We start from the raw sequence: 56,774 nt of genomic DNA on the forward strand, positions 1-56,774 counted from the left end.
GAAAAGCCTACGGGTTTCGAACCCTCAAATGCCTGCAAATCGCCCTATATCACGAGCTTGGCAAGTTGCCGGAACCTGATTATCTCCACAGATTCTGCTGACGAGCCAAATATTTTTAAGATCGCTGAAATTAAAGTGACCCGACTCCGGCGCCGACAAAGTCCGTCTTTGCCCCATTTTTCAGCCTGCCATCAGCCACCCGCGGCAGTCCCGCCATTCTCTTTTCGACCGGGATTGATTTTATCGTTAGTAAATTATTTAAGTTGACAATTTTTTCCATTTCCGATATATCCGCGAGGATAAAACTCTTTTTTATTGCAGGATGGATGAATGACCTCCCTCGAATACAATATCGGCGCCAAAATCAAGAAGCTGCGCAAGGCCCGCAAGCTGACGCTGCAGGATGTCGCTCGTGAGACCGGCTTCTCTCCGGCGCTGATTTCCCAGATCGAAAACAACAACGTCTCGCCGCCGATCGCGACCCTGTCGAAGATCGCCCGCTTCTTCGATGTCAAGATGGGGCACTTCTTTGAGGAGGACGAGGAGGAGTTGCGTTTCGAGGTGGTACCCAAAGACGCCCGGCGGGTGGTCAGTCGGGTGATCTCCTCCAAGGGGACCGGGCATGGTTACACCTACGAGGCCCTCTCCTACCGCAAGCGCAACAAGAAGATGGAGCCGTTCATGCTCACCATCACTGAACGCGCCCAGGAGGAGACCCTGTACAATCACGAGGGAGAGGAGTTCCTGCTGATCCTGCAGGGCCGCGCGGAGATTTTACTCGATGATGAACGCATCGTGCTGGAAGCCGGCGACGCGGTCTATTTCGATTCATCCCTCAAGCACCGGCTGCTGGCCTGCGAAGGGGAAGAGGTGCAGGTGCTGGCGGTGGTAACCCGTTGATTGCGGCAGGGCTGATGAAAAACGCCCATCTGCGGCGTTGCCCTCATCCCCGCGTTAACGACGTACCTTCCGGTACGCCTTATGCCGCGGGGACTCGGGCGCCTGGCATCTGGGTATTTTTGATCAGCCTCGGGGGGAGCCTTCTCTGCGCCTCTCCGTTAAAGTGGTGCTCTTGGATTTCTAAAGGGACTGTCCCCGCCAGGGGGACAGTCCCTCTCACTGCAAAGGATAGGAACAATGAGTAAATTTCCCAAACCGACGCTTGCCGACTGGGAAGCCAAGGCGAAGAAAGAGAAGAAGACCGACGATCTTTCCGGCTTCAAGTGGGAGTCCCCGGAGGGAATTACCGTCAAGCCGCTCTACACCGCGGCCGACCTCGAAGGCGTCGAGACCGCCAACACCCTGCCCGGCGTAGCGCCCTTCGTGCGCGGACCGATGGCGACCATGTACGCCGGACGCCCCTGGACGGTGCGCCAGTATGCCGGGTTCTCTACCGCCGAGGAGTCGAACGCCTTCTACAAGCGCAACCTCGCTGCCGGCCAGCAGGGACTTTCGGTCGCCTTCGACCTGGCGACCCACCGCGGCTACGATTCAGACCACCCGCGGGTGGTCGGCGATGTCGGCAAAGCCGGGGTAGCGATCGACTCGGTCGAGGACATGAAGATCCTGTTCGACGAGATCCCCCTCGACAAGGTCTCGGTGTCGATGACCATGAACGGCGCGGTGCTGCCGATCATGGCCAACTACATCGTCGCTGCCGAGGAGCAGGGGGTGAAGCAGGAGCAGCTCGCCGGGACCATTCAGAACGACATCCTCAAGGAGTTCATGGTCCGCAATACCTATATTTACCCGCCGGCGCCGTCGATGCGGATCATCTCCGACATCATCGAGTACACCAGCAAGTACATGCCGCGCTTCAATTCGATCTCCATTTCCGGCTACCATATCCAGGAGGCTGGCGCCAACAACGCTCTCGAACTCGCCTTCACCCTTGGTGACGGCATCGAGTACGTCAGGGCGGCGATCGCCAAGGGTCTTGATGTTGACGCCTTCGCACCGAGGCTCTCCTTCTTCTTCGCCATCGGCATGAACTTCTTCATGGAGGCCGCCAAGCTGCGTGCCGCCCGCTTCCTCTGGGCCGAGCTGATGAGTCAGTTCAATCCCAAGAACCCGAAGTCGAGTATGCTGCGCACCCACTGCCAGACCTCCGGCTGGTCGCTGACCGAGCAGGATCCCTACAACAACGTGGTGCGCACCACCCTGGAGGCGCTGGCGGCGGTTCTCGGCGGCACCCAGTCGCTGCACACCAACGCCCTTGACGAGGCGATTGCCCTGCCGACCGATCACTCGGCCCGCATTGCCCGCAACACCCAGCTGATCATTCAGGAGGAGACCGGGATCTGCAACGTGGTCGATCCCTTGGGCGGTTCCTATTATGTCGAGTCCCTGACCTCCGCCCTGATCGAGGAGGCCCGCGGCATCCTCAAGGAGATCGAGGATCTCGGCGGCATGACCAAGGCGATCGAGTCGGGCATGCCGAAGTTGCGCATCGAGGAGTCGGCGGCTAAGAAACAGGCGGCGATCGATTCCGGTCGTGACGTTATCGTCGGGGTCAACAAGTATCAGCTTGCCGAGGAAGACCAGATCGAGGTCCTCGATGTCGACAATGCCGCGGTCCGCGAGGCGCAGATCGCCCGCATCAACCGGATCCGTGCCGAGCGCGACAACGACGCCTGCCGGGCGGCGCTGGACGCCATCACCGCGGCATGCGAGAATGAGAAGGAAAACCTGCTCGGTCTCTGTGTCGAGGCGGCCCGGCAGCGGGCCACCGTCGGCGAAATCTCTGACGCCATGGAGAAGGTTTTCGGCCGCCACAAGGCGGAAATCAAACTGGTTTCGGGAGCGTACGGATCGGTGGTTGACAGCGATGATGATTTTGCCGCGCTGAAAAAGCGCATCGACGCCTTCAGCGAGCAGGAAGGCCGCCGGCCGCGTATCCTGATCGCCAAGATGGGCCAGGATGGTCACGACCGCGGCGCCAAGGTGGTGGCCAGCGCCTACGCCGACGCCGGCTTCGATGTCGATGTCGGCCCGCTGTTCCAGACCCCGGAAGAGGCGGCGAAGATGGCGGTCGAGAACGACGTCCACGTGGTCGGTGTCTCCTCCCTGGCGGCCGGGCACAAGACCCTGGTGCCGCAACTGGTCGGGGAGCTGAAGAAGCTCGGCGCCGACGACATCGCCGTGGTCTGCGGCGGCGTCATTCCCCGCCAGGATTATGATCAGCTTTACGCCGCCGGCGCCGCCAGGATCTTCGGTCCCGGCACCCCGATCACCGTCTCCGCCGGCCAGACCCTCGACGCCATCGAGGAGAAACGCGGGTAGTCAGAAGACTCAACGCAGAGGCGCAGAGAGGCAGAGTCGGAGAGAAAGGCAGAATCAACGATTTGCTGTTTTTCTTCGCGACTCTCCTTCTCTGCGTCTCTGCGTTAAAAAGGATTTGCTCCTGGCGGCCGCAACGATTTAAAAGGTTCTCCCCGTGCCCAAGATTAAAGAACTCGCCGCCGGTGTCCGCGCCGGCAACATCCGCTCCCTGGCCAAGGCGATCACCCTGGTCGAAAGCCGCAGCCCCGATCATTCCCTGGCTGCCACCACCCTGCTTGACGAACTGCTCCCCGATTCAGGCAATTCGATCCGGGTCGGCATCTCCGGCGTTCCCGGGGTCGGCAAGAGCACCTTCATCGAGGCCCTCGGGCTCTACCTGACCGGCAGCGGACATCGGGTCGCGGTACTGGCGGTCGATCCCTCCTCACAACTCTCCGGCGGCTCGATTCTCGGTGACAAGACCCGCATGGAGGAGCTTTCCCGCGATCCAAACGCCTTCATCCGCCCCTCCCCCTCCGGCGACACCCTCGGCGGGGTGGCCCGCAAGACCCGCGAGACCATGCTGCTCTGTGAAGCGGCCGGTTATGACGTGGTCATCGTCGAGACGGTCGGGGTCGGACAGTCGGAAATCACCGTCGCCTCGATGGTCGATCTCTTCCTGCTGCTGCAGATTCCCGGCGCCGGGGATGAACTGCAGGGGATCAAGAAGGGGGTGATGGAGATCGCCGACCTGATCCTGATCAACAAGGCCGAAGGGGACAATCGTTCCCGGGCTGCGCTGGCCAAGTCGCAGATCGAAACCGCCCTGCACATCCTGCAGCCGAAAAGTCCCAACTGGACCGTGCCGGTGATGCTCTGTTCGGCCCTGCGCAATGAAGGGATTGCCGAGGTCTGGCAGACCATCGAGGATTACCGCTCCCGCCTGCAGGAAAGCGGCGAGTTCGCCGACAAGCGCCGGCTGCAGGCCGGTGACTGGATGTGGTCCCTGCTGATGGACAGCCTCAGGGATCTCTTCCGCCGCGACCCCCGCGTCGAAGCCCTGCTGCCCCAGGTCCAGGACGCCGTCGCCGCCGGCACCACCACTCCCGGCGCGGCGGCGAGGCGCCTGCTGGAGGCCTTCCGTCGGCATTGATTTTTTTAACGGAGAGGCGCAGAGATGGAGAGAGTCGCAGAGAAAGTCGAGAAGCTCAACCGGTTGAGCGGGGAAATTCTGGATGCGAGCATTGAGGTGCATCGAGTTCTGGGAGGGCCCGGTTTGCTGGAGAGCATTTATGAGGAGGCTCTTGCCAGAGAGCTGTCTCTTAGAGGGATTGAAGTTCAGCGACAGGTCCAAATACCCGTTGCATACAAGGGAGCGATGGTCAGGGACTCGTTGGTGTTGGATCTGCTGGTTGCCGGGAAGGTCATTGTCGAGGTGAAAAGTGTTGAGAAATTCAATCCAATTTTCGCTTCTCAGCTTTTGACCTATTTACGGTTAAGCAACAATTCATTGGGGATCATCGTCAATTTTGGAGAGAAGTTTGTCAAAGACGGCTTTCATCGAGTTGTGAACAGATTTCCTGTTTAGGGCGTTCTCTGCGTCTCAGCTTCTCTCCGCCTCTGCGTTGAAAACAAACGGGAGAATTCTTATGCAAACCAAAAAAATCAACCACATCGGTATCGCCGTCAAAAACATCGAGGCGTCCCTGCCGTTTTACCGGGATGTACTCGGCATGACTTTCGAGGGGAGTGAAGAGGTGGCCGAGCAGAAGGTGCGGGTGGCGTTTCTGGCTGTCGGCGAGAGTCGGATCGAGTTGCTGGAGCCGACTGCGGACGATTCACCGGTGGCCGGCTTCATCGCGAAAAATGGCGAAGGGATTCACCATATCGCCTACGAGGTCGACGACCTTGTCGCCGCTCTGGACCACCTCCGGGAGCAGGGGGTGCGCCTGATCGACCGGCAGCCGCGGCAGGGGGCACATGGCACCCGTATTGCCTTTCTGCACCCCCGGGGCACCGGTGGAGTGTTGACCGAGCTCTGTCAGTCGACGTGAAACCGGTTTATTTTTCAATTGTTTCGATGTTTGATGAAAAAGCGTTCTATTATTAAATTCCTATCTAAATCAGTCATTTTTGCTTGACATGAACTTTCAGGGAAAGTTAGCCTGACCGGTTGTAGAACAGTGGGAGTTTTTTCGCCCCTTGACCTGCCGGAGGGGATTGTTAGACTGTGCGGCGGGAAAAAGTTTTGCTCCCCGGATCGCCCCGGCACCTGGAGGTACTTATGAAGGCCGCGCGCATATTTCTGTTTTTAACTGTCCTGTTGTGCCTTGGAGCGGTCACGGCTTCCGCCTTCGAGTTCGGTGATGTCGCGCCGGATTTCGAGTTGCCGGGGCTTGACGGCAAGACCTTCAGACTATCGGACCACCGGGGGCAGATTGTCATTCTCAAGTTGGGGACGACCTGGTGCCCGACCTGCAAGCAGCAGTCGTTTGAGCTGGCCGAGGCCGCTCCCTTTCTGAAGAAGAACAATATCAAGGTGGTCGAGGTCTTCCTTCAGGATACCAGGGAGATGATAACGGAATATCTGGCCAAGGAGCGTCACCCCAAGGAGTTGATTCCGCTGCTTGATGATGGGCAGGTGCGCCGGAAATACAATGTTTACCTGATTCCCAGGCTGCTGGTCGTCAATCGGGAGTTTCAAATTGTTCGCGACGGGAGCCTTCTGACCTCCCAGGCGTTGCAGAATCTTATCAGGCCGATGCTGAAGAAGGGGGGAAAGGGGTAATTCCCGTCCTCGCTGTTCCGTTGTCGGCTGCTGTAGTGGCTTTGCCACAGTGTGGCGTAAAAACAACGGGGTTTTGCAGAGCAAACTTTTGTTTGGTCCGGTTTAAGGACTGTTAAGTATTTGAAATTCAAGGAGATATCGGACAAACCCGGCCCCATCACCGCTATCCACGGCGGTGGCACCCTTTTTGTAATTAGAAACTGGACCGAATGGTTTTCAATCGTGGCCCCGGCCAGTGCGCCAGAGGCGGGCCGACCTGCTTCACGTCGGCCGCCGATGAGCCCGCTCTCGATGTGTGCGAAAGGAGGTGAACCGATGAAAATGTGTGCTGGATTTTCGCTGGCCGGATTGCTCACCGTTTTTCGGGTTGCCTGCGCGAAAGAAGCCCGATGGTGAGAAACCCGCGTCAGATGTCCCGCCGGCGGAAGGTCAGGCTTCCGGCGGGTGAAGACGTTTAATCAGCAACAGTGATTGTCCCGGCCATGGGGGCCGGTCAACGCCTCTTATTTGCGGGAGGCGAAAACGCAACACCTTTTTATTCAGGAGGCAACAAAAGATGAAAAAAGTCCTTTCCCTGCTGGTCGTGCTGCTGATGCTGGCAGCCGGTTCGGCGATGGCCGCCACTTTCGAGTTCCATGGCGACCTCAACAACCGTTTCAATCTCTACACCAACCATGCCGACCTCTACTCCGGTTTCGGCAACATGCAGCGTCTGAACGGCAAGCGGGCCGACGGCGTGGCTCCGATCGGCAAAGAGAAAGCCGAGGACACCTGGGGTGAGATCAAGTATCGCCTGTGGACCGAAGCCGCGACCAACGACGGCAAGATCAAGGGCGTCTACGCCATTGAGATCGGCGGCATCCGCTACGGTGACAAGGCCAAGGGCGGCGCCTTCTCCGGTGACGGCAAGAACGTCGAGACCCGCTGGGCCTACACCGACTTCCAGCTGCCGGGCGTCTCGCAGAAAGCCCGCGTGCGCATGGGTCTGCAGCCCTTCAAGATCAACAGCTTCCTCTGGCAGGAAACCGCCATGGGCGTGGCTCTGAACATGGACAGCCTGCACCTCTCCTGGATGCGCGGCAAGGAAGCGATCACCTCGTCCGGCGACAGCTGGGGCGACAATGACCTCGACGCCCTGACCGCCCGCTACGACCTGAAGCAGGACAACGTCAAGGCCGGTTTCTTCGCCAGCTACCTGTTCGAAGGTGCCCCGACCGGCACCGCGGCGCTTGACCCCGCCATCTACGAGATCAAGGCCTTCGATACCGCCGAGCTCAGTGTCCTGGCGATCGGTACTGACGGTTCCTTCACCACCCCGACCGGCGCCGGCGACTTCTTCGTCAACTGGGACGCCATCTATGAAAACGGCAGCATCGACAACTATCAGACCACCAACGGTGTCCAGGACGTCGACCTGTCCGCCTACCTGCTGCATGCCGACGTCGGCCTGAACCTCGGCAAGACCCGCCTGACCTACACCGGCTGGTACGCTTCCGGCGACGACAACTCCGCCGACCAGGATCTCGACGGATTCATCTCGGTTGACGTCGACCGTTTCGACAGTGTCGTGCTGTTCGAGGGCGGCTACACCGATGACAACGCCCCGACCGAAATGCCCTACCTGCTCGACAAGGGCTTCATCATGAACAAGGTCGCCGTGGACCACAAGGCCACCGACAAGCTGACCGTCGGCGGCGCCGTGCTCTACATGCTGACCGCTGAAGACATCACCTACACCGACCAGAATGGTCTCAATCGTGCCAGCGACACCATCGGCGTGGAAGTTGACGCCTATGTCAAGTACAAGCTCTACCCGAACTGCGAAGTGGCTCTGAATGCCGGCTACCTGGCCGCCGACGACGCCATGGACTACTGGGAAGAAGACCAGAACGGCAAGGCCGACGAGGACATCTTCCGCACCACCGCCCGCGTCCGCTACAAGTTCTGATTTGCTCAAGCAGTCTTTTTTATGCTAATTCTCAAGGCCGGGCCGAGTGCCCGGCCTTTTTTTCACCGAGCCATGACCCAAGTGAAGGAGTCCGCGGGAGGCGCGGGATCCCTTGTCAGCGCTGTCCTTGATTTGGGTGATGGACCGGGAGAAAAACAAGAGAAGGGAAACGTCGGGATATGCGAAGAATAATATTGGGAATCGTCTGTTCGATCGGTCTGCTTTTTGCCGCCGGCAACGCCGCGGCGGTGGACCTGCTGGCGGCCGTCGGCCATGACCTCGCCCCCGCTTCAGGGTACGTGATCATGCCGGTTGACGGGCAGTATCTCATCGATCTGGACGCGAGCCGCGGCACCAGGGTCGGAGACCTGATCAGTGTTATCAGGCCCGGTGAACGCGTGGTTCATCCGGTGACCGGCAAGATCCTCGGCAGCCTTGACGAGGTCACCGCGGTTCTCAAGGTGACCCGGGTCAAGAATGGTTATTCCTATGCCGAAGTGGTTGATGAGCGGGAAAAGATCAGCAACGGGGCCGTCTGCAAACGCTTCTCGGCGTTGAGCGCCGCCCTGGTCGGCGGTGACCGGGAGTTTTACGACGCGCTCCGCAAGGCTCTGCCGGACCTGGAATGGCAGGGACAGTTCGTCGCCGGGGAGCAGCCCGAGGTCGACCTGGTTTTTGCCCTGACCGGGGAAACCCTCAACCTGATGGATGCCAGGGGCGGCAGGGTGCGTGGTTATGATCTCAAGCTTTTCGGCGCCGTGCCGACCCGGAACGTTAAAACGGATGCGACGTCGCCGGCGGCTCCGGCTCCGGTTCCGGTTCCGCGGGTGACATCGGTTCCTGTTCCCGCCCCGGCACCGGTGCCGGTACCGGTACCGGTGGTGAAAGGCTCGCTGCAGACCGCTCCCGCCGGGCGCGGCGTGGTTGATTTCGGCCGTTTTGGCAACCTCGGAGAGCTCGCGGAGCGGGTGCAGATGGCCGCTTTTCACCGTGCCGAAAAGGATCTGCTGATGGCCACGGTGGATGGGAAAAGTCTGCGGGTTTACCGCGTGACGGATGGGCCGCGGCTGGTTGGAGAAACGCGGATCGGCAATGGCGTTGTCCAGCCGCTGACCGTTGCCTGGTGGCAGCCGAAGGCCGACGGGCGCCTCTATCTGGTGGTCAGCGGGGCCGAGGAAGATGATCGCAATTACGGCAATGAAGTCTACACCCGGATGGCCGGGGCGGTGATCGAGTGGCGGGACGGCAAGCTGGTTCCCGTGGTCAACCGGTTGCGCTGGTTTCTCGGCAGTTACGACCGGGACGGTGACGGTCGCCCGGAGACCCTGCTCGGCCAGCGGTTCGACCTTGATATCACCTACGGCAAGGTCGTGGCCCTGTCCCTGGACGGTTCCAGCCTGAAAGAGACGCCGGTTCCCTTTGAGCTGCCTCAGGAATTCGTTGTTCCCGGCAGTCTGATGGCCGACCTGACCGGCGACGGGAAGCTCGAGGTGGTCGTTGTCCGGCACGGCTACCTGAGTATCTTTGCGGGTAAAAAGAAGCTTTACCAGTCCTCCGAACAGATGGGCGGCAGTCTTGATTCGCTGACCTATGATACCAACCCCGGTTCCGTCGATCTGCTGCATCGCACCGTTAATTTCGAAGTGCCGCCGGCTGTGGCCGATATTGATGGAGACGGGGTGCTGGAGCTGGTGGCGTTGGCCGCGGAAGGGAATTCCGTCAAGGTTCAGGGACTGTTTCCCTCGATCGAGAAGAGCTGGGTCGCTGTTGTCAAGTTCCGCAACGGCCTGTTCGAAAAGGGGCGGCTGCCCGGTGACCGGGAAAATCCCCTGCAGGGTGTCTGGGCGGAACGAGGTCGGGTGCTGGTGGTGGAAAGCCGCACCAGCTCGCAGCTCAAGCAGGCGGGTTCCAGTTACCTGCTGCAGTTTGTTTTTGATCAGAAACAATGAAACCGCTGCGCCGGTCATCCGCCTGGAGACTTGCTTTCTGCTCCTGCGGATGACCGGCGCGGTCACTGCTCTTCCTTTCCCTTTCCCTTTCTGTACTGACGAACCTTCTCCCTTGTCCCTGAATCAGTGAGTCCCTTGTCGGCGGATAGCACAAGTCATTGATCTGTCTGCGCTTCCCAAAAAATCACCAGCGAACCTATGGGTGCGCTTCAGGTTTTTGGAAATCCCATTCAGACCAAGCACTTGCACTCTCCATCCAACAGAAACTCACTGATTCAGGTTGTCGACAGGCGGGGGCGTCGCGCTTTCGTTCTCGCGAAGCTGCTTCCCGGCCGCCCGACGGCTGATCTCCGGCCTGCCGAATTTACGATAAGGCATGGTGGTGTATCGCCCGTGTCCAAGTTCCCGAATAAACTACGGCAAACTACTAGTAAAATACCCGTAAAAAAACATACTTGTCAAATCAAGAACTATTGTCGTAAAGTTGATTAAAACAACGGGGAAGGAGTCGTGAAATGGTTAAAAAACTGATCATCGTCCTGCTGCTGGTCGTGGGAGGTGCTGCCCAGGCCCATGCGGCGCTGGAGGATTACTTTGTTTCGACCCGGTGGCTTGCCGATAACCTTGGAAAGGTCCGCGTGGTCGATGTGCGCAAGGCTGCCGGGTACCTGTTCGGCCATATTCCCGGCGCGGTGAATGTCGAGCGCAGTGAATTTCTTTCCACCCGTAACGGCACCAAGAGCCTGGTGCCGACGGCGGATGAATTCGTCGCCCTGATGAGCCGGCTCGGGATCACGGCGGATACCCCCGTGGTCGCCTATACATCCGACAGCGGCTCCTATTCGGCACGGTTTGTCTGGACCTTGCGGTTCCACGGGCATGAAAAGGCCTATGTTCTTGATGGCGGCTACGACAAGTGGAAAAAAGAGGGACGTAATACAGAAATGATGTCGGCCGATCAACCGCCCGCGACGAAGTATGTGCTGAACCATGCCCCTGACATCCGTGCTGAGGAAGATTATGTCCTGACCCGTCTCGATCATCCCGACACCCTGGTCTGGGATACGCGGCGGACCAGTGAGTATCAGGGAACCGAGGTGCGGGCCGCTCGCGGCGGTCATATTCCGGGTGCGATCCACCTGAACTGGACGGAGTTGCAGACCGAAGTCAACGGGGTTCGGGTGCTGAAGTCGAAAAAAGAATTGTTGAGCCTGCTGGCTGACAGGGGGATTACCCCGGACAAGGAAATCCTGGCCCACTGCCAGACCGGTATCCGTTCTTCATACGCCACTCTGGTGCTGCTGGGTCTGGGATATCCACGGGCGAAGAACTACGATGGTTCCTGGATCGAATGGGCGCATAATCCGGATCTGCCGGTGGTTGATCCGGCCCGGGTCGCCGGCAAGATTGAGCTGCCTGCGAGATGATGAGCCGGACAGGAGAGAAGAAGACCGGCGCCGAATTCCGGTGGATGGTGATAACCATTTCAGCGTTCTTCCTGCTTGTGGCGGGTCGGGTCGGCGCGGCCGGACCGGAGCTTCCGGAACTGGTGCATGTCAACTGGCAGCAGCGCTCGATCACTTTTGCCGCGGTGGTCACCGCTTCCTTGTGGGAGCGGCAGCCCCGGGCCGATCCGGCGACGCGCCGTTTTGATCCTGATCACTGGCATCTGGTTATCAGTGCCACCCAGGCCAACCAGGCGGTCGGCCGGGTAGCGATTTTTTCCGCCTGGGCGACCGATGAGGAAATTGCTGCCGCGTTGTCGACCCTTGGCGCCCGTGGCGACAGGTTTGACAAGCGCAGTTTTACACGCCGAATGGATGCGGATTCGCCCTATCCGGACCTGCGTCCCCAGGGTTCAAGTCTGCGGTTGACGGTCAGCTGGGATGGGTTTTTCGGTCGTAAAACCGTGACGGCCGATGAATTTCTGACCAACGCGAGCGGGAAAAAACTCGACCTGGTCTATATCGGCAAACAGCATCCATCCAACTGCGTCATTTGTCTGTACGGATGTGTCGGGGCGGTCTGCCCGAACCGGGCCCTGACAGTTCGGGATTATCTGCAGGGAAAAAGCCGCTGGTCGCTGGTTCCGGGAGTGCTGCCCGAAGATGGAACCCGGGTCTGGATAACGATCGCCCTGGCGGGCTGATGAAAAATAGCTGTCTGCCGGGCTGCCCTCATTCCTTGTCAACGACGTATCTGAACAGTGTTGCTCAGCTCGGGGAATAACTGATTCAACACCCGGCCGGCTTCCCGAAATTGGCATGAACCGGCCGTCGGCGGGTGTTGCTGCCGGTATTTGTCCGCGGCAGTTACGGTCGACTCAACAGGAAATGCAGTTTTCGGATGTCGGGGGACAGGCCGCCTGTCGGCAGTCAGTCGGTCCTGTCGGAGGAGATCCCCCGTCCCATCCGGCCAGGACCAGGATTCCGGTGAGCAGCCCGGCAAGCAGCAGGTGCCCGCGTGGTCTGTTTGTCCCCGGTGGCACCTGTTTCTCCCCGTCTCCCTCTTCCCCGATCCCCAGCAGCGAACGGCACCGGGGGCAGAAAACCCGGGGGTCCTGCCGCGCCTCTCCGCATCCGGGACAGCAATTGATGGAAGCATTATTCACGGCTCCGTTTCCTCTTCGGTGTCCATAATGACGGTCGAAAAGGCTGCCGGACCCTGGGGGGCACGACGGTCATGTCCGAGATAATAGGTATCGGCAGCATACCCCCGCAGCGGAACCTGTCCGGGTTTCGCCCACCCGTCGGCGCGGCGGAACGCGTTGATCTTGCCCGACCGCAACAAGGGGTCAATCTGGTTCGCCTTGACCATGTCAAAGCGGCCGTCCCGATATCTGATTCGAATCATCATGGCTGCTCTCCCCGGTTGAAATTCAGGCGCCCGGCAGTGGGCCCGAAAGGATAGATGGCAAGTTAAATGCCAGCACGCAACAGTGGCTGCCGCCGGGGTTTGAGTCGATGTCGGCGGCATGTTGGAGAATAGTCCCCATCAGGGCGTGGAATATTCTACAGAATGCGGTGACTTCGATTCAGTCGCATCGTGATGCGGGGAAGGAAAGACAGCGGAGACAGATCCGGGCGGATAGCGGCAAAGCGGCATCAACTGGGGGCGGGGCGGGGAAGTGAAAAAAAGAGCCTTTTTCGGTCATGCTCAGGACTGGAGGCGAATTATATGGAGGTGCCCGATGTATATACAGGTTCCGTGCCAAATCTGCAGGCCGGGTTGCTGCCGGGAAGCTCCGATGACTATTCCTGTCGGTCCAGGGTGAGGCGCCATTGTCGTTCGGCCATGCAGCGCTCGACATCGGTATTGCCCCAGCCGCCGAATTCGCGGGCGAAAACAACCTCGTCGGGCGGGCCGTTGGTGCTAACTTCATCGGCATAGTCTTCACATGCGTAGAGGTCGCTTCTCAGGTCACGGCCGGGTTCCCCGCCCGGAACCTGATGCCACACCCAGCGGCCGCTGTCCACACAGCCGCCCAGCAGCATCAGGCAGAGCAGAAGAACACCTGCGGCGAACCGCAACGGCGGCTCAGTCAGTAATGAACTCCTGGCGCCAGCCGCGTTCCTGCATACACCATTCAAAGTTGAAATTTCCCCATTCACCGTAAGGTCGTCCATTGGCGGGTCTCCAGACGACAGCATCGTCATTTTCGTCAGCAAAAATTTCACACTCCCAGATGTCCTGATCCACTTTTTGTCCGGTTCGGTTGTCAACCGGGCGCCATTCCCAACTGCCGGACTGCAGAGCGCAACCCGCGAGCAGCAGGGCAAGAATCAGCGTATTCAGTAAACGCATGTTTTACTCCTGGCGAACAGCAGGGCAAGAGAAACGGTAAAACTATTTTATCATGATTGCCGGCGGACGCGCGTGAGGGTGGGCAGGGGGGCGGGCCGAAGAAATCAGAAAATGCGGAACAGCAATAATAAATCCGGCATGTTGGAAGGCTGGCCAGATAGTTTTTGGTGGTGCCGACCGAGTTTTTTATCATCGATTCAGGGGGCGTAACCGCCCCCTTCAGCTGGTGTCGAAGGAAATCAAATATAAAACGATTTTTGATATTGCCAAAATTTTTGGATTTTGTTAGATTCGACGGCAGTTTGGACCTTTCCCCATTTACAAAGGAGGTAACAGGATGAAGAAGCTTGTGGTTTTGCTCGTGGCTGGTGTTCTCGCCTTTTCTCTGGCGGCCTGCGCGCAGAAAGCCGGCAGCGAGAAGATTCGGGTCAAGTGCCCGGCCTGCGGTTACGAGTTCGAACTCCCGGCACACGGGCGTTAACGAAGTTCTATTTTTCATTTGTTTGGAGGGATACAGTTAGACCTGCACTGCTGTATCTGAAATAAGCAACGTATCAAATCTATTGAGGAGGCAACATTGAACAAGACTGTGAAAATTCTGCTGGCCCTGGCCATGGTCGCCCTGATGGCGGCACCGGCCCTGGCCCTGGAGTCCAAGCTGAGCGGTTTCCTGAACGTGCGCGGCATCGGCAACAACTTCTCGGCAACCAACAACTACATCGGTACCCTGACCGACAACGCCAAAACCCAGAACCTGGTCGACCAGCGGCTGCGCATGAAGCTGGACACCAAGATCAACGATTACCTCTCCTTCACCTACTACCTCGAAGTCGACATGCAGTGGGGTGATGAGCAGTACTCCAATGCCGGTCGCAACGACGGCGGCGGCATCGGCGGCGACACCACCAACCTCGAGACCAAGAACGCCTATTTCGACGTCAAGGTGCCCGATTCAACCTCCAGCTTCCGCGTCGGTCTGCAGGGTTTCGCCGACCACAGCGACTACTCCTTCTTCGCCGCCGACATGGCCGGCGTCAAGTACAAGGCCAAGCTCGGCGGCGCCGATCTCACCGCCGGCTGGTTCAAGCTGATCGACGGTGACACCTACGGCAACAGAACGAGTCTGCTTCCGAATATTGACGATGTCACCCTGTGGGCCCTGCAGGCTGAGTTCAAGCCCAATGCCAACTTCAAGTTCGGTGGTGACTACTACTACTACCAGAACGAGGGCAGCCAGGCCTACGCCACCTTCCTCGGTACCGCCGACATCGCGGCCGTCCTCGCCTTCAACGGCGGCGGTGGTGACTGGACCGCCAACCGCCAGGACATGAATCTGCATTACTTCAACGGCCATGCCGAGTATCGTCTTGAGAATGTCGTCCTCAGCGGCTGGCTCGAGTTCAGCACCGGTACCGCCGACAGCATCAACAACAACACCGCCACCACCCTGACCGAAGACCTGGATGTTCAGGGCTTTGCCGGCCGTCTGAAGGCCGCCACCAATTTCGGTGGTCTCAAGCTGGCCCTGGCCGGAACCTACTTCTCCGGTGACGACAACCTGGCCGACGGCGACGCCGACTTCATCGTCAACCCGCTGGCGACCGAATCCTTCGCCTTCGCCACCGACGGCTTCATGATCTTCACCCCGGACATCGCCTGGAACAGCATTGGCCAGTACGGCTTCGCCATGGTTGATGCCGCCTGGGCCGGTTATGGTCTCGGCAGTGTCGTCCTGACCGGCGCCTACACTCCGGAGCAGATGAAGAATGCCTACATCAAGGCCGGTGTTGGCTACTTCTCGTCCCTCGAGGACAAACTGGCTGCCAACGACCCCCGTACCGACCGTGCCGGCACCGAGCTCGGCACCGAAGTTTACCTGCGTGTCGGTTACCGGTTTGCCAAGAAGCTTGACCTGTCGATCAACGGCTCCTACGCCAGCCTCGGCGACTTCTACGACAACAATGGCGGCGGCAAGGCGGTCAACGAGGCCACCACTGACATTGACGATCCCTATGAAGTTTACCTGAAGGCGACCCTGTTCTTCTAAGATGCCTGAAGGAACGGGCTTTTTTGCAGGAGAGAGTTCGTTCGACAGGAGATCAGGATGGGGGCCGGCTTTGTGCCGGCCCCCTTTTTATTGACTGCGATTTGGTTTAGAATGATCGACGTCTGTCGCGAGGCAGTTCAGTCCTGCAACCGTCACGGCCGGAAGCGGCCGCCGACCCAACCCCCCCCCCGGAGTTGCTGATGAAGTCTCTTGCCGTTCTCTTCTGCAGCATCATGCTGCTTGCCGCCAGCCTGGTCTGCCCGGACATCGTTCGGGCTGAGTCGGGCGCGAATCTGACCGATTTTTTTGCCCCCCTGACCGCAAAGGTGATCATGCCGGTTGAGAAGGGATTTCTGATTGACAAAGGGGCTGCCGCCGGTCTGGCTCCGGGTGATATCCTGGCCCTGGTCAAAACCGAAAAAGAGATCCGCAATCCCCGGACCGGGGAGCTGGTTGACACGTTGATCGATTATGCCGGTTTCCTGGTGGCGGATCGCGTCAAGGCGAATCTCAGCTACTGCCGGGTGGTCGGCAAGACCGGACCGGTCAAAGAGGGGAGCAGCGTCCGCCGTTTCGAGAATGTTCCGATCTTTTTCGAGGATGCCTCCGGTGACGGGTTTCCGGTCTTTCAGGCGTTGCGGAAAAAACTGCCGCACCTGCTCTGGCAGGATTATCGCGTGGGATCGTCTCCCCTGACCGCGGATGGTCCCGCGCTGCAGATCCGTTATGAAGATGGCAGCCTGACGGTCGTCAACCGGAACAAGCAGATCCTTTTTGTGCAGCGACAGGTTCTGCCCGCGCCGGCGGCGCCGGTGGTTGCCGGCCGACCGGTCAGCGCTCCGGTTGTCCCGCCGCCTGTGGCGGCCCCGTCCGTCGCTGTCGCTGAAGGCCGGCAACGGTCCTGGCAGACGGAGCGGATCGCTCTTGACGAACAGGGTGAGATCGCTGCCGTGCGCGCCGGCGACCTGGACGGCGACGGCCGGTCGGACATTCTGGTCGGGTTCGACCATGCTCTGCTGGTCGGTCACCTGGAAAACGGAAAATTCAGCGAGGTCTCTCGGACGGTCTTTGCTGCCGATCCGCAACTGATCAACCTGTCTCTGTTTGACCTGGACGGGGATGGTCGGCTGGAGGTCATTGCCTCCCTGCTGGAGGAGGATCGTGCCGATGCTCGTGTCTATCAGTTCGCCGATGGTCATCTGACCCGGGTTGCCGGGGCCCCCATGCTGCTTTCCACCTACCAACCGGCTCAGGGTAAGACCGTCGTCATCGGGCTCGATTCGACCGACCTGATGAACCGCAAGCCGCAGTTTTATACCGTCAAACTGGTGAACGGACAGCTGTTGCGGACGCCATACCGCCTGGCCGGTCCGGATCAGCCCTATGGTGTTGTCGGGTTTACGGACGGGGACGGCGCGTCCTGGCTGGCCCTTTTGTCGCCGGGAGGGCGGATCCAGGTTCGCAATGGCGATGGCGAAGTTCGCTGGGAGAGTTCCGATCGTTTCGGCGGTTCGACCCGGGGGCTCCAGATTCCGCAGCCCGGCAGGCAGAATCCCGATGATTTCAAAATGTATTTCTTCCGCTCCCGCCTGCTGCGGACTGCGCGGGGGACGCTGCTGGTCTCCCGGCATGATGATCCCGGGGTGTTCGGCAACAACCCCAGTTATCGGAAGGGGACGATGGTGGAGCTGGCCTGGAACGGCGCCTCTCTTGACGAGATTGACCGCAGCAAGCCCCTCGGCGGCATGGTCGTCGATTTTGACCCGCTTGGTCGGCAGGGCGAGGGATCCCGGCTGCTGGTCGCGGTTCTCTACCGCGAGCCCGGATTTTTCCAGAAGGCGGTTTCCGGATTGGTTGTCCTTTCCCGTCACTGATTCAGGAGAGTCCTGCGGGTTCCGGGGGCGAGACAGTCGGCCACCAGGGCCGGTTCATCAAAACTGCATTTAACCGCCCGCAGGGCTTCCTCGTCCCGGTCCTTCTCAATCTGATTTTTGGTCCGGCCCAGCAGGGAGAGGGCATCCGGATCTCCCTGCCGGGCCGCCAGGCGCAGCCAGGCGAATGCCGCCGCCGGACTGTAAGGGCGGCCGCTGCCGTCGAGGTAGGCCTTGGCGAGATAGTACTGCGCCTCGGCGAGGCCGTTGCGGGCCGCCAGGGTGAAGTACCGGGCCGCCCGGACCGGTTGTCGGGGAAGACCGTACGACGGCTGACTGAAAACCAGTCCGAGTGCATAAGCCGCTCGCGAGTCGTTTTGGGCCGCCCCTTTTCTCAGCCAGGTGATGGCCGCGTTCCGGTCAGTTGCTCCCCCTTCGCCTCGAAAAAGCATCAGTCCATATTCCGTCTCAGCAGCGGGCAGGCCGTTCAATGCCGCCCGTTTCAGCCAGTAGCGAGCTTTGCCGGGATGGTTGTGCCTGAATCCACTGTTCTTCAGGTATTGGAGGCCCATCAGGTATTGGGCCGTAGGATCACCACGCATCGCAGACCGCATCAGGCGCTGACGTTCTATTCCGGGCTGATCCTTTGAGGAGTTCATGAGGCTGCCCGGGGTCGCTCCGGTCCGCCGCTCCCCGTTGCTGCCGGAAATTGACAGATCCCCCGGTTCGGATTTTCTTTTGTCGGCATCTCGTGAAGGGATGTTGAATACCGACAGGGTCTGGTCGCTTTTCTCCGACAGCAATGCTGTCGCCGAAGATTTTGTAACGGTTCCCGCGGTCATCAACAGCAGAAGGAAAATCGTTGCGCCGGTGTTGGCTGAAGTGAGCATATCTTTGACCCTCCCATCAGAACGCGTTCATGGTCGCTCTGCCGGTCCTGCAAAGCTAGAGGGATCTGCCAGAAGCAGGCCAAGAGTGAAAAGTCGCTGTGGCGGTTCTTTGCTGATATCCGAAGGGGCTTGTTGGAGATTATTATTCATCAGGGCTGGAGAATAGTCTCCAGTTTGCGGTGGTGAAACATGCCGGGCTCGTGGCGCGCGGGCGGATATCGTTATTGATTCAGGGGGCAGACGAAATGGGGACGGGTTCAGAGCCTCGGGGAGAAAAAGCCGTTTTCAGAGGTAGCGGGCGATGCTTCGGGCGATTTCGGCCAGAGCGTCAAGTTCCTCCCGGCTGAAGTTGGGGCCGGCTTTGGCGGGGTCGCTGCCCTTACGGCAGACCTGGATGACGCCCTTGACATCGCCCTCGATACTTAAGGGGGCGCTGATGATTTTCTGAATGGGCTCTGGTCTGCCGACCTGATCGTTGCTGAGACGGATCGATTCAAAGATAGAGGCATGCTGGGCCGAGGCGAAGCGGTTGTTGAGGTAGGGACGGTTGTCGCGGGCGGTCCGGGCGGCCAGAGAGTCACTGGAAGAGAGGGGGACGAAGCCGCTGCTGCGCAGTTTGAGCGGCCAGAGAAAGCAGAGGACGCTGGTTGCTCCGTCAAGGGTGAAAAGAGCGACTTCATCCGGTCTGACGTTGAAGGCTTTATGGACAGCCTGCACGACAAGTTCGATCCGGCCTTCACCGGCGGCGCGGGTGGCGAGACGATCTTCGAGGCGGTTGCAGAAGTCACTGGTTTTCATGGAGGGCAGTTTAGCGTATCGCGTGACGGGTGACAAGTGAAGGCCGGCCTGGATGGGGGCACGAGAGGGGACCGCACCATTTGATACCTGCCCTGACTGGTAGCCGTGCAAAAAAGCGGGAGGTTGAGAAATGGAGAAAGGTCCTGGCCGTCTGATATCAACAGAAATCCCGAGCCGGGCATCTCCTTTTGGGTCGGAAAGACGCGCGCTCGATATCTGTTCCTTTTATATTTAAAAGTTGCACAAATGTCAACTTTTGGTTTACATTTGTGCAACTTTTAAATATAAAATATGCACCGACGGGTGGGGTTTATTTCAAGAAAGTGCAAACATGTCAACTGACGGTTTACATTCGGGGGAAATATTAAAGAGGGCGCTTTTCGATTTGCCCTCGGGGATGCCCGTTACAACGAGGTATCTGAAGGAAGTGGGCATCTCCCGCCAGCTGGCGCATCGTTATGTCCAGTCCGGTTGGCTGCAACAGTTGGGCTATGGTTATTTCCTGCGGCCGGGAGATCACCTTACAGAAAAGGGGGTGGCAGCGGCCCTTCAGGCCAATGGCGTCAAGGTCCATATCGGTGGGAAAAGCGCCTTGGCATTGAAGGGGTTCAGCCATTTCCTCCGCCTGGGAGGAGAGACGCTGTATCTTTTCGGACGGGGGACAAGGACGCTTCCGAAGTGGTTACTGGCGCAGTTCAAGGTCAATCTTTCGAATGCGGCTCTTTTCAATGAATGGCAGGACCTGGAGGGGCGTCTTGGGGTTTCTCGTCTGGACCATGATCCGGAGGCTCCCTTCGCTTCAGAACCGGAACGCGCCGCGCTTGAGTTGTTGGATTTGATACCCAAACGGCAAACACTGGAGGAAGCCGGGTTCATACTGGAAGGACTTCAGGCTTTGCGGTCCGGGAAAATGACGGATCTTCTGAAGGCCTGCAGGAAAGTCAAGGTCAAAAGGCTTTTCTGGCACGTTGCCGAAGAGCTTGACCTGCCGGTTCTCAGGAAGGTGAACCCTGCCGAAATAGACTTCGGATCGAAGTCAGCGTATATCCTCCAAGGGGAAAACAATCTGGTGTTGAGGAATCCCAATGGATAGACGATACCGGGACACGGTTGCTCTTTTGCTCGACACCATTCCCTTTGTGTTTCGGCAAAAATGCTTTGCGATGAAAGGGGGAACGGCAATCAACCTGTTCTGCCGCAACATGCCCAGACTGTCGGTGGACATCGATCTGGTCTTCATTGATCCCGGGATGCCGAAAAGAGACGAGGCTCTCAAGGGGATTGAACAGAGTCTTGGGCAGGTTGCCGATGAGCTGGAAAGCAAATTGCGGCTCAAGGTGCAGAGAACTTCGTCAGGGTCGTCTCGGGAAACGAAACTCTATGTCGGCCGGGGAGACATCCGGGTCAAAATTGAAGTGAACCACGTTTTTCGTGGTTCCGTATATCCGGTGGTTGAAGGCAGCCTGGTCGCGGATGCCGAAGAGATGTTCGAGCGGGAGTTGAACGTTCCGATGCTTGACATCGACGAGCTGTACGCAAGCAAGCTGGTCGCGGCGCTTGATCGACAGCACCCCCGAGATCTTTTCGACATCATGCTTTTGAATGAAAACGGAGGAATCACACCTCGGATGGGTCGGGCGTTCGTTGTTTATCTGGCTGGACACAACAGGCCGATGCACGAGTTACTGCCGCCACAGCCCAAAGATTTTTCGGGTATCTACGAGAAAGAGTTCGTCGGGATGACGGTACGGGATGTTCGTACAGACGAGCTTGCGACAACGCGTGATCGCCTGTTCGAGGAGCTTCCGGCAGCGTTGGATGACGCTGAGCGAAAGTTTCTGAGGTCGGTCCATCGGTTGGAACCTGAATGGGAACTTCTGGATATTCCCGGTGTGGATTCCTTGCCCGCCCTGCAATGGAAATTGGTGAATCTCCGAAAACTGCAGAAAGACGACCCCGGCAAGTTCGATCAGATGCTGGGAGCACTGGAACATCGACTGAGGTTCTGATAATTCGGGATGCTGTGGCTGACACGATCGGAAGATAGTGTGATTGGTGTCTGTAAGCCCAGTGGTGATTGTCGATTTTTACGACAGCCGCCCCATGAAGTGTTCGTAGAGGCGGTTCCTGGTGTCCTCGCAAATTGAATTTGACAAAGGGTTCCGATGGTCATGCGGGAAAATTCCGGGGACGAAGTAGAATAGTGTCCCGTCCCCCTCTGTTCTCGGTCGTTCAGCGATGCATGCTGCGATGCGGTGCCCGTCTGGGGCTGTCGAAATAGCGACGACGCAATTCCTGACGACGCTGGTGTCGTTGTTCGGCAGGCAGTTTACGCATCTCGCGGATGTCCCGGCGCAACTGTTTGCGCTGGTCGGGAGGCAGCTCCTGCATGCGCCGGTAGAGTTTGCGCAATTTCTGCTGTTGGGCGGGCGGCAGTTTGCGGAAGTGTTCGTAGCGTTGGCGGAGCAGACGGCGTTTTTCCGGCGGTAGCTGACGGAAGCGCTGCAGTCGCTGACGAACCCGTTGCTGCTGTTCGGGAGAGAGCCGCTTGAAGGCCCGGTAGCGTTCACGCAATTGCTGGCGTTGCAGGGGAGACATCTGCTGCCAGCGTTTCAGGGCCTGCTGGAAAGCGGGATCGTTGCGTTGGACGGTGGTGGCGGAGTCCTGACCGGTGACCGGCACGGCTCGAGCGGCCGGAGAGCAGGTCAACAGTAGACAAGTCAGAAACAGGGCTATGATCGAAAACTGTTTCATTGAGCATCCTCCATGGCCGCGACCGTATCGAGATTTTCCAGCATGTCGAGCATTTCAAGTAATTCAAGTTGAGCGATCACGTCCTGGTCTTCCCTGGAAAGCTGAGGGTTGGTCTGTTGCTGATCTTGTGTTGCCGGCGGCTGATCATTGGAGTCGCTGCCGAGTGCTGTCGACGGCAGCAGCAGCGCCAGCAGGATTGAGAGTCCGGCCAGTCGGTTCATCCAAGGTCTCCCATTTCCTGAAGCAGGTCGAGATTTTCCAGCAGGTCAAGGTCATCGAGCATATCGAAATTCTGCAGCATATCGATATCAGCGAAAATCCGGCTGCTCTGCTGCTGCGGAGGCTGAGGTTGCGGCGTGATACCGGGACGCAGCAGAATCAGGGCCAGACCCAGAGCGGTTGCGCTGCTCAATGCCAGGCCCCAGGCCGGGATACGTGAACGTTTTCGCCTGCGGCCGGCGACAGACACGCGTTGCGTGAACTGCTGGCGTTCGAGGTTTGAAATCTCAAGGCGTCCGGTATCGGCAAGCCGCAGCACCCGGTTAAGATCTTCGAGTTCCTCCCGGCAGGCGGGGCAGGCGGCGAGGTGATCCGCAACCCGTTGGCGCTCGGTTTCTTCCAGCTCGTGATAATGGTAGAGAGTCAGACGTTCCGGTTGGCAGTCGGTTCGTTTCATGATCCGATCCTTTCCCGTAAATCATGAAGTTCTTCACGCAGGCTGGTGACCGCCCGGTGCAGGTGTGCCTTGACCGTTCCCTGGCTGAGTTGCAGGGTGTCGGCGATCTCCTGCAGCGACAGTCCTTCGTCGTGGCGCAGGGTGAAGACGGCGCGCTGCTGGGGTGAAAGTTGCTGCAGCGCGTGGCGTACCCGCTGTCCGGTCTCCATCGCCAGCAGGGTTTCCCCCGGGCCGGTTCCGGGATCGGGAGCGATATCGACCGGGTCGGCCTGTTCGCTGTCGGCGCTGCGGAAGAAAAAGATCTTCCGTTTCAGCTTTTCGCGGCGCAGATGGTCGATGGCCAGGCGTGACAGCGTGCGATAGAGCCAGGTCGAGAGGCTGCTGTCGCCGCGAAAGCTGCCGAGTGAGCGGTGCAGGCGCAGAAAGGCTTCCTGGGCCAGATCCTCGGCCTGGTCCCGGCTGCCGGTCATCCGCCAGCCGAGGTTGATCAACCTGGCGGCGTGGGTATCCACCAGACGGGCGAAACTCTCTTCATCGCCGGCGCGGGCCTGTTCCAGCAGGATCTGTTCGCTGCGTTCGACCATCGGTCGAGAGTAGCGGTCCGACGGCGGGCTGTCAACCGGAGCTGCTGTATCGTGCTTTTGCAAGTATCCGGTGTGCAAGAGCTTTTGAGAGATCTGGAGAGTACTCATCGTCGTTGGTGCTATCCGTTCCGTAACGGCCGGGTCATGGTTCGGGTTGGTTGTGACCGGTGGTCGGGTCGCTGCGGACGGTGACCACAGCCGGGACAGACGCGACCTTCACGTTGTTGCGGCGCATGGCAGATGGGGCAGCGTTTCATGGGACCTCCTCATTCGTCTTACTTCTTTGGACGCAGATCTTCAGAGAAGGTTTACAATTGACAGATTAAAATCAGCCCGTACACTTTGGATGGTTTTGTTGTCCCTGAATCAGTGAGTCCATTGCCTGCGAATAACACAAGCCATTGACCTGCCTGGACTTTCCAAAAATCACCGGCGAACCTGAGGGGGCGTTTCAGATTTTTGGAAATCACATTCAAGTCAAGCACTTGCACTCTTCATCAGGCATGAACTCACGGATTCAGGTTGTCGAAAAGGGACTGCCCCCGAACGGGAACAGTCCCTCTTGTCCCTTGGTGCAGGAGTTGAACAGATGAGTGAAGCAGATCAGCAATGGGATCTTTCCCCACTTTATAAAGGTCCGGATGACCCGGCCCTGGCGCAGGCACTGGCGGATGCCGCCGCTGTTGCCGAACAATTTCGTCGTGATTTTCGCGGTCGCATTGCCGCTGACAGTCTGTCCGCTGATCTGCTGGCTGCGGCGCTGCGTGGCTACCGGGAGTTGCAGCAGACCCTGCTGCTTCCCTACCTCTATGCCCAGCTGCTGTTTTCCGCCGACAGTGAACCGGACGCGCACAAGGCATTGATCGCAAGGGTGCGCGAGGCCTGGAGCGCGATCAGTGAAAAGACCCTCTTTTTCGAGCTGGAAATTCTGCGTATCGACGAGGAGCATTTCAGTCGACTGGTGAAGGATCCGGAGATTGCCGATTATCGGCACTATCTCGAACAACTGCGTGTTCATACACCCTACACGCTCAGCGAAGAGGTCGAGCAGGCGCTGAAGCGCAAGGATCTTTCCGGTCGCGAGGCGTTTGTTCAGTTGTTTGATGAGTTGAGTGCCGGGTTGCGTTTTTCCTTCCGTATGCCGGGAGAGGAGAATGAGCAGGAGGTGACCGGGGAGGAGCTGCTCAGCCTGCTCTACCATGCCGATCGGAGGGTTCGGGAAACAGCGTTCAGCACCTTTCTGCGGAAACATGCCGAACAGTCACTGGTGCTGACGTCCTGCTTCAATAATATCCTCCTCGATCACGGCAGGGAGGCGGAGCTGCGCGGTTATCCCGACCTGATGACGCCGACCCATCTTGCCAGTGAGACGGCGCCGGAAATGGTTGAGCGGATGATGGAGGTCAGCGAGCAGAATTATTCCCTGGCGCAGGACTATTTCGCACTCAAGAAGACGCTGCTCGGTTATGAGACGCTGAAGAATACCGATCTCTACGCGCCGGTCGGTGGGGAAGGGAGGCACTATTCCCTGGATGAGGCCCGTCGCAAGGTGCTGGATTCCTTTGGCGGTTTCTCACCGCGGCTGGCCGAGGCGGCGGCGGCCTTTTTCGACGAGCGGCGCATCGACCTGTTGCCGCGCCCCGGCAAGAGCGGTGGGGCGTTCTGCATGGGGATGATGCCGGGACAACTGCCGTATGTATTGACCAATTTCACCGGGACCCTGCGTGACGTTTCGACCCTGGCCCACGAACTGGGCCACGGCGTACACTACACCCTGTCGCAAAAGCAGCACCTGTTTCATTTCCACGCGCCGTTGCCCTTCGCGGAGACCGCCAGTGTGTTCGCTGAAATGCTGCTGACCCGTCATCTGTTGCAGCATGAGCGGGATCGGGAGACACGCATCGCCCTGCTGTGCGCCAAGATCGAAGACATTATCGCCACCACCTTCCGCCAGAATGTCCTGACCCGCTTTGAACTGGCGGCTCACCGGCAACGTGGCGAAGGGTTGCTTTCCGCCGATGACCTCTGCCGGCTCTGGTGGGATGAAAACAAGAAATTGTTCGGTGACAAGGTGGAGATGATCGAGCCTTATCGCTGGGGCTGGAGCTACATCAGCCATTTCATCCATGCCCGTTTCTACTGTTATTCCTATGTGTTCGGTGAACTGCTGACCCTGTCGCTCTACCAGCGCTACCTTGAAGAAGGTTCTCCGTTCGTACCGAAGTATCTTGATCTGCTCGCCAGCGGTGGAAGTGACCGGCCGCAGGCGCTGCTCGATCCCTTTGCCATAGACCTGGCCGACCCCGGCTTCTGGCAGAAGGGCTACGATGTGGTGCGCGGACTGCTGGATGAGCTGCGGGCCTTGTTGCGGGGAAGTCCCTGAATCAGTGAGCTTATCACCGACGAATAGCGCAAGCCATTGACCTGCCTGCACTTCCCAAAAATCACCGGCGAACCTATGGGTGCGCCTCAGATTTTTGAAAATCGCATTCAGGCCAAGCACTTGCACTCTTCATCCGGCATAAACCCACTGATTCAGGACGAGGTCCCCGACTGAGATTGTTCATGGGGGTGACCGGCAGCGTCACTTCGTTTGTCTTTGGCGGGCCGGAAACGGTCTGGAATCGCCTGCTGATTCCGTTTCCCGCTTTGATGACGCTTCGGCATGAAACTTTCATCCTGATAGGGATTTCAGCGGAAGGATTACAGCGTGGCAACCCTGACCTGCCCCCATTGCCGATTCAGCAAGGATGTGCCGGAGGAGAAACTCCCCGATCGGCCGTTGCGGCTGCGTTGCCGCAAGTGCGGCGGAAGTTTCCTGTTCGATCCCGGCGTTCTGGCGGTGAGGGAAGGATCCGCACCTTCAGGCTCCGGTGATCCCGTGGCGCCGGAACCGGTTCCCGCGTCATTTGAACTGCCGCCGGTGATCGATCTGTTTGCCCGCAGCTGGACCTTTTACCGGCGGCGGATCTGGCTGCTGCTCGGTATCTATCTGGTCACGATTCTGATGACAATGGTTCCGGCGGTCGGCGCCGGTGTCGTGATCGGGGTCAGTGCCGGGTTGGGAAACGGTCCCGGTATCGGCAGCCTGATCCTGGTCGGGGTTGCCATCCTGCTGGCCATGATGCTGATGCCCTGGGGCATGATCGCGATGATCTACGCGACGGTGGATGGTGAATTGGGGTTCAAGGCCAGTTTCGCCGCCGCCAGGGATCAATACTGGGCCTTCTGCTGGATGTTCAGCCTGCTGGCCTTTATTGTCTGCGGCGGCGGACTGTTGCTGATTGTTCCCGGGCTGCTGTTCGCGACCTGGTTCCTCTTCGCTCAGTACATCCTGGCGGCGGAGGGGGATCGCGGCATGGCTTCGCTGCTGAAGAGCCGCGAATACGTGCGCGGATATTTCTGGGCGGTGCTGTTGCGGTTGCTGGTGCTCTGGGTCAGCGCTTTTCTGCTGATGCTGGTGCTTGGTTGGATACCGCTGGTCGGCGACCTGCTGTCACTGTTCCTGTTTCCCTTCACCCTGGTCTACCAGTATTTCCTCTATTGCGACCTCCGCGAGGCTCCACGGGAAAAGGTTCCCTCCTTCTGGGAGACCGGCGCCAAACTTCGCTGGCCGGCGGTTGCCGCTCTCGGCTACCTGGTCCTGCCGGTCGCTTTCTGGATGATCGGCGGGATGAGTGCCCTGGACGGCTGGGTTCTTTCCTGGAAGATCGAACATGGCCTGGTGTCCCGATCCGTCCAGAGTTGGACCCCGCCGCCGGTGATCGAGGAAAAACTTGGCCAGGAGCCGCCCACCGCGGTCAGGATCAGTCGTCGGAAGATGCGTCGGCTGCTTAAACAGAAGCGTATCGAAGCGCCTCCGGGTGGGGTCAGCGTCGGCCCGGCGGCTCTGCTTGCCGACCGGTTCTGGGATGGAGGCAGCACGCCTCATCTCTGGCTCAAGGTCAGGCTGGCCGATTTGCCGAACCTGGCTCTGGTTCGTGACCGGGCCGTAAGCATCAGTATCGACCGGGTGACAGATGGCGATGGTGCCGACCGTTATGACGCGACCAGCATGTTTGAGAAGGAGTTCTTTCGGCGGGTGACCCTGCAGGCTTCTTCTCCCGATGCCGGTTACCTGGAAGGAACAAGGGATGTCTATTTGCGCAGGGGAACCGATGAGGAGGATCTGCGCGGTATCAGCGGCACGCTTCACCTGAAGCTGCCTGTCGGAATTGAGGTGGTTGACCTGACGCCGTCGATGATGGGCCGGGACTACACCGTCGCCGGGCATGATATCAGCTACAAAAAGCTTGAAGGGCCAGCCGTAACTCTCGCACTGTCCGATATCGACAATCTGTTGCAGGTGGTCGGTTACAATGCCGCGGGCAAGCCCCTGGCCACCGGCGGCGGCCATTCCAGTGAGCAGGATGGCCGTGTCACCCGAACCTGGTTGTTCCAGGGCGATGTTTTCAGTGTGCGCCTCTATGTCGCCCGAACTCTGGTAAAGAAGAATTATCCATTCAGGTTGAAGTTGCCGGAACCCTGAACCAGGCCCCCCTGTTTCGCCGATGGTTTTTCGGTTATACTTGAACCTGAATCAGTGAGCCCCTTGTCGGCGAACTTCACCTGTCGCAACTGCGGGGCCTATGCCGGCATAGCGGCCGGACTCTGCAATCCCGAACCGTTTTAAGACCCTGTTCCCCGGTTTTTACCAGCGTCTGCCACCATAACCGAAGTTGTTGAAGCAGATACTTACGGAGCGATCGGACCAGCAGATCGTTCCGCCGTAAGAGGATCCCGGGTAACCGTAATAACGGTTATAATAACCGTAGCCCCGCTCATCGTGGCGGTAGCTGTGACGATAGCTGTCATAGCGGCGCTGATGGCGGTTATACCGATCATCCCGGGGCTGGTGGCGCGGGGTGTAAAGGTGTTTCCCCCCGCTGCGGGAATGACCGAAGTAGCCGCCATGGCCGCCTTGGCGTGAATCGGCCAGTTGCAGGATGTTCGCGTTTTCCGGAGCCGGGGTGTGCTGCCGTTCGCGGGTGCTGCCGCTTCCCGCCCATGCGATTCCCGCCATCGCCGGCAGCAGGCCGAGCAAGAGAAATAAATGTTTCATCGTTTCACCTCGTACCCATTATAGCCCGGATGTCCGGTTCGCTGCCGGATCGACCGTGAGGAGATGTCCCATTGATTAGATTGATAACAATTTTAGTCATCTGCCTTTTCCCCACCCTGCTCTTTGCCGCCGGCCCCCCGCGAATCTGGTTCGATCAGGGACATGGGCAACGATTCGCTGTCGACCGGCCGGGGCCGTTGCAGCTGACCGGATTCGCCCGGTTGCTGGTCGCGCAGGGAGGCCGGATTGAAACCGGCCGGCAATCCCTTGACAGCGGTATGCTCGAACAGGTGGACGTGCTGGTTCTTTCCGGGGCGTTTAAACCCTACAGCAGTCAAGAAATCGATGCCGTCGAAAGGTTCCTGCGTGGCGGTGGCCGGTTGGCGGTGATGCTGCATATTGCTCCTCCCTTCGGTGACCTGCTCTACCGGCTGGGAGTCGATTTTTCCAACGGGGTGATTCGCGAGCGGGACCAGGTGCTGAACGGCGACCCGCTCAACTTCCGGGTTACTGATTTCGCCGACCATCCCCTGACCCGCGGGTTGCAGGGCTTCAACCTCTACGGTGGCTGGGCCCTGATCAACACGGATCCGCGGGCACGGATCATTGCCCGGACCGGGCCGGAAGCCTGGGTCGATCTGAACCGTGACCTGCGTCTCAACGGAAATGACGCGGTGCAGAGCTTCGGCGTGGTGGTGGTCGGAGAATCGGGAAAGGGGGCGTTTGTTGTTTTTGCCGATGACGCGATTTTCCAGAACCGGTTTCTGCCTGAAAACAGGCAGTTGGCTGACAACCTTGTCCGCTGGCTGCTCAATCGTTCCCTGCCGCAGTTGGCTTTGAAACCTGAATCAGTGGGTCCCTTGTTGGCGGACAGCACAAGTCACTGATCTGCCTGAGCTTCCCAAAAATCACCAGCGAACCTATGGGTGCGCTTCAGATTTTTGGAAATCCCATTCAGACCAAGCACTTGCACTCTCCATCCAACAGGAACTCACTGATTCAGGTGAAAGGTAAACCCTGATGCGCCGCTTTCTGCTCTTTCTGCTCTGCGGCCTGCTGCTTCCGGGGCCGCTGTCGGCGGCGACCGGGAATCACCTGGTCGGGCAGAAGAGTCCCTACCTGCAGCAGCACGCCCAAAATCCGGTTGACTGGTACCCCTGGGGAGAGGAGGCCTTTGAGCGCGCCCGGCGGGAGAACAAGCTGATTTTTCTCTCCATCGGCTATTCGACCTGTCACTGGTGTCATGTCATGGCCCACGAGAGTTTCGAGGATCAGCAGGTGGCGGCCTTGCTCAATGCCGATTTTGTCGCCATCAAGGTGGACCGTGAAGAACGTCCCGATATCGACCAGGTCTACATGCAGGTTACCGTGGCCCTGACCGGCAGCGGCGGCTGGCCGCTGACCGTCATCCTCACGCCGGAAAAGGTGCCGGTCTACGCCGGAACCTATTTCCCCAAAGAATCCCGTTACGGCCGTCCCGGTCTGCTCGATCTGCTGCCGCAGATCGCCGCGCGCTGGCGGCAGCATCCGGAACATATCCGCGACAGTGGACGGCAGCTGCTGGAGCGACTCAATCGGCCGCGGGGAACGGCTGTTACGGATCTCGGCGAGGAGCTGTTCGAACGGGCCGATACCAGTTTCAAGAGCAGTTTCGATGCCCGTTACGGTGGTTTCGGCCAGGCGCCGAAGTTTCCCCGCCCCCATGGATTGACCTATCTGCTGCGCCGCTACCGGCAAACCGGCGACGAACGACTGCTCAGTATCGTGACGACCACCCTGGACGCCATGCGCCGCGGCGGCATCTATGACCAGCTTGGAGGAGGTTTTCACCGCTACAGCACCGATCGCGAATGGCTGGTGCCGCACTTTGAAAAAATGCTTTACGACCAGGCCGGGCTGGCCCTGGCCTATCTTGAGGCCTGGCAGGTGACAGGTCGGCAGCGTTATGCCGATACAGTGCGCGAGATTCTCGACTACCTGCTGCGTGACATGCGCGACCCGGAAGGTGGTTTCTACGCCGCCGAGGATGCTGACAGCGAGGGGGTTGAGGGCAAGTTCTATCTCTGGCGCCTGGCGGAGGTGAAGAAGGTGTTGGGTGCGGAGGACGCTGTTTTCTTCGCCGCCGCCTACGGGATCGCGCCGGAGGGCAATTTTGCCGCCGATATCCGTGGTGAACAGCCGGGGATGAATATTCTTCACCTGGCCCGGTCCCTGCCCTCCCTGGCCGTCGAGCACAAGATGACGGAAGCACAGCTGCGGGCACGGCTGGCCGCCGACCGGGCCGAGCTGTTGGCCGCGCGTGATCGAAGGGTCCGGCCGCAACGGGATGACAAGGTGCTCAGCGCCTGGAACGGATTGGTGATCTCCGCTTTTGCCCGCGCCGGCCGGGTTCTCGATGCCCCGGTCTACCTGCGCACGGCGCAGCGGACTGCCGATTTTATCCAGCGGATGCGTGACCGGCAGGGGCGCCTGTTGCGGCGCTGGCGGGAAGGGGACGCCGCGATCCCGGCTTTCGCCGAGGATTACGCTTTTCTCGCCCGCGGCCTGCTCGATCTCTACCGGGCCGATTTTGATCCGCGCCGGCTGCGGCAGGCAACGGCCCTGGCCCAGCAGCTGCTGGACCGCTTCCGTGCCGCCGGGGGCGGCTTTTATGATACCGCGGATGATGCCGAACAGCTGGTTTCCCGGCCGCAGTCACTCTTCGACGGGGCCCTCCCTTCTGCCAACAGTGTCGCCCTGGAGGTGCTCGCCCGCCTCTACCTGCTGACCGGAGACGACCATTGGGAACGGGCGGCGCGAAAACTGCTCGCGCGCTTCTCCGCTGAGGTGTCCGACTCTCCGACCCGTTATGCCCAGCTGCTGCAGGGGGCGATGCTGCTGCTGCAGCCGACCCGCCAGGTGGTGCTGGTCGGCCCGCCCGAAGCGGAGACCACCGGGCAGCTGCTTGACATTCTCCAGCATCGTTACCTTCCCGAAACCAGCCTGTTGCTGCTGCCTCCCGGGCAGTCGGCCCTGCTCGCGGACCTTGCGCCGCACAGTGCCGGGATGCGGATGCTCGGCGGCAGGCCGACGGTCTACATCTGCCGCGATTTCAGTTGTCAGAAACCGCTTACCGATCCGGCGGAAGTCGCGGCGCGATTGGCAAAACCTCCCGTTGCCGGTCGTCCCTGAAACCCAAATCCACCGGCAATTTCGGGATTCGGCTGACGTTACGGATGAATCTGCTTCGTTGCCTTCACCGATTCGTTGCTCAACGTAGCTCGGCTACGTTTCCGCCCGAATCGGCACGGCGCCTCGTATCTCCACCCGTCCCGCCACCCTCGGTCCGCAAAACAGCCGGTGGATTTGGGTGAAACGCATCTGATTTACAGCCGTCGGGGGCCGGAGAGATCTTTCCCGCCGCAGGCCGTGCCGATCCCGCGCAACAGTCCGTTGAAAACGAAATGGTGAAAGGGATAGACCGCCCACCAGTAGGCAAGACCGGAAAGACCGCGCGGCAGAAACCGGGCGTTCTGAACCACCCGGGTGCCGTTTTCGCCCGGTTGCAGCAGGAATTCGAGCGTGGCTTCTCCGGGCAGCTTCATTTCAGCGACCAGCAACAGCCGCCGGGGATGTTGCTGGTCGGCAACCCGCCAGAAGTCGAGGGCGTCACCGATGAGCAGGGTGTCGGGATCGCGCCGACCGCGGCGAAGTCCGGGGCCGCCGACCAATTTGTCCAGCAGCCCGCGCAGCCGCCAGAGAGGATTGCAGGCATACCAGCCGGTTTCGCCGCCCAGGCGGATGATGGCCTGCCAGACGCGGTCGATATCTGCTTTGACGACCAGTTCGCGGCGGTCGCTGAACAACGTGCCGCCGGCCCAGGATGGATCATCGGGGTCGCCCCATTCGGCCGGCGGGATGGGACCGGCATCAGTCCAGGAACTTTCCACCTGGCTGCCGCGCAGACGCTCCAGAGCCAGGCGGATAGCGGTCCGGGCATCGAACAGCGGTTGTGGAACCAGATCCTGCAACCGCAGATCGTGGCAGATGGACGGTGTTGACAGGCTTTCCACCAGGGGGCGGGCGAGGGCGGCGGGAACGGGCGTGATCAGCTGTATCCAGCAGGCGGAGCAGCGGGGGGAACAGATCGGCAGCGGCAGGATCAGGCGGCGTACAAGGCCGGCCTCTTCGGCGTAAATACGCATCAGGCGCCGGTAGTTGAGAACCTCGGTGCCGCCGATATCATAGCTTTGACCGATGGTTTCGGGATGATCGAGACAACCGACCAGATAGCCGAGAACATTGCGGATACCGATCGGTTGACAGGGGCTGTCAACCCAGTTCGGTGTGGCCATAACCGGTAGCCGGTCGACCAGGTAGCGGAGGATTTCAAACGAGACGCTGCCTGAGCCGATGATCATCGAGGTTCGTAGAACTGTGGTCGGTACCCGGCCGGCCCGCAGGATACGGATGACCTCGGCGCGGGCGGCGAGTTGGGAGTCGAGGTCGGCCTCTTCCTCTCCGAGCCCGGCCAGGTAGATGATCCGCTTGAGACCTCCTGCTTCGGCGGCGGCAATGAAATTCCAGGCTCCTCTGCGTTCAACGGCAGCGTTCTTCGTTGACGGACTCATCGCCGGAACAAGGTAGTAACAGGCTCGACAACCCAGGGCGGCGTTGCGCAGGGACTCACCGTCGAGCAGATCACCGCGTTCGATCTGCAGCAGCGGATGGGTGCCCCAGGCCCGGTTGGCGATTTTGGTCGGATTCCGCGCCAGGGCTCTGACCGGATAACCGGCTTCCAGCAGTCGCGGCACCAGGCGACCGCCGACATAACCGCCTGCGCCGAGAACCAGGATGGGCTGTCGGTCGTTCATGCTCCCATTATCTCATGCCGAGAGACGGGGGCAAGCGCGGACCTGAATGAGCTATCGGGGCGGCTGCAGGGGGAGATCGACAATGGCGCGGGTTCCGCGGCCGGGGGAGCTGTCGAAACGCAACTGTCCACCATGTTCCTTGACCAGTTGCCAGCAGATGCTCAGGCCGAGACCGGTTCCCTCGCCTTCGGGCTTGGTGGTGAAGAAGGGAGAGCAGAGATGCGGCAGGTTCTCGGCGGCAATGCCGACGCCGGCATCTTCAATCCTGAACTGCAGCAGCTCTCTCTGTCGGCGGATAAGGACGCGGATTCGTTTGGCTTTGTCCGGCAGTGGGAAACGGGCGTTGAGGGCATGGCGGGCGTTGCTGAGCAGGTTGAAGAGAACATGTTCCAGTTTTTGCGGCTGGGCCAGAATCAGCGGGGCTTCCGGTTCGGTCTTGATCTCGACGTGAATGCCCTCGTTCCGCATCTGGGTTTCGACCAGCAGCAGGACATCCCGGACCAGGTCCCGGGGATCGATCAGCTGCAGTTGATCGTCCGGCTCGCGGCTGAAGCCCAGCAGGCCGGAAACGATACGGGCGATCCGCTCCCCTTCCGACAGCATCCGTTCGGGGATTTCCGGGTGTTGCCGCAGGACCTCGGGGTTGTCCTTGAGGATCTGGGCGAAATTGATGATGCCGTTCAGAGGATTGTTGATTTCATGGGCGATACCGGCGGACAGTTCTCCGATCGCGGCCAATTGTCCGGCCCGCAGGTGATTGATGCGTCGGTTGAAATTTCGACTGGTGTCACTGATGTTGAGGATGACCCGTTCAACCCGTCCCTCGTCATTACGGATAGGATAACAGCGGAAATGGAGCTGGCGTCCATCCTGGTCGAGAAGCTCCCGTTCCTGGAAAACCCCCTCTTCAATGCAGGGTTGTACCGGGCAGTCGGTACAGACCGCATGTCGGTAGATGGCGCCGTGACAGACCTGGCCCGGCTGCAGCGGCTCGTCGAGCTGCAGCAGTGACATCACGTGACGGTTGCTCCAGAGGATTTTGCCGTCGAGGTCGAACAGCACCAGGCCGTCAGGGACCGCTTCCAGTTGAGCCGTCAGCAGGCGTTTTTCCTCTTCACTCTGCTGCAGAGCGAGGCGGGCTTTCCTGCGCCGGGTCACATCGATGCCGAGGACCATCACCAGTGGAGAGCCATCGCTGTCGGCAAAGGGGATTTCGTGGATTTCGAAGAAGGCATCCTTGTCTTTGTCATGCAGATCCCATTTGCGCGCCCGGCCGTTGTCAAAGACCTTGAAGGTGGAACAGTCGTCACAGGGGGTGTCACGGTCGTGGATGATCCGGTAGCAGGGGGCGCCCCGGTAGGAGCCGAAGTTGTCGATGAATGTCCGGTTGGCGAAGGGGATTGAGTAGTCCGGAGCCTGCAGGTAGACCAGAGCCGGAAGCTGGTCGAGAACCTTATAGAATCGGTCGCGTTCAAGGGAGAGCTGTTTGCGGCAGGGATGCGGCCTCCGGTGGTTGGGCTGTAGATCAGCCGGGAGATGAATGTCCGTGGTGGCGGCATTCTTCAGAGTGGCTTCATACACGGTCAGCTGGGTACGAAGCCGTTCGATTTCTGCGCGTAGTTCCTCCTTTGTTTTTCGCTCCATTATTTCCCCTGAAGGAACAGTCATGCTGACCCAGCGTGTTCGTTGTCAGGGAATCAGCAAGTAAGGGGCTCTTCAATCGATATGAATCTACACCATTTCAGGCCCGAATATAGATCGCTAAAGTCTAGCCTCCGACCGGGTAAAGTCAAGCGGGTCAACCTGTCAGAAATGAGGGGTTGGCCGGCTTGACTTCAGTTCGGCAGGTCACTTCTCCGGCGGCTGGAGCGGTCGATCTCCGGTTCGATTTCCGTCCGGTACCTGATCATGAACTCATGCAGGTCATGATCGCTCAACTCCAGGGTCGCCTCGGGAAGTTCAAGATGGTGGTGACGTTGCTCGGCCAGCAGGGCATAGAGGTGTTCGGCAGCGAAGCGATTGGCGTGACAGTAGGAAAGGATCAGGGTGATCGGGTCATCAACGATGCGTTGTCCCATAACCGACCTCCTCGGGTTGCCCCCCCTTTTCTTACAGTGTATACGGTATGATAATGATCTGCCAATCGGTCGCCGGTTTTTTCTGCCGGCAACACAAAAAGGCCCGCCGAATCGGGCGGGCCTTTTTGTGTTGCAAGGGAGGAGAGGTGTTGCTAAAAGCCGTGGTGGCTGAGGAATCGTGTCCAGTGCAGCCGTCTGCGCGACCGCGATGAGAAGCTGACCGGACAGCTTCCCGATGAGTCGGCATTGACGCGCCTGAAAAGTTTTCGGGCGATGCGGTTCAGATAAAACATGGCATCCTTCTGTCCCTGAATCGGATTGTTGTGTGAATGTGGCGCAAACTTAAGGCCTGTTTGCGGTGTCGTCAACCCCCTTTTGGGGCTATAAAAACGTTTTAAATCAAAATGTTGTCGATCATACCTGCGATTTGCGGCGCCGGCGGGCGCAGAGTGGAAATTATTTTTTCTTTATGTTTCGTTCTGAAACAGTGTCATGTTCTTCGGCCTCTTGCGTGACCGGGCAGGAGCGGGTACCTTAGGTCAAGGCCATGCAGAGGGGCGGGACCCGTGGCCGGGGAAAGGATAGCGCATGGAAAAGCAAGCAGCCAAACGGTCCGTTCAAGGTATTGCCGGACTCTACAGTCGCAATGAGCTGAAAAAATTTCTTTCCGGTTACCTGCTGCTGATGGCGGTGGTCGAGGGCTTCATCTTCTTCGTCTGCTGGATCAGTTACCTGAGTCGCGGGCAGATGTTTTTCCCCTGGAAGGCTTACATCCTCGCATCCTTCCTTACTCCGGTCGCCATCACGTTTCTGCTGGGGGTGATTGTCTATGGCTTCAACCGCTACCTGTTCGCCCGTGACGAGACCTTTCCCGCGGCCGGAACGGTGTCCGACACGGAACGACAGCCGAACCGTTTTGACGAGGTGATGCGCAGCCTGCGCCAGGTTCCCTTCCTGGTGGCCTTGCTGCTGCTGGTGCTGGCCGGCGGCATTATCTACAAGCTGGATGCGATTGTCGGCTATGTTGCCGACGCCGGGGCGCAGGCGGCAAACTATCTCTTTATCCTGCTGGCCGTGGTTCTCGGGGTGGCGGCCCTGGTAAGCCTGGTATGGATGGTCCTCAGCTACCGGTTGCGCTGCCGACGTCTCGACCTGCTGCACAAGTACCGCATGGAGATGCTGGAGCAGACCGGCATGGTGCTGCTGGAGGATGAGACGGTCATCGACCGCGATGGGCGGGTGGTGGAATATCCCGTCGGAGTCGGCACTCATCCGTCAAGGCGCGGTGATGACCTGGCTGTTCTGCCGGCCCTGCCCGGACGAAAGAGGGACGGGGAAAACTGAGCCGTCGCGGGAGCCCGGAAGGGGTTCTCCCGCCCGTGGCTCTTCACAACCTTCGGGACGGCCTTGTCCCGGTTTATTCCATTCCAAAATCAAAATTGAAAACCGAAGTATTCGGCAGCGGATTTTCCTTCTGCAGGGCATTCAGGACCTGCTTGCCGCGGGGAGAGAAGGCGCCGAGGTGACTCAGGTCGACGGTCAGGCGTCGGATCCCGAGAGCCGCCAGGTCCTGCTGACGGTCGAGCAGGGAAAAGTCAGTTTCGCTGCTGAGGATGCTGACCCCGGAGCGCTGCTGGACACGGAAACGGTCGCCGCGGTCGGAGGAGATGCCGCCTTCTTTCTGCAGGTTCTTGAGCGGGATGCGACTGGTCAGCAGGGGGACGCTGGCGTAGACGGTCAGGTCGAGGGGCAGGCCGGTCGGGCGGCTGAAGAGGTCTGCCAGGTTGTCGCGGTCGTCCTCGATATAAGCCATGCCCCCGCTCAGGCCGAGTTCCCGCCAGGCCAGGGCCGCCTGGCTGTTGAGAATGAAGAGCCGGTAGCTGCCTTCGAGTTCGGCTTCGGGATAATCGTCGAAGAGTGGAAAGTGCCCGAGGTTGCCGAGTCGGAAGCGGCGGAACCCCTGTTCGTACAGGGTTCTGATCAGATCCTCCGTCTGTTGCCACTGGTCGTCAAGCAGGAGGAAAGGGAGATCCCAGACGATACGTTCCGTCTGGCGCCCCCAGCGGCCAGCCTGCTGCACGCCCTGAATGTTGCCGGCGGAGAGAGGTAGCAGCACCCGGTCGATGCCGTCCCGGGCCAGGATCTGCAGATCCCGGGCGTTGCCGAGGCCGAGGGTTGTCCGCCGCTCCTGTCCTGCCGGTTCCCCGCAGGCGAGCAGGGACCGGCGGGCCCGCTGCCGGGCGGAACTGTCGCGGTTTTGCCGCCGGAAGGAAAGCTGTTGCGCCAGCTGGGCATAGAATTCCCGCCGGATCTGTTTCAACCGGCTGGGTGGGATCACCACCGGCGGCAGTTTGCGGCAGGTCAACTGCTCAAGCCGAAATCCGCTGCTGCCGGTCTGGGAAAAAGCGGCCCGCAGAGTTTCCCGGCTGAGCGGGTTGTCTTTTGCCGGGAAGGTCTCGACCTCGAAACGCGCGGTATGTTCGATTCCGGCCAGCTCGGCGGTCAGTTGCAGGCTGTGGTTGTCCGGCATCAGGATCCGCAGGATGAGCGCTGTCGGCTCAGTGGAAATCCGGTCCAGTCGTTTGCGGCAGGCGGCTTCGCTGAGGGTGAAGGCCTGTCGGGACGAGACCTTGAAAACTGCGTCGCCGACCTGAAAACGGTCGGCAAAGGGGGTCGGGACATTGACCTGACTGCCGGCCGCCGCCTGTTTGACCGGTCGTTTGCCGAGCTGAAGGGTGCGGACGGTGAACGCGGTTCCGGGGCGGTCGCTGGCCGGCTGGACGCGCAACCGGTCTCCGGCCTGCAGCAGATCGCGGGTTTTGAAGCCGATCTGGCGACCACGGACCTGAGAAATGTTTCCCAGCCAGCGGCCGGTGGCGCCGCGCAGGTTGGGCGAGACGATGTCAACCGGAGCCGGCCCGGTGAGAAAACCTCTGGTCGGCGGTCGGCCGAAGGCTTCCTTGAGCAGCAGTTTGGCTTCCTTGAGAGCGTCCTGACGGTGGTTGTGGTCGGCGTCGAGAACCATGCGGTAGGCGCTGACCACGTTGTGAACGTACTCGGCGCTCTTCATCCGGCCCTCGATTTTCAGCGAGCAGATGCCGGCGGCGATCAGCTCCGGCAGCAGGTCGATGGCCGAGAGATCGTTGGGAGAGAAGAAATAGCCGTCCTTGCCGCGTTGGCGGTAGCGGCGTCGGCAGGGCTGGGTGCAGCGGCCGCGGTTGCCGCTCTGGCCGCCGAGAAAGGATGAAAAATAGCACTGGCCGGAGAAGGAGAAGCAAAGCGCGCCGTGGATGAAGTGTTCCAGCTCAAGATGGGTTTGACGGCGGATCGCGGTGATTTCGTCGAGGGTCAGTTCGCGTGCCAGCACCCCGCGGGCGAAGCCCATCCGTTCGAGCATTTTCACCCCGGCGGCGTTATGGACGGTCATCTGTGTCGAAGCGTGCAGCTCCAGCTTGGGAAAGTGTTCGCGGGCCAGCTTCCAGACCGCGAGATCCTGCAGGATCAGTCCGTCGACACCGATCTGGTCGAGAGTGGCCAGGGTGTCGACCAGTTCAGGCAGTTCCCGCTCCTTGACCAGGGTGTTGAGGGTGACGTAGAGCCTGCGTCCGGCCGCGTGCTGGGCGGCGGACATCTTCTCCAGATCGGTGACGTTGAAGTTCTTCGCCTTGGCACGAGCTGAAAAGGCCTTGAGCCCGCAGTAGACGGCATCGGCACCGGCCTCGGCGGCGGCGAAAAAGGCTTCGAGGCTGCCGGCCGGGGCGAGCAGCTCGGGGCGGGTAGGGGAGGGTGACTTTCGGTCGGTCATGGAAGGCCTGATTTTGGGCTGCCAAGAGCGCCAAGAAGGTCAAAAACTCATTTAACGGAGAGACGGAGAGGGGCTGAGGCAGAGAGAAAATCTTTGGGGTTTTAAAACCAAAAACTGCCTTTGATTTTCTCTGCACCCTCTCTCTCAGCGACTCTCCGTTAAAAAAGGTTTTCTTGGCGGCAAGCTTGTAGTGACGAAAAAACCGGACGTTCCCGCCCGGTTTTGTTTGAGTCAAGGTAGCACAGCCTGCCGGGGGCGGGCAAGCGAGGGTGTTAAAAATCAGGGTCCCCAGGCTGAGCAAAAATGTCCAGATGCAAGGCGTCCGCACCCCCGCGGAATAAGGCGTACCGGAAGGTACGTCGTTGACGCGGGGGAAGGACAACGCCGCAGATGGGCGTTTTTGCTCAGCCTGCCTGCTACAGCCCGCGGTCGGCGAAGCTGATATAGTCGCCGTTGCCGATGATGATGTGATCAAGCACCCGTACCCCCATCAGCTCGCCGGCCTGCCGCAGGCGGGTGGTGAGGTCGATATCCTCGCGGCTCGGGGTCGGATCACCGGAAGGGTGGTTGTGGATAAACAGGACGGCTGCCGCCGATTCCCGCACCACCGGGGCGAAGACTTCACGTGGATGGACAATGCTGGCGGTCAGGCTGCCTTCGGAGATCTGCACTTCGCGGATCACCCGGTTCTTGGCGTCGAGCAGCAGGGTCAGAAAAACCTCTTTCTTCCGGTCGCGCAACCGCTCGTGGTAATGCCGGTAGACATCTTGGGAGCAGCTGTAACGTTCCCCGGGTCTCAGCGGCGCGGCGCTGAAACGTCGGGCCAGCTCAAAAACGCCGAGCAGTTCGGCGGTCTTGGCCGGCCCGATACCTTTCTGCTGCTGCAACTCCCGGCTACCGGCCGCGGCCAGCTCCCGCAGGCTGCCGAAACGTGTCAGCAGGCTGCGGGCCTGGTCCAGCGCGCTGGTGCCGCTGGCGGCGTCGCCGGTGCGAAGCACCAGGGCCAGCAGTTCGGCGTCGCTCAGTCGTTCCGCGCCCTGTTGCAGCAGTTTCTCTCGCGGCCGCTCATCCTCGGGCCAGTCCTTGATCGAGCGCATCCATGCCCTCCTTGGACAGGCTGATGCAAAACGCCCGTCTGCTTTGTCCTCCCCCGCGTCAACGACGGACCTTCCGGTACGCCTTATTCCGGGGGGCGGACGTCCTGCATCCGGACCTTTTTGCTCAGCCTGAATCACGTGTCTTTTTCAACATCCTGTCAGGTCAATTGTCGGCGATGATTCTAGCACCTTGCGAACCGGCGTCAAGGAGACTTCCGTTGCCTATTCCCGGACATAGATGTCGATATCGGTTTCGTGCACCATGCCCATGGTGTGGGCATATTCCGATTCGATCAGGGCGCAGTGCTGGCGGGTTTCATGCGCGGCGCGTTCAAGCGTCTGGCGGGCCACCGGGTCGATAACGCGGGCGGCCGTCATCCGCAGCATCCGTTCGATATCCTCTTCTTCGCTCAGTGCCAACTCCCGGGCCCGGCGTTCATGGACATCGGGATGGGCCGTCAGCTCCCTGATCAGGGCCGCGTCCGGAGAGGGCGGCAACGCCATGAACTGGTCGAAATCTCCCAGATCATGACCGTTGTAGAGGTGGAAGAAACGGCCGAGATTGCCGTGTACCTCTTCAGCCAGACGCTGAAAGACCTTGCGGCCAAGGGGGTTGGTGACCCGTTCGGCGGCCAGCAGGTAGAAATCGTAAAGAGTCTTCTTGGTCCTGATGATCAGACGAAGGACTTCCTGGATTTTCATCTCCTGGGGCATGGACAACCTCCTTTCCTGGCTGTGGATGGATTACTTCAAGTATGCCTGAAGGAGGAGGGAGAGCAAGGAAGTACAGGAATTATAATGGATTAATAAGAAAAGGGACCGGCTGGTTGCCGGTCCCTGAGATGCTTGTATGACGCCCGAGATTAATCACAGGCGTTCCGTCGACCGGATTTATTTCAGCGCCTTACCGCTGAAGATGCCGAGAACACTCTGTTCCTTGGGAGAAAGCCTGGCTCCGAAGCGGATCATCTTCTGTTGGATCTCGTCAAGATTCCGGCCGGCAGCCAGCGCCTGGTCGATGCGTTGCCGATTGTGACAGCCGGTGCAGCGGGTATTGATGATCCGGTTGACTTCGGCGAACTGGTCATTGCCCCAGTAGGCGATCAGCAGTTCTTTCTCGGCGGGGGTCAGGTCGGCGCCGAGGACACCCATCCGTTCGAGGATGGCGGCGGCGTCGTCGCGGCGGGTCAGGGCCTTGTCGATCCGTTCACGGGTATGGCAGACGGTACACTTGTTGTCGATGATTTTCTGGAATTCCAGCATGCCGCGATCGGTGGAAAGGGCGCCAAGATGTTGAGACTGCTGGGCGGCGAAAGCCGGAGCGGCTGTCAATAGCAGGATCACGAACAGAAAACGCATGTCGGTTACTCCCTGACGAAGGTGTCAATGTCGGTTGCGTGGACCATGCTCGTCACGGTGGGTGCATTCCGACGCGATGGTCCGGTCATGGTCGTCGGTACTGATTTCTGCGGCCCCGATGCCGTCATCCATGACATTTTTTCGGTCTGGATGATGCCGCGGATGGCTTCTGCGGGTTGAATCTCCGGGGCACGGGGTCTTTCTGGTCCAGGTCAGGGTGCGGCAATGAGACTCAATTTTTTGTCGATGTTGTTGCGCACCCAGTTGCGGTCCCACCATTCCACCGGGTTGACCGGCAGGCCGTTGAGGATCAGGCCGAAATGGAGATGATCGCCACCGGCCAGGCCGGTGGCGCCGGTGCGGGCGATCTCCTGGCCTTTTTTCACCAGGTCGCCGGCGGCAACTTCGATATTGCTGAGGTGGCCGTAGAGGCTCATCAGCCCAAGACCGTGGTCGATGATGATGCATTGGCCGTAAATGCCGAACTCCTCGGCCAGCACCACCCGACCGCTGTTGGCGGCGACCACCGGTCCCCGGGCGACCGAGGCGATGTCGACTCCGAGATGGACCTGACGGTCGATCTTCCTGCCGTTGTGGTAGTAGGTGCGGGCCGTGGCGAAGGGTTCACGATTGGTCCCTTTGGGACGCAGGAAGGCCCCTTCCCAGAGCGGCTTCGGTTCCGTCTGGGCGACAAATTCCTGCAGTCGGGCCCGGTTCTGCTGCCGCAGTTCACGGTTGACGCGAATGAAGATCTGCAGCAGATCGGCGGTTTCCGGGAAGTACTGCTGGAAGTCGGGCATCTTGGCTTCGAGAAAACGGTTGCTGATATTGATTTTTGCCTTGTGTAATGCGCGGGCATTGATGTGGTGGTAGAAACCACTGCGTCGCTGGTTGCCGGCCAGGTCTTCGGCGCTCAGGCGCGGCACCAGTTTTTTCGGACTCAGGTCGTAGGGAGCGGCGAACAGGCAAGCATAGCTGCCGTCTTCCTGCTGGTACGCCGGGAAAAAGAGATCGTCGATCTGGACTCCGGTGCGGGTGACCGTTTCGTTGACCTTGAAGATGATCAGTCCGCTGCCGCCCTGATTGAGATTATGGCTGCGGCTGAGGACCGAGATCCTCGGTGGTTTGCTGTCGAATTCGAGGATGAAGCTGCGGTTGCCGGTGTTGCCCTGGCCGAAATGGTAAATCGAGCGGTCTCCGGCGGTGACGCGGATTTCCAGCGGACCGTTGTTCAGCTTGATCCCCGCCAGAGACAGCTGTTGACGGTGCTGGTAACTTCCGGGCGGCAATTCCTGGCTGTAGAGGGCGATCTGCTTGCTGCCCTGAACCAGCAGCACGTCGACCTGTTTCAGTCCCGAAGCCTGGTCGGTCAGAGTCAACTGCAGGGGTTTACGGCTTGAAACCGGACCGGATGCCGGAGTCAGGGAAATTTCCGGACCGTCGGTGTCGCGAAAATAGTAGACGCCGCCGGCAACCAGGGCGATAAGCAGGACGAACAACAGAACAACACTAGGGGTGCGCAACAGAAAATCTCCTTACAGCATAGGATGTCACCCGAGAGCGGGTGTCAGGATGGCAACGGCAGCAAGTATAGCGCCGGGGAATGGTTTTGCCACTGTGCGAATTCGCAACGGATGGATCCCCGGAGCCTGTCGGATAATTCGAACTGAAGCGAAAATTTGAGCGTTTGAGAACAGGTTTCAGCTCGTTTGCAGCCTCATAGCTGTAGCTATGGGGCAAAAAGGATCTCCTAGCTCTCCGATTCCCGGACCCAGTTGTTGATGATGTCGGTGGCAGCTTCGGAAATATCGATGAATTTCAGCCCCATGCCGGGATCATAGCGGCTGTCGGGATGATAGGGACGTTTCCAGACCACCTCGCATTCACAGCGTACCGATTCTTTACGCGGCGGCGGCAGGGGGATGTCGACGATCACGCGACTGCCGGGCTCCAGGGGATTGACTGTGGCGATGAACATGCCGCCGCGGCTGAGGTTCTTGCTGTAACCGAAAAAGACCTCACGCGCGTCTTCCAGCCTTACTTTGCGTACCAGCAACGGCGCCCGCAGGGTGCGGCGCAAATCGGCCTGTACCGGCGCATCGGCTTTCCGCTCGGTCATGGTTCTCTCCCGGTTCGAAGCTGACCAAAGCATAGCACATCATTGCTCCCTCGTCCCCCCGAAACAACGCCCTGCAGCCGCCGCAACAGGGCCAGCTGTTGTTCGATCTTCCGCGGTGCCGATCCTTTTCCCCAGGTGATCAGTTCAGCGACCAGGCCGCTTGTTTCATCACTTGCGGAAAAACTGCCGAGATGACGGATCAGGCGCAGGGTTTTCAGGGCGTCGAACCAGCCGTGAAAAGCGCGCAGCAGTCTTTCCGGGGAGCGGTTGCGAGCGACCAGTTTTGGCCAGATGGCAGGGAAGCCGGCATCTCGTAGAAATTCGGCGGCGGAGCCGGAGCGGGATTCGATCCGGTTAAGCAGCTCGGAGGCGTCGGCTGCGGAATGTTGACTGACGATCTGCAGCCAGGCTTTCAGAATACGGAAATTCTCCGCCGGGTAAAAGCTCACGGCGGCTTCCCCCGCAGCCAGCCGGGCAACTTTCTCGCCGGTGCCGAAGGGGACCCGTTGCGAACGGCGGGCCGACGGCCTGACCAGGGTTCCGGAGAGGGGGTGGACACCGCAGGTTTTGGCCAGTTGCTGCAGAAAATAGAAGTCCTCACCCGCCCGGCGCCGGTTCATGCCGCCGATGGCCAGGTAGGCGGCGGCCCGAAAGGCGATGGTACTGCCGATGCTGTGGTAGGCGTAGGGTGAACCGGCCAGATGCAGACCGTAGACATAGTGCCGCAGGTAGAGTTCGTAGCGGTCGATGGCCTGCCGGGTTGCCGGCGAGTCGGCTGGTTGATGGGCGAAGGGAAGGGTTGTCCCTCCCTGTGCGTGAGCGGCAAAATGGGTTTTCAGGGCGGCCAGGTAGTTGTTGTCGACCAGGGTGTCGGCGTCGAGCCAGGCGAGCAGTCCGGAACCGTCCGGCCGCAGTCGCGGCAGGGCCAGGTCGCAGCCCAGCTTGCGCGCCAGGCCGACACCGGCGTCCTTTTCCGGCAGCATCTGCCCGGGGCGGGCGGCATCGACCCACGCCAGGCGCAACGATGGCGGTGCGCCGCCCGCTTCGAGCCAGGCCAGGGTCTGCAGGTTCTCGGCGAGAAGGGACGGTGCTGCCTGTGGCGGCTGGTTGACGACAACCACCACCAGCCAGCGCCGCAAATCCTCGACCGGGTTGGCGGCCAGGGTGGCGAGGGTCAGCGGCAGGCTTTGTCGCTCGCCGCAGGCGGGGATGACGACGGCGCCGGCAAAGTCTCCTGCCGTACAGCCCTGGAGTTGCCAGGGGCCGTCGAGCAGCCGGCGCCGATAGTTGGCCAGGCGACGTTTCATGGTCGGACCAGGATGCCTTTTTTACAGCGCCAACCGTCTTTTTTCAGCTGTTCGAGCAGGGCTTCGGCGGGGCTGTCGGCGCCCTCCAGCCAGTGGATGACGATCCCTTGTCTTTCCATCCGTCGGAACCAGGTCTCCTGGCGCTTTGCGAAGCGGCTGATGGCGCCGGCGAGTTGCTGAACCATGTCGTTGCGGTTCAGTTCGCCGCGCAGGTGGCGGGCGAGGAAGCGGTACTCAAGTCCGTAATAGTCGAGCCTCTCCCAGCTGACCCCCGCCTGATGCAGGTGTTGGACTTCGTCGAGCATCCCCTCTGCGAGCCGTTGCTGCAGACGCCGCCGGATGCGCCTGCGGAGCTCGGAACGTTCCCAGCGGAGACCGAAAACCAGCGGCTGCAGATCCGGCCAGGGCGGTGGTGCGTCCGCTGCCGCCTCACCGGTGGCGATTTCAATGGCGCGCAGCAGTCGTTCCCGGTCGTCGAGGTCGGTGCGGTTATGCTGTTCAGGTTTCAGTTCGAGCAGTCGCTGCCGCAATCGCGCGTCGTCGAGACCGGCCAGTTCGCGGCGCAGTTCCGGGTCGGACGGCACCTCGACCAGCCGGTAACCCTTGAGGACCGCGTCAAGGTAGAGTCCGGTGCCGCCGACCAGCAGCGGCAGCCTGCCGCGGGCGCTGATCCGCTCATGGGCCTGCAGGAATTCGCGCTGGAAATCGAAAACGCTGAATTCTTCGCCGGCGTCGCGGATGTCGATCAGGTGATGGGGAACCTTGCCGTATTCGTCAAGGTCCTTGCCGGTGCCGAGATCCATGCCGCGAAAAACCTGGCGCGAGTCGGCGGAAATGATTTCGCCGTCCAGGGTTTCGGCTACCTGCACGGCGACGCGGGTTTTGCCGCCGGCGGTCGCCCCGAGCAGGGTCAGCAGGCGGCAGGGGGGCTGTGAAGAAAGTTGTTTTTCGGACATGCGCCCGACTTTAGCCGGTTTGTCCGCTGAATTCAATTGTCCGGGGGTTTTCTTTGGTTCCGCAATCTGGTACAAGAAGCGCAGCGAAGGAAACCATGGACACTGAACAACCGACAGCCGAGATCCCGACCGAACCGGTCATCCTGCCCCGCGCCGAGCACACGATCTCCCGCAAGCAGATTGACGAGAATTCCCTCAAGGTACTCTACCGCCTGCGCCGGCACGGCTACAAAGCCTACCTGGTCGGCGGCGGGGTGCGCGACCTGCTGCTTGGTCGGACCCCGAAGGATTTCGACGTCGGCACCGACGCCACCCCCAACCAGGTGAAGAAGCTGTTTCGCAACTGTTTCCTGGTCGGCAGGCGTTTTCGCTTGGCACATATCCGTTTCGCCGGCGGTTCCCTGATCGAGGTGGCAACCTTCAGGCGCCAGGCGACCGAAGAGGATCGTCCCGAAGACCCTTCCCTCAATCCCTTTTATGCCGAGAACCTGTTCGGGACCCCGCGCCAGGATGCCTTTCGCCGCGACTTCACCATCAACGCCCTGTTCTACGACATCGAGGATTTCAGCATCATCGATCATGTCGGCGGTCTGCGGGATCTTCGTGATCAGCGGCTGCGGGTGATCGGTGATCCGCTGGTACGCTTTGCCGAGGATCCGGTGCGCATGCTGCGGGCGCTGGAATTTGTCGCCCGACTCGGCTTCAGCCTTGATGAAACGGCCCGGGAGGCGATCTACCTGCGGTCGGCTCTGATTGCCGAGGCGGCCCCGGCGCGACTGCGTGAAGAGTTGATGGAATTGTTTCGGCACAAGGTCGCCGGACACGTCTTCGCCAATGCCCAGGGACTGGGCCTGCTCGAATACATCATCCCCGGTTACCAGGCCGGGCCGGGAACCCTGGCCCTGCTCGACGCCATTGACCGTCGTACCGCCGCCGGACAACCGGTGACCGAGTCGCTGGTGCTGGCTGCTCTCTATTACGAAACCTTTTCCGCCGGGCTGGTTGACGCCGGCGACCTTCCCATCGGTGAGGTTCTGGGGCGGGCCGCCAAGCTGCTTATCCCCCATTGTCTCCATTTCCATATCGCCAGCGGCATCCGGCACCAGGCCGCCGAACTGCTGGTCGGCTGTTACCGGCTGCAGCGCGGCCCCGGCCGTCGCGGGCAGCAGCGTTTCGTGCGGCATCCGAGTTTCGCCGCCGCGCTGGCATTCTACCAGCTCTGTTGCGCGGCCGGTCAGGGGGATGTTGAACTATTGTCGGCTTGGCGGCAGTCACTCACCGAGACGCCGAAGGAGGCTCCCCGTCAACGACCGCGACGCCGTCGGCGGCGGAGGAAGCCGGCTTCTTCCCCCTCGCAATCCTGATCGGGATACCGGGCAGGATTATTGTGACGCCTGTCCGCTGTCATTTACGGTCCAGTCGTAATCGAGGTATTCCAGTTCGAATTCGCCGTCCTGCAGAAAGGCCCTGTCCTCGGCCGAGGTGTAGGGGAGCAGGAAGTTGACAGCTCCTCCGGCCCAGCGGTCGAAATGCTCCTTGTCATAATCGAAGACCTTCGAGACCTTCACCACGCCGGTTTCACGGTTAATGGCAAGCCCCTTTTTCCACTGTCCGGCCAGGCGCTCCCCCTGAAACTGCAGTTGGTCGTCAAGCTTCTCCCCGCTGAAGGGCTCCGGCAGCAGGTCGACGCAGGAGGCTGAAGCACAGTTGATGCCGAGATGAACACGCAGATCCCTGAAGCCCTCGACAAGTTGCTCGAATTCGATCTGATAAAGGGAATACTGCCGGCCGCCGATCAGAATAATCTCCTGTTTCCAGGGATATCCGAACCAGTGGATTTTCGACGAACGGATTGAATCCACCGGCCAGTGGTCGAGAATGGTCTTGATGGCGGCGATATTGTAGACGTTGATCCAGAAGGCCATTCGTTGATTGCGATCGGCGATGGACGTCGGGTTGAAACGGGCCAGGTCGGCGAGCATTCTTCTCCATGTCGATCCCTTGGGGGACTGTTCCAGGTCCATGCGTGCGTAGTCGATGGTATTGACCGGAATGTTGTGGATCTGGCGATTGATGCTCAGGTAGTTGTTCAGCATTTCGGCGTAGGGGGAGAAGTCGAAACCGGCGGCCGGCGAGGGACTCGGCAGCAGCAGAATCAGCAACAGGCTGAGGATGCAGCGAATCATGGGCGCTCCTGACGGCAAGAGGGGATGACCTGGATCGGTCGGCCTGCGCTTCGATGAAGAATGCAGGCTGTTGTTAAATCATATCACTTGCGGATCAGGTCAAAAGTGGCCTGGATGACCCTTGAGGCGTTTTTCATGAAAAAGCCCCGGACGCGATGCCGGGGCTTTTCTGATTTGACTGACGATTGATGCCGTCAGTTTTCCCTTTTCAGGGTTCATGAGCTTGGTTGTCCCAAGTTCTTTTTTTATATCGGTTTTTTTTCACTACGCCAGAATGCCCGGTGGATCAGAGATGGTCATAAGTCATCTACCTCCCTGTCTGTTGCTGCGTTTGATTTCACTATAGCAGATTCTCTCCCCCGAAAAAGGCTCCATGGAAAAAAACTTGCTGAAGCAGGGGACATGCCCCTGTCGGGGTTCAGTTTTGGGACGGGCAAAGAGGCCGGGTGGGGCGTGATAGCGGTCAACACGGAATAGTTTCCTCAGCACTGTTTTTCCCAGATTGTCACCTGCGAAACCGTGTGCTGATATTTGCGAGCCGTTTCGCGGATAACGAACTCGACATCCCGCGGGTTCTTGAGCAGCCGGAAGTTGCCGCCAAGCCGTTCCTTGAGTCCTTCGAGAGTGGTGAAGGGTTCTCCGGCACGGCGGATGCCGCCGATCCAGTTTTCTTTCCGGGTGAACTCCTCCTGCCAGGTGTAGGGGGAGGCGATCACCAGCAGTCCGCCTGGATTGATGCGTTCGCCGATGGTCGTCAAAAAGCGCGCCGGTTCATAAAGCCGGTCGAGCAGGTTGGCGGCCAGCACCAAGTCAAAACCGGTGAACCGGGGCTTGAGGTTGTGGGCATCCCCCTGGGCGAATTCGATCTTGCCGCCGAGTCCCTGCAGGCTGAAATCTTCCAGGCGTTTTTCATGAAAGGAGATGATCTCCCCTTCTTCGGGAAGCTGGTAATGGATGACGCTTTTTTCCTGCAGCTGGAAGGCGATGCGGATGAACCGGGCGGAAAAATCGATGCCGGTGACCTGGTCTAAATGGCGGGCCAGTTCGAAACTGGCGCGGCCGACCGCGCAGCCGAGGTCGAGGGCGCGTCCGCGCGCCCGGCCTTCCGTCGCCGCAACGCAGATCCGCGCCAGCGAGGCCGGGAAATTGGCAACGCCGAACTTGTCCGGACCGTAGTGAGCGTCGCAGTATTCGGCGACCGCTTCATCGGTTTCATACATTGCTTCCGGTTCCGCGACCGCCTGTTTGGCGGCAACGTAGCGCAGGCCGGCATGCTGGAAAAAGTGCCGCCGGAAGGCGTAACGGCAGTCGCGGGTCGCCTCGTTGCCGGTGGAGATCCAGGAGCCGCCCTTGATCAGGTTGTGCTGAGTGTCAAAGGTGGGAGTGGAAAAATCATCATAACAGGGATGAACTTCGAAGCCCTCGAATCCGCTGATCGAGGTTTCGGTCCATTGCCAGACGTTGCCGATGACATCGTAGAAATCGCCGCGGGCAAAGCGGTCGACCGGGCAGGGTGAGGCCCAGTATTCAAGGTTGATGTTGCCCGGTGCCTGCTGCCAGTAAGGCTGGTCGGGGATGTCGAGGCCGTCGCGCAGCAGGTACCACTCCTCCTCGGTCGGCAGGCGGATCGGTGTACCGGTCTTGGTTGCCATCCAGTTGCAGAAGGCCTTGGCTTCGAGCTGGTTGACCTCCACCGGCCAGTTCCAGGGCATTTCGATCTCCTGCGCCATGGTGCGCAGTCGCCAGTCGCCGCCGTTTTCAATCCAGAACAGTGGGTGGGTCGCCTGGCTGAAGATCAGCCAGCGCTGCCCCTCCTCGCTCCAGTAGTCGGGTGTCCGGTAGCCGCCGGCTGCCATGAAATTGAGAAACTCACGGTTGGAGACCAGGTACCGGCCGGCGGCAAAGTCCTCGACTGTGAACTCGTGGCGACCGTACTCGTTGTCCCAGCCGTAGAGGGGGTGATCCCTGTTCTTGCCCAGAACCACCTTGCCGCCGGCGACCGGCAGCAGTTTGTTGGCCGGGGACTCTCCCGCTTCCAGGCAGATCTCCCATAGCGGCAGTTGCCGCACCTGTTCAATGGGCAGGCGGCGGATGATCACCGACGAGGTCTCGAGGTGGATGCGCTGGTGTTCGATGCCCATCATGATTGCCCAGAAGGGGCTGCTCCAGTCGATGGGCAGGGTCAGCGGCAGGCTCTCGATAACATCGTCAACCAGCTCCCGGACCTGGTCGCGGTAGGCCCTGACCGCGGCCACCGTCGGCCAGTCGTAGTTGGCTTCATCGAGATCGTCCCAGGACATCTCGTCGACACCGATGGCGAACATCGCCTCGAAGCGTGGATTGACGCGCTCGCTGATGATTCTGGCCACGATCAGTTTGTTGACGTAGAAGGTGGCGGTGTGGCCGAGGTAGAAGATCAGCGGATGGCGCAGCGGTTCGGCGCGCAGGTAGAAGGCCTCGTCATCGGCGAGGGTGTCGTAGAGTCGTTCGTCGATGCTGAAGGTCTGGTGGAAATAGTCGCGGATCTCGGCGCGTTTCCCTTCCGGGGTGCCGCTGTTCAGAATGACGGTGCGGGTGGCGCGGAGATCCATGGGGTGCCTCCTGGGTGTGGATATGCTGCAATTATCCTGAATCAGTGAGTTCCTGTTGGATGGAGAGTGCAAGTGCTTGGTCTGGATGAGATTTTCAAAAATCTGAAGCGCACCCATAGGTTCGCTGGTGATTTTTGGGAAGTTCAGGCAGATCAATGACTTGTGCTCTCCGCCGACAAGGGGCTCACTGATTCAGAATTATAGCAAAGAGATCTGGATTTACCGCCAGGGACGCTGCCGGACAGTATTGGCGGAAACGAAATTCGGATGTTTGATCCGGCTTTTCGGCCATTCATTTTGTGGACCTTGGCCGTGGTTTGGCTTATACTTCTCGGTCCCTTGCCAAGTGAGGAGCAACAGATGGCTTTTTCCGATCATCCGATCCTGATATTCGACGGTGCCTGCGGCACCAACCTGCAGCAGATGGAGATTCCCGATGAGGCCTGGGCCGGCTGCGAGGGCTGCAACGAGGTTCTCAACCTGCATGGTCCCGAGTTCATCGTCCGGCTGCACAGCGAGATGCTTGCTGCCGGGGCGATGGTGGTCGAGACCGACACCTTCGGCGCCTCTTCGGTGGTGCTGGCCGAGTACGGTCTGCAGGATAAAGTAAAGGCGATCAACCGGCTGGCGGTTGAGCATGCCCGGACGGCAATCGCCGGGCGCCCGGACCGCTATGTCGCCGGTTCGGTCGGACCGGGGACCAAGCTGCCCTCTCTCGGGCATATCGAGGTGGCCGAGCTGGCGGTCTCGATTCGCGAGCAGGTTGAGGCGCTGCTGGAGGCCGGGGTCGACTGCCTGATCATCGAGACCTGCCAGGACCTGCTGCAGACCAAAACCGCGCTGGTGAGTGCGTTTGAAGTCCTGACCGTGGGCAAGGTCGAGATCCCGGTACTCGTCTCGGTAACTATCGAGCAGCAGGGGACCATGCTGGTCGGTTCCGATATTGGCGCGGTGGTCGCGACCCTCGAACCCTTCGAGTTGTTCTCCCTCGGCCTCAACTGCGCGACCGGGCCGCAAGATATGGCCAGCCATGTCCGCTACCTGAGCCGGAACTGGCCGGCGCGGATTTCCTGCATTCCCAACCAGGGGCTGCCGGAAGTGGTTGACGGCCGAACCGTCTATCCCCTCTCGCCGAACGCCTTCGCCGAGCAGATGCACCGCTTCGTGACCGAAGAAGGGGTCAGCATTGTCGGCGGCTGCTGCGGCACCAGCCCGGATCATATCAGGGCCCTGGCGGAAAAACTCGCCGGCGTGACGCCGAAAAAACGGGAGGTGTGTTGATGAAAGCCCAGGTTGCCAGTCTCTACCAGGCGGTTGATCTGCAGCAGGAGATCCCGCCGCTGTTGATCGGCGAGCGCTGCAATCCAAACGGCTCCAAGGCCTTCCGCGAGGCGCTGCTGGCCGAAGACTGGGATGCCTGTCTCAAGGTCGCTCTCGACCAGGAGGCGCGCGGCGCCCAGCTACTCGATCTCTGTGTTGCCTATACCGGGCGGGACGAAAAGCGCGATATGCTGACTCTGGTGAAGACGTTCGCCGGCAGCTGCAAGGCGCCGCTGATGCTCGACTCGACCAGTCCCGAGACCCTGGAGGCGGCCCTGCCCCTCTACCCGGGGCGGGCGATCATCAACTCCATCAACCTCGAAGACGGGGGTAAAAATCTCGACCGCGTCTGCCGGCTGGCGAAGAAGTACGGCGCGGCGGTGGTCGCCCTGACCATCACCGAGGAGGGGATGGCCCTGAGCTGCGAGCAGAAGGTGGCGGCGGCGAAGCGTATTTTTGACCTGGCTGTGAACCGCTACGGACTGCGGCCGCAGGATCTGCTCTTCGACCTGCTGACCTTCACCGTCGGTTCCGGTGACGAGAAGATGGTCAATGCCGCCGTCGAGACTCTAGATGCCATCCGCCGGGTGAAGCAGGAGCTGCCCGGCGTCAGCTTCACCCTCGGGGTCAGCAACATCTCCTTCGGCCTGCGGCCGGCGGCGCGCAAGGTCCTCAACTCGGTCTTCCTGCACGAAGCGGTCGCGGCGGGACTCAACACCGCCATCGTTGACGCCGCCAAGATCATCCCCCTTAACTCGATCTCCGAGCAGGACCGCGAGGTCTGCTACGATCTGCTCTTCAATCGCGGTCACGACCGGGAACTGTCGCCGCTGATGCGCTTCATCGAGCATTTCGAGCAGGCTGCCGACAATGACGAGGATGAGCCGCAGGAGGCGCTTCGTTACGAGGAGCAGCTGAGGCAGCGGGTCCTCAAGGGGGACCGGGAGGGGCTGGAGGACCTGCTTTCGGAACTGCGCGGTCGCTGGCGGCCGCTCGATATCATCAACAACCTGCTGGTGCCGGCGATGCGCGAGGTCGGTGAACTGTTCGGTCGCGGCGAACTGCTGCTGCCCTTTGTGCTGCAGTCGGCCGAGGTGATGAAGCGGTCGGTGGCGTTGCTCGAACCCTACATGGAACGGATCGAAGGGGAAAGCCGAACCAGCCTGCTGCTGGCCACTGTCGCCGGTGACGTCCACGATATCGGCAAGAACCTGGTCGATATCATCCTTTCCAACAATGGTTACCAGGTGCATAACATCGGCACCAAGGTGCCGGCCGAGGAGATCATCGCCCGGGCGCAGGAGCTGCAGCCGGACGTCATCGGTCTCTCCGGGCTGCTGGTCAAGTCGGCGCTGCTGATGAAGGAGAACCTGGCCCAGTTCCGGCAGGCCGGGCTGAAGCAGCCGGTACTGCTCGGCGGCGCGGCCCTGACCGCCCGCTACGTGGCCGATGACTGCGTGCCCTGTTATGATGCACCGGTGGTCTACTGCGCCGACGCCTTCGCCGGGTTGAAGGCGATGCGCGAGTTCGAGGCCGGGACCCTGGCCGCGACCCGGGTCGAAGTCCGTGAGGCCGCTTCCGGCAGCCGCCCGGGACCGCGCGCGGTGGAGATTGACCGTAAGGTCGCGGTTCCAGAACCCCCTTTTCTCGGTAGCCGTACCAGCGATGGGATCAATCCGGCCGAGGTTTTCCCCTTTGTTAATGAGCAGGCCCTGTTCCGTGGCCGCTGGGGCTACCGGCGCGGCAAGCTGAGCGCCGAGGAGTACGCCGAACTGGTGGCGAACGAGGTGCTGCCGACCTATGAACGCTTCAAGTGCGAGGCGGTTGAGGGAGGCCTGTTGCAGCCGCGGGTTGCCTGGGGTTATTTCCGCTGCCGCGGCGAGGCGGACGAGCTGGTTCTGGAGCACGAGGGGAAGGACTTTCACTTCGCTTTCCCGCGCCAGGGTTTTGCTCCCCACCTCTGCATCAGTGACTTCTTCCACAGTGAGGAAGAGGGGGGGGATGTCGCCGGCCTGTTCGTGGTCACCCTCGGTCCCGTACTGGCGGAAAAAACCCGCGCCCTCTACGAGGCTGACAACTACAAGGATTACCTGCTCTGGCATGGTTTCGGGGTTGAGGTGACCGACGCCCTGGCCGAATACTGGCACCGCAAAATGCGTTTCGAGATGGGCATCGCCGAAGGCGAGCCGGAGACCATCGGTGACTACGTGGTGCAGCGTTACCGCGGCAGTCGCTACGGCTTCGGTTACCCGGCCTGCCCCGACCTGGAGCTGCAGCGGCCGACCTTCGAGCTGCTGCGGCCGGAGCGGATCGGCGTCAGCCTGACCGAGAACTGTGAAATGGTGCCGGAGATGACGACGTCGGCGTTGGTGGCGCATCACCCGCAAGCCAAGTATTTCGCCGTGTAGACGGCGATAAAGCCCCCGTCTGCGGCGTTACGCTCCGCCCTCAATCCTCGACGTAGCTGCCGCTACGCCTGCGGTTTCAGTTGTCGCAAGCCTTGCATCCGGGCACTTTCTCACCGCCTTGGGGGAGTGGTTAAGGAAAACCACTCCATGGTTTGGCGAAATATTTGCACCTGCTTCCCGATGCTGCGGGAGGATCCCGGGCAATAGTTTTTTCCCCGACAGGGGCTGTTTCCATTTTTTCGGAGGTTGTGAAATGCGTAAGAACTGGTTGCTGGTATTGCTGCTGCCGCTGTTGACCGCCTGCTCGGTGGTGATGGCGACGTCCGGTCCCGAGTGCAAGGACCTCTCGGTCCTCAAGCGGGGCACCGATCGCTACCAGGTGCTGGCCGAAATGGGTCAGCCGGTGGCGACCGAGGTCGAGGCCGATGGCCGCAAGTGTGACATCTTCAAGTTCATGCAGGGGCAGCACGGCTCCGTCAAGGCGGGCAAGGCGGTGCTGTACGGCGCTGCCGATATCTTCACTCTTGGTCTGGCGGAACTTGTCACCACCCCCGTTGAGGGGGTAGCCGGCAAGGGGGCGGAGATAAAGGCCAGGGTTCTCTACGATGCCCGGAACCGGGTCGACGAAGTCCAGGTGCTGGGGGATGGTCGCTGGATACCGGTGCAGAGCATCGGTGACGGGACGGGCCAGGGTTAACCCTGACCGGGTTCAGTCGAGAGGGTCGAAGACCTCTTTGCCGAGATAGCAGAGTGGGCAGCACCAGTCTTCCGGCAACTCGTCGAAGCTGGTGCCGGCCGGGATGTTGGACATCGGGTCACCCTGCTGAGGGTCGTAGATGTAGCCGCAGTTGGAACAGATATAGCGCATGGCGTCTCCGTGGGGGGCGGCTGAAAAGCACCAATTTACTTCGTTGTCCTTGTTTTCGTCGCTGCGGAGTAGCTGCCGCTACACCTCACTCCTCAGCCTGCGTCCGCCTCGTATCTTGGCACTTTTGAGCCGCCCAGGTTTGGTCCAGGGCGGCTCCGTGGGGGGTGGCTGAAAAGCACGTCTGCTTCGTTGCTCCCGTCCTCAGTCGCTGCGACGTAGCTGCCGCGGGTCGTATTCGGCCCCTTGGCCTTTCTCCTTTAGCCTTTCACCCTTAGCCGCTTTTTCCCTAAATAATTCCGTCCAGATATTTCTTTATATCCGCCCTGATCGGCATGATGTAGGCGCTGGCACCGCGCGCCTTGACGAAATGCAGGGCACGCTTGGTGAACTGCCGGTTCCATTCCAGGGTCGGTTCGAAGTCGGGCGGGAAGAAGCCGTTGTTCTTGTTCTCCCAGTAGGCCTGGCTTTTTTCGGTCAGCACCGGGGCGATGCCCCACCAGATATCGAGGCCGATCAGCAGGTCGGCCCAGATCTCCATGAAGCGCAGGTCGAAGAAGGGCTGGGTGAACAGCCCGTCGGCGCCGGCGTTCAGCTTGGCGCGGACATAGTCGAGCTCTTCCTTGACGCCGCTGCGGTAGGGGTCGAGGCCGGCGTAGACTTTGACGCCGGGCAGTTCCTGCTTCAGCCGGGTGATGAACTCGGTGACCGGGGTGCGGAAGGTGCGATGCAGCATGTCCTGCGGCGGATCGCCGGAGATGGCGAGGACCGCCGGGCAGCCGCTGCGACGGATGGTGTCGAGAAACGGCCAGTCCTCCTTCAGGTCGAAATCGATGGCGCGCAGATGCGGAATCACCCGTTCCACCTGCGGGGCGATGGCCTCCGCGGCGTCCCAGGCGCGCAGGGGAAACTGCAGCAGGTCGGGGATATTGATGGTCCGCACCCGGGGGAAATGTTCCCGCACGGTCTGCAGGTCGCGCTCCAGGACTTCGCGGGAGCGGGGGACCAGTTCGATGGCGAGGTCGCCCATTTCAGTCGTTCTCCTCGGTAAAACTGACCGGAATCAGGTTAGACCTGAATCCGTGAGCCCCTTGTCGGCGGCCAGCACAAGTCATTGATCTGCCCGAGCTTTCCAAAAATTACCAGCGAACCTATGGGTGCGCTTCAGCTTTTTGAAAATCTCATCAGACCAAGCACTTGCACTCTCCATCCAACAGGAACTCACTGACTCAGGTTAGAATCAGCAGGTAGCCGTCCGGGTCGTGGACCCAGATTTCCCGGTGGTTGAACTCGTCGTCATCCAGTTCGTAGAGCAGGTGCAACTGTTGCCGGTCAATGGCCCGCCGGGCCGCCTCCAGG

Annotated in this window: 51 protein-coding genes (1 of these 51 running past the window's edge); 25 read left to right on the plus strand and 26 right to left on the minus strand. The window is 60.2% G+C overall.

From position 1 onward, the window contains the following. The 11 genes from C2E25_RS17750 to C2E25_RS00050 form a co-directional block, all read left to right on the plus strand. Nucleotides 1-267, plus strand: a 267-nt coding sequence (locus tag C2E25_RS17750; protein WP_233189292.1) for a hypothetical protein, incomplete at its 5' end; no start/stop codon positions are given. 63 nt (nt 268-330) lie between these two features. Then, entirely contained in the window at nt 331-900 is a 570-nt protein-coding gene (locus C2E25_RS00005) for a helix-turn-helix domain-containing protein (RefSeq protein ID WP_103113765.1), read from the plus strand. Between the two features lie 237 nt (nt 901-1,137). Then, nucleotides 1,138-3,282 carry a methylmalonyl-CoA mutase gene (scpA, locus tag C2E25_RS00010; RefSeq protein ID WP_103113766.1) on the plus strand — a complete coding sequence of 715 codons (2,145 nt, stop codon included), beginning with the start codon at nt 1,138-1,140 and terminating at the stop codon, nt 3,280-3,282. A gap of 154 nt (nt 3,283-3,436) precedes the next feature. Beyond that, nucleotides 3,437-4,414 carry a methylmalonyl Co-A mutase-associated GTPase MeaB gene (meaB, locus tag C2E25_RS00015; protein WP_103113767.1) on the plus strand — a complete coding sequence of 326 codons (978 nt, stop codon included), beginning with the start codon at nt 3,437-3,439 and terminating at the stop codon, nt 4,412-4,414. A gap of 24 nt (nt 4,415-4,438) precedes the next feature. Then, complete coding sequence (locus tag C2E25_RS00020; protein WP_103113768.1) at nt 4,439-4,849, plus strand: GxxExxY protein; 411 nt, start codon at nt 4,439-4,441, stop codon at nt 4,847-4,849. Nucleotides 4,850-4,910: 61 nt separating this feature from the next. Then, nucleotides 4,911-5,315, plus strand: a complete 405-nt coding sequence (gene mce, locus C2E25_RS00025; protein WP_103113769.1) for a methylmalonyl-CoA epimerase — start codon at nt 4,911-4,913, stop codon at nt 5,313-5,315. Between the two features lie 230 nt (nt 5,316-5,545). Beyond that, nucleotides 5,546-6,049 (plus strand): TlpA family protein disulfide reductase, encoded by a 504-nt coding sequence (locus tag C2E25_RS00030; RefSeq protein ID WP_103113770.1) that lies wholly within the window; start codon nt 5,546-5,548, stop codon nt 6,047-6,049. Nucleotides 6,050-6,605: 556 nt separating this feature from the next. Then, a complete protein-coding gene (locus C2E25_RS00035; protein ID WP_103113771.1) occupies nt 6,606-7,997 on the plus strand; it encodes a hypothetical protein in 1,392 nt (463 codons plus the stop codon). Nucleotides 7,998-8,176: 179 nt separating this feature from the next. Continuing rightward, a complete protein-coding gene (locus tag C2E25_RS00040) occupies nt 8,177-9,946 on the plus strand; it encodes an FG-GAP repeat domain-containing protein (RefSeq protein WP_146032862.1) in 1,770 nt (589 codons plus the stop codon). Between the two features lie 515 nt (nt 9,947-10,461). Continuing rightward, entirely contained in the window at nt 10,462-11,373 is a 912-nt protein-coding gene (locus tag C2E25_RS00045) for a sulfurtransferase (RefSeq protein WP_103113773.1), read from the plus strand. Next, nucleotides 11,370-12,095, plus strand: a complete 726-nt coding sequence (locus C2E25_RS00050) for a hypothetical protein (RefSeq protein WP_146032863.1) — start codon at nt 11,370-11,372, stop codon at nt 12,093-12,095. Before C2E25_RS00045 ends, C2E25_RS00050 begins: the two co-directional genes overlap by 4 nt. Before the next feature lie 458 nt (nt 12,096-12,553). Here the strand turns inward: C2E25_RS00050 and C2E25_RS00060 are convergent, their stop codons facing one another. The 3 genes from C2E25_RS00060 to C2E25_RS00070 all read right to left on the minus strand — a co-directional run bounded on the left by C2E25_RS00060 (nt 12,554) and on the right by C2E25_RS00070 (nt 13,750). Next, the gene (locus C2E25_RS00060; protein WP_103113776.1) at nt 12,554-12,802 is read right to left on the minus strand and encodes a GSU3473 family protein; all 249 of its coding nucleotides are present in this window, start codon (nt 12,800-12,802) and stop codon (nt 12,554-12,556) included. 395 nt (nt 12,803-13,197) lie between these two features. Beyond that, nucleotides 13,198-13,476 carry a hypothetical protein gene (locus C2E25_RS00065; protein ID WP_103113777.1) on the minus strand — a complete coding sequence of 93 codons (279 nt, stop codon included), beginning with the start codon at nt 13,474-13,476 and terminating at the stop codon, nt 13,198-13,200. Between the two features lie 7 nt (nt 13,477-13,483). Then, nucleotides 13,484-13,750, minus strand: coding sequence for a hypothetical protein (locus C2E25_RS00070; protein WP_103113778.1), 267 nt, complete (start codon nt 13,748-13,750; stop codon nt 13,484-13,486). A 337-nt stretch (nt 13,751-14,087) separates the two neighbouring features. Here C2E25_RS00070 and C2E25_RS17410 point away from each other — a divergent pair, with 337 nt between their 5' ends. The 3 genes from C2E25_RS17410 (at nt 14,088) to C2E25_RS00080 (ending at nt 17,671) form a co-directional block, all read left to right on the plus strand. After that, nucleotides 14,088-14,231: a hypothetical protein gene (locus C2E25_RS17410; protein WP_158247068.1), complete on the plus strand. Its 144-nt coding sequence runs from the start codon at nt 14,088-14,090 to the stop codon at nt 14,229-14,231. A 96-nt stretch (nt 14,232-14,327) separates the two neighbouring features. Next, complete coding sequence (locus C2E25_RS00075; RefSeq protein WP_103113779.1) at nt 14,328-15,797, plus strand: hypothetical protein; 1,470 nt, start codon at nt 14,328-14,330, stop codon at nt 15,795-15,797. 200 nt (nt 15,798-15,997) lie between these two features. Continuing rightward, nucleotides 15,998-17,671, plus strand: coding sequence for an FG-GAP repeat domain-containing protein (locus tag C2E25_RS00080; protein ID WP_103113780.1), 1,674 nt, complete (start codon nt 15,998-16,000; stop codon nt 17,669-17,671). Here the strand turns inward: C2E25_RS00080 and C2E25_RS00085 are convergent. Further along, a complete protein-coding gene (locus tag C2E25_RS00085) occupies nt 17,665-18,558 on the minus strand; it encodes a tetratricopeptide repeat protein (RefSeq protein WP_103113781.1) in 894 nt (297 codons plus the stop codon). The two genes, C2E25_RS00080 and C2E25_RS00085, sit on opposite strands and share 7 nt — an antisense overlap. A gap of 285 nt (nt 18,559-18,843) precedes the next feature. Beyond that, entirely contained in the window at nt 18,844-19,356 is a 513-nt protein-coding gene (locus C2E25_RS00090; protein WP_103113782.1) for a GAF domain-containing protein, read from the minus strand. A 331-nt stretch (nt 19,357-19,687) separates the two neighbouring features. Between C2E25_RS00090 and C2E25_RS00095 the strand changes: the two genes are divergently transcribed. Together C2E25_RS00095 and C2E25_RS00100 are read left to right on the plus strand one after the other, a co-directional pair. Beyond that, nucleotides 19,688-20,449: an AbiEi antitoxin N-terminal domain-containing protein gene (locus C2E25_RS00095; protein WP_103113783.1), complete on the plus strand. Its 762-nt coding sequence runs from the start codon at nt 19,688-19,690 to the stop codon at nt 20,447-20,449. A 25-nt stretch (nt 20,450-20,474) separates the two neighbouring features. Beyond that, nucleotides 20,475-21,365, plus strand: a complete 891-nt coding sequence (locus C2E25_RS00100) for a nucleotidyl transferase AbiEii/AbiGii toxin family protein (protein ID WP_199177335.1) — start codon at nt 20,475-20,477, stop codon at nt 21,363-21,365. Nucleotides 21,366-21,588: 223 nt separating this feature from the next. Here C2E25_RS00100 and C2E25_RS00105 read toward each other — a convergent pair whose 3' ends face one another. From C2E25_RS00105 to C2E25_RS00120, 4 genes are read right to left on the minus strand one after another with little or no spacing between them, the layout of a single operon-like run. Further along, nucleotides 21,589-22,110 carry a DUF3106 domain-containing protein gene (locus C2E25_RS00105; protein WP_103113785.1) on the minus strand — a complete coding sequence of 174 codons (522 nt, stop codon included), beginning with the start codon at nt 22,108-22,110 and terminating at the stop codon, nt 21,589-21,591. Beyond that, nucleotides 22,107-22,331 carry a hypothetical protein gene (locus tag C2E25_RS00110; protein WP_103113786.1) on the minus strand — a complete coding sequence of 75 codons (225 nt, stop codon included), beginning with the start codon at nt 22,329-22,331 and terminating at the stop codon, nt 22,107-22,109. The genes C2E25_RS00105 and C2E25_RS00110 overlap by 4 nt, the downstream gene beginning before the upstream one ends. Next, on the minus strand, nt 22,328-22,786 hold the full coding sequence (locus C2E25_RS00115; protein WP_103113787.1) for an anti-sigma factor family protein: 459 nt from the start codon (nt 22,784-22,786) through the stop codon (nt 22,328-22,330). The genes C2E25_RS00110 and C2E25_RS00115 overlap by 4 nt, the downstream gene beginning before the upstream one ends. Then, nucleotides 22,783-23,433 carry an RNA polymerase sigma factor gene (locus C2E25_RS00120; RefSeq protein WP_233189289.1) on the minus strand — a complete coding sequence of 217 codons (651 nt, stop codon included), beginning with the start codon at nt 23,431-23,433 and terminating at the stop codon, nt 22,783-22,785. The genes C2E25_RS00115 and C2E25_RS00120 overlap by 4 nt, the downstream gene beginning before the upstream one ends. A gap of 526 nt (nt 23,434-23,959) precedes the next feature. On the opposite strand from C2E25_RS00120, the gene C2E25_RS00125 reads away from it, so the two are divergent. Both C2E25_RS00125 and C2E25_RS00130 read left to right on the plus strand, forming a co-directional pair. Then, nucleotides 23,960-25,753 (plus strand): M3 family oligoendopeptidase, encoded by a 1,794-nt coding sequence (locus C2E25_RS00125; RefSeq protein WP_103113789.1) that lies wholly within the window; start codon nt 23,960-23,962, stop codon nt 25,751-25,753. A gap of 327 nt (nt 25,754-26,080) precedes the next feature. Further along, nucleotides 26,081-27,898 (plus strand): zinc-ribbon domain-containing protein, encoded by a 1,818-nt coding sequence (locus tag C2E25_RS00130; RefSeq protein WP_103113790.1) that lies wholly within the window; start codon nt 26,081-26,083, stop codon nt 27,896-27,898. 162 nt (nt 27,899-28,060) lie between these two features. Here the strand turns inward: C2E25_RS00130 and C2E25_RS00135 are convergent, their stop codons facing one another. Next, entirely contained in the window at nt 28,061-28,471 is a 411-nt protein-coding gene (locus C2E25_RS00135) for a hypothetical protein (RefSeq protein WP_103113791.1), read from the minus strand. A gap of 71 nt (nt 28,472-28,542) precedes the next feature. Here C2E25_RS00135 and C2E25_RS17220 point away from each other — a divergent pair, with 71 nt between their 5' ends. After that, entirely contained in the window at nt 28,543-29,358 is an 816-nt protein-coding gene (locus C2E25_RS17220) for a DUF4350 domain-containing protein (RefSeq protein ID WP_146032864.1), read from the plus strand. 133 nt (nt 29,359-29,491) lie between these two features. After that, complete coding sequence (locus C2E25_RS00150) at nt 29,492-31,642, plus strand: thioredoxin domain-containing protein (protein WP_103113794.1); 2,151 nt, start codon at nt 29,492-29,494, stop codon at nt 31,640-31,642. Nucleotides 31,643-31,836: 194 nt separating this feature from the next. Here the strand turns inward: C2E25_RS00150 and C2E25_RS00155 are convergent, their stop codons facing one another. From C2E25_RS00155 to C2E25_RS00165, 3 genes are all read right to left on the minus strand, one after another. Further along, on the minus strand, nt 31,837-33,324 hold the full coding sequence (locus C2E25_RS00155) for an SDR family oxidoreductase (RefSeq protein ID WP_103113795.1): 1,488 nt from the start codon (nt 33,322-33,324) through the stop codon (nt 31,837-31,839). A gap of 51 nt (nt 33,325-33,375) precedes the next feature. Further along, nucleotides 33,376-34,968 (minus strand): ATP-binding protein, encoded by a 1,593-nt coding sequence (locus tag C2E25_RS00160; protein WP_158247069.1) that lies wholly within the window; start codon nt 34,966-34,968, stop codon nt 33,376-33,378. Nucleotides 34,969-35,159: 191 nt separating this feature from the next. Next, nucleotides 35,160-35,402, minus strand: coding sequence for a hypothetical protein (locus tag C2E25_RS00165; protein WP_103113797.1), 243 nt, complete (start codon nt 35,400-35,402; stop codon nt 35,160-35,162). Nucleotides 35,403-35,990: 588 nt separating this feature from the next. Between C2E25_RS00165 and C2E25_RS00170 the strand changes: the two genes are divergently transcribed. Continuing rightward, on the plus strand, nt 35,991-36,746 hold the full coding sequence (locus tag C2E25_RS00170) for a hypothetical protein (protein ID WP_103113798.1): 756 nt from the start codon (nt 35,991-35,993) through the stop codon (nt 36,744-36,746). A 73-nt stretch (nt 36,747-36,819) separates the two neighbouring features. Here C2E25_RS00170 and C2E25_RS00175 read toward each other — a convergent pair whose 3' ends face one another. The 8 genes from C2E25_RS00175 to miaA form a co-directional block, all read right to left on the minus strand. Then, complete coding sequence (locus C2E25_RS00175) at nt 36,820-39,207, minus strand: DUF3656 domain-containing U32 family peptidase (protein ID WP_103113799.1); 2,388 nt, start codon at nt 39,205-39,207, stop codon at nt 36,820-36,822. Nucleotides 39,208-39,623: 416 nt separating this feature from the next. Then, the gene (gene radC / locus C2E25_RS00180) at nt 39,624-40,304 is read right to left on the minus strand and encodes a RadC family protein (protein ID WP_103113800.1); all 681 of its coding nucleotides are present in this window, start codon (nt 40,302-40,304) and stop codon (nt 39,624-39,626) included. A 222-nt stretch (nt 40,305-40,526) separates the two neighbouring features. Next, nucleotides 40,527-41,018 (minus strand): ferritin family protein, encoded by a 492-nt coding sequence (locus tag C2E25_RS00185; protein ID WP_103113801.1) that lies wholly within the window; start codon nt 41,016-41,018, stop codon nt 40,527-40,529. A 177-nt stretch (nt 41,019-41,195) separates the two neighbouring features. Continuing rightward, nucleotides 41,196-41,663, minus strand: a complete 468-nt coding sequence (locus C2E25_RS00190; RefSeq protein WP_103113802.1) for a c-type cytochrome — start codon at nt 41,661-41,663, stop codon at nt 41,196-41,198. 212 nt (nt 41,664-41,875) lie between these two features. Next, the gene (locus C2E25_RS00195; RefSeq protein WP_233189290.1) at nt 41,876-43,186 is read right to left on the minus strand and encodes a M23 family metallopeptidase; all 1,311 of its coding nucleotides are present in this window, start codon (nt 43,184-43,186) and stop codon (nt 41,876-41,878) included. A 227-nt stretch (nt 43,187-43,413) separates the two neighbouring features. Continuing rightward, entirely contained in the window at nt 43,414-43,782 is a 369-nt protein-coding gene (locus C2E25_RS00205) for a PilZ domain-containing protein (RefSeq protein ID WP_103113805.1), read from the minus strand. Beyond that, the gene (locus C2E25_RS00210) at nt 43,779-45,089 is read right to left on the minus strand and encodes a hypothetical protein (protein ID WP_103113806.1); all 1,311 of its coding nucleotides are present in this window, start codon (nt 45,087-45,089) and stop codon (nt 43,779-43,781) included. Before C2E25_RS00210 ends, C2E25_RS00205 begins: the two co-directional genes overlap by 4 nt. Continuing rightward, the gene (gene miaA / locus C2E25_RS00215) at nt 45,086-46,045 is read right to left on the minus strand and encodes a tRNA (adenosine(37)-N6)-dimethylallyltransferase MiaA (RefSeq protein ID WP_103113807.1); all 960 of its coding nucleotides are present in this window, start codon (nt 46,043-46,045) and stop codon (nt 45,086-45,088) included. The genes C2E25_RS00210 and miaA overlap by 4 nt, the downstream gene beginning before the upstream one ends. A 95-nt stretch (nt 46,046-46,140) precedes the next feature. Here miaA and pcnB point away from each other — a divergent pair, with 95 nt between their 5' ends. After that, nucleotides 46,141-47,409 (plus strand): polynucleotide adenylyltransferase PcnB, encoded by a 1,269-nt coding sequence (gene pcnB / locus C2E25_RS00220; protein ID WP_103113808.1) that lies wholly within the window; start codon nt 46,141-46,143, stop codon nt 47,407-47,409. A gap of 18 nt (nt 47,410-47,427) precedes the next feature. On the opposite strand, the gene C2E25_RS00225 is transcribed toward pcnB, so the two are convergent. Beyond that, a complete protein-coding gene (locus C2E25_RS00225) occupies nt 47,428-48,231 on the minus strand; it encodes a DUF547 domain-containing protein (protein WP_103113809.1) in 804 nt (267 codons plus the stop codon). 482 nt (nt 48,232-48,713) lie between these two features. Beyond that, a complete protein-coding gene (ovoA, locus tag C2E25_RS00230; protein WP_103113810.1) occupies nt 48,714-50,822 on the minus strand; it encodes a 5-histidylcysteine sulfoxide synthase in 2,109 nt (702 codons plus the stop codon). 360 nt (nt 50,823-51,182) lie between these two features. On the opposite strand from ovoA, the gene C2E25_RS00235 reads away from it, so the two are divergent. The 3 genes from C2E25_RS00235 (at nt 51,183) to C2E25_RS17615 (ending at nt 55,247) form a co-directional block, all read left to right on the plus strand. Beyond that, nucleotides 51,183-52,103 (plus strand): homocysteine S-methyltransferase family protein, encoded by a 921-nt coding sequence (locus C2E25_RS00235; RefSeq protein WP_103113811.1) that lies wholly within the window; start codon nt 51,183-51,185, stop codon nt 52,101-52,103. Continuing rightward, the gene (locus C2E25_RS00240; protein WP_103113812.1) at nt 52,103-54,550 is read left to right on the plus strand and encodes a dihydropteroate synthase; all 2,448 of its coding nucleotides are present in this window, start codon (nt 52,103-52,105) and stop codon (nt 54,548-54,550) included. The genes C2E25_RS00235 and C2E25_RS00240 overlap by 1 nt, the downstream gene beginning before the upstream one ends. A 253-nt stretch (nt 54,551-54,803) precedes the next feature. Then, the gene (locus C2E25_RS17615; protein ID WP_199177336.1) at nt 54,804-55,247 is read left to right on the plus strand and encodes a hypothetical protein; all 444 of its coding nucleotides are present in this window, start codon (nt 54,804-54,806) and stop codon (nt 55,245-55,247) included. A gap of 12 nt (nt 55,248-55,259) precedes the next feature. On the opposite strand, the gene C2E25_RS00250 is transcribed toward C2E25_RS17615, so the two are convergent. From C2E25_RS00250 to C2E25_RS00260, 3 genes are all read right to left on the minus strand, one after another. Next, entirely contained in the window at nt 55,260-55,418 is a 159-nt protein-coding gene (locus tag C2E25_RS00250; protein ID WP_103113813.1) for a rubredoxin, read from the minus strand. Nucleotides 55,419-55,704: 286 nt separating this feature from the next. Next, nucleotides 55,705-56,445 carry a methylenetetrahydrofolate reductase gene (locus C2E25_RS00255; protein WP_103113814.1) on the minus strand — a complete coding sequence of 247 codons (741 nt, stop codon included), beginning with the start codon at nt 56,443-56,445 and terminating at the stop codon, nt 55,705-55,707. A gap of 199 nt (nt 56,446-56,644) precedes the next feature. Continuing rightward, on the minus strand, nt 56,645-56,774 hold the end of the coding sequence (locus tag C2E25_RS00260; RefSeq protein ID WP_103113815.1) for a VOC family protein. The gene runs 254 nt beyond the window's last position; only the last 130 of its 384 coding nucleotides appear in the window; its start codon lies beyond the right edge, outside the window; it ends in the stop codon at nt 56,645-56,647.

Origin of the sequence: Geothermobacter hydrogeniphilus (assembly GCF_002898515.1) — a bacterium.
Taxonomy (GTDB): domain Bacteria; phylum Desulfobacterota; class Desulfuromonadia; order Desulfuromonadales; family Geothermobacteraceae; genus Geothermobacter_A.

What these genes read in the sequence shown, in the direction of transcription:
- C2E25_RS00095 (WP_103113783.1), top strand. Translation starts at nt 19,688, where the DNA reads ATGTCAACTGACGGTTTACATTCGGGGGAAATATTAAAGAGGGCGCTT.
- C2E25_RS00115 (WP_103113787.1), bottom strand. Translation starts at nt 22,786, where the DNA reads ATGAAACGAACCGACTGCCAACCGGAACGTCTGACTCTCTACCATTAT.
- C2E25_RS00255 (WP_103113814.1), bottom strand. Translation starts at nt 56,445, where the DNA reads ATGGGCGACCTCGCCATCGAACTGGTCCCCCGCTCCCGCGAAGTCCTG.
- C2E25_RS00090 (WP_103113782.1), bottom strand. Translation starts at nt 19,356, where the DNA reads ATGAAAACCAGTGACTTCTGCAACCGCCTCGAAGATCGTCTCGCCACC.
- C2E25_RS00070 (WP_103113778.1), bottom strand. Translation starts at nt 13,750, where the DNA reads ATGCGTTTACTGAATACGCTGATTCTTGCCCTGCTGCTCGCGGGTTGC.
- C2E25_RS00155 (WP_103113795.1), bottom strand. Translation starts at nt 33,324, where the DNA reads ATGAACGACCGACAGCCCATCCTGGTTCTCGGCGCAGGCGGTTATGTC.
- C2E25_RS00005 (WP_103113765.1), top strand. Translation starts at nt 331, where the DNA reads ATGACCTCCCTCGAATACAATATCGGCGCCAAAATCAAGAAGCTGCGC.
- C2E25_RS00080 (WP_103113780.1), top strand. Translation starts at nt 15,998, where the DNA reads ATGAAGTCTCTTGCCGTTCTCTTCTGCAGCATCATGCTGCTTGCCGCC.
- scpA (WP_103113766.1), top strand. Translation starts at nt 1,138, where the DNA reads ATGAGTAAATTTCCCAAACCGACGCTTGCCGACTGGGAAGCCAAGGCG.
- C2E25_RS00125 (WP_103113789.1), top strand. Translation starts at nt 23,960, where the DNA reads ATGAGTGAAGCAGATCAGCAATGGGATCTTTCCCCACTTTATAAAGGT.
- C2E25_RS00210 (WP_103113806.1), bottom strand. Translation starts at nt 45,089, where the DNA reads ATGAAACGTCGCCTGGCCAACTATCGGCGCCGGCTGCTCGACGGCCCC.
- radC (WP_103113800.1), bottom strand. Translation starts at nt 40,304, where the DNA reads ATGCGCTCGATCAAGGACTGGCCCGAGGATGAGCGGCCGCGAGAGAAA.
- C2E25_RS00190 (WP_103113802.1), bottom strand. Translation starts at nt 41,663, where the DNA reads ATGCGTTTTCTGTTCGTGATCCTGCTATTGACAGCCGCTCCGGCTTTC.
- C2E25_RS17410 (WP_158247068.1), top strand. Translation starts at nt 14,088, where the DNA reads ATGAAGAAGCTTGTGGTTTTGCTCGTGGCTGGTGTTCTCGCCTTTTCT.
- C2E25_RS00110 (WP_103113786.1), bottom strand. Translation starts at nt 22,331, where the DNA reads ATGAACCGACTGGCCGGACTCTCAATCCTGCTGGCGCTGCTGCTGCCG.
- C2E25_RS00030 (WP_103113770.1), top strand. Translation starts at nt 5,546, where the DNA reads ATGAAGGCCGCGCGCATATTTCTGTTTTTAACTGTCCTGTTGTGCCTT.
- C2E25_RS00160 (WP_158247069.1), bottom strand. Translation starts at nt 34,968, where the DNA reads ATGGAGCGAAAAACAAAGGAGGAACTACGCGCAGAAATCGAACGGCTT.
- miaA (WP_103113807.1), bottom strand. Translation starts at nt 46,045, where the DNA reads ATGTCCGAAAAACAACTTTCTTCACAGCCCCCCTGCCGCCTGCTGACC.
- C2E25_RS00205 (WP_103113805.1), bottom strand. Translation starts at nt 43,782, where the DNA reads ATGACCGAGCGGAAAGCCGATGCGCCGGTACAGGCCGATTTGCGCCGC.
- C2E25_RS00235 (WP_103113811.1), top strand. Translation starts at nt 51,183, where the DNA reads ATGGCTTTTTCCGATCATCCGATCCTGATATTCGACGGTGCCTGCGGC.
- C2E25_RS17615 (WP_199177336.1), top strand. Translation starts at nt 54,804, where the DNA reads ATGCGTAAGAACTGGTTGCTGGTATTGCTGCTGCCGCTGTTGACCGCC.
- C2E25_RS00085 (WP_103113781.1), bottom strand. Translation starts at nt 18,558, where the DNA reads ATGCTCACTTCAGCCAACACCGGCGCAACGATTTTCCTTCTGCTGTTG.
- C2E25_RS00035 (WP_103113771.1), top strand. Translation starts at nt 6,606, where the DNA reads ATGAAAAAAGTCCTTTCCCTGCTGGTCGTGCTGCTGATGCTGGCAGCC.
- ovoA (WP_103113810.1), bottom strand. Translation starts at nt 50,822, where the DNA reads ATGGATCTCCGCGCCACCCGCACCGTCATTCTGAACAGCGGCACCCCG.
- C2E25_RS00045 (WP_103113773.1), top strand. Translation starts at nt 10,462, where the DNA reads ATGGTTAAAAAACTGATCATCGTCCTGCTGCTGGTCGTGGGAGGTGCT.
- C2E25_RS00150 (WP_103113794.1), top strand. Translation starts at nt 29,492, where the DNA reads ATGCGCCGCTTTCTGCTCTTTCTGCTCTGCGGCCTGCTGCTTCCGGGG.
- C2E25_RS00050 (WP_146032863.1), top strand. Translation starts at nt 11,370, where the DNA reads ATGATGAGCCGGACAGGAGAGAAGAAGACCGGCGCCGAATTCCGGTGG.
- C2E25_RS00170 (WP_103113798.1), top strand. Translation starts at nt 35,991, where the DNA reads ATGGAAAAGCAAGCAGCCAAACGGTCCGTTCAAGGTATTGCCGGACTC.
- C2E25_RS00250 (WP_103113813.1), bottom strand. Translation starts at nt 55,418, where the DNA reads ATGCGCTATATCTGTTCCAACTGCGGCTACATCTACGACCCTCAGCAG.
- C2E25_RS00240 (WP_103113812.1), top strand. Translation starts at nt 52,103, where the DNA reads ATGAAAGCCCAGGTTGCCAGTCTCTACCAGGCGGTTGATCTGCAGCAG.
- C2E25_RS00175 (WP_103113799.1), bottom strand. Translation starts at nt 39,207, where the DNA reads ATGACCGACCGAAAGTCACCCTCCCCTACCCGCCCCGAGCTGCTCGCC.
- mce (WP_103113769.1), top strand. Translation starts at nt 4,911, where the DNA reads ATGCAAACCAAAAAAATCAACCACATCGGTATCGCCGTCAAAAACATC.
- C2E25_RS00225 (WP_103113809.1), bottom strand. Translation starts at nt 48,231, where the DNA reads ATGATTCGCTGCATCCTCAGCCTGTTGCTGATTCTGCTGCTGCCGAGT.
- C2E25_RS00165 (WP_103113797.1), bottom strand. Translation starts at nt 35,402, where the DNA reads ATGGGACAACGCATCGTTGATGACCCGATCACCCTGATCCTTTCCTAC.
- C2E25_RS00020 (WP_103113768.1), top strand. Translation starts at nt 4,439, where the DNA reads ATGGAGAGAGTCGCAGAGAAAGTCGAGAAGCTCAACCGGTTGAGCGGG.
- pcnB (WP_103113808.1), top strand. Translation starts at nt 46,141, where the DNA reads ATGGACACTGAACAACCGACAGCCGAGATCCCGACCGAACCGGTCATC.
- C2E25_RS00105 (WP_103113785.1), bottom strand. Translation starts at nt 22,110, where the DNA reads ATGAAACAGTTTTCGATCATAGCCCTGTTTCTGACTTGTCTACTGTTG.
- C2E25_RS00135 (WP_103113791.1), bottom strand. Translation starts at nt 28,471, where the DNA reads ATGAAACATTTATTTCTCTTGCTCGGCCTGCTGCCGGCGATGGCGGGA.
- C2E25_RS00185 (WP_103113801.1), bottom strand. Translation starts at nt 41,018, where the DNA reads ATGCCCCAGGAGATGAAAATCCAGGAAGTCCTTCGTCTGATCATCAGG.
- C2E25_RS00040 (WP_146032862.1), top strand. Translation starts at nt 8,177, where the DNA reads ATGCGAAGAATAATATTGGGAATCGTCTGTTCGATCGGTCTGCTTTTT.
- C2E25_RS00060 (WP_103113776.1), bottom strand. Translation starts at nt 12,802, where the DNA reads ATGATGATTCGAATCAGATATCGGGACGGCCGCTTTGACATGGTCAAG.